The 45,160-nt window shown below is 37.5% G+C and carries 38 protein-coding genes, 2 tRNA genes and 2 pseudogenes; 11 read left to right on the forward strand and 31 right to left on the reverse strand.

Going from position 1 to position 45,160, the window contains the following annotated elements:
• Positions 1-78: 78 nt before the first annotated feature.
• The 11 genes from ABN080_RS06310 to ABN080_RS06360 all read right to left on the reverse strand — a co-directional run bounded on the left by ABN080_RS06310 (position 79) and on the right by ABN080_RS06360 (position 10,792).
• Complete coding sequence (locus ABN080_RS06310; RefSeq protein ID WP_006533335.1) at positions 79-660, reverse strand: UbiX family flavin prenyltransferase; 582 nt, start codon at positions 658-660, stop codon at positions 79-81.
• A gap of 119 nt (positions 661-779) precedes the next feature.
• Positions 780-2,297: an amidophosphoribosyltransferase gene (gene purF / locus ABN080_RS06315; RefSeq protein ID WP_072068629.1), complete on the reverse strand. Its 1,518-nt coding sequence runs from the start codon at positions 2,295-2,297 to the stop codon at positions 780-782.
• A gap of 30 nt (positions 2,298-2,327) precedes the next feature.
• Positions 2,328-2,819, reverse strand: a complete 492-nt coding sequence (gene cvpA, locus ABN080_RS06320) for a colicin V production protein (protein ID WP_023581692.1) — start codon at positions 2,817-2,819, stop codon at positions 2,328-2,330.
• 184 nt (positions 2,820-3,003) lie between these two features.
• Positions 3,004-3,639 carry a cell division protein DedD gene (dedD, locus tag ABN080_RS06325; RefSeq protein WP_349440627.1) on the reverse strand — a complete coding sequence of 212 codons (636 nt, stop codon included), beginning with the start codon at positions 3,637-3,639 and terminating at the stop codon, positions 3,004-3,006.
• Positions 3,629-4,927 (reverse strand): bifunctional tetrahydrofolate synthase/dihydrofolate synthase, encoded by a 1,299-nt coding sequence (gene folC, locus ABN080_RS06330; protein ID WP_349440628.1) that lies wholly within the window; start codon positions 4,925-4,927, stop codon positions 3,629-3,631. Before folC ends, dedD begins: the two co-directional genes overlap by 11 nt.
• A complete protein-coding gene (gene accD, locus ABN080_RS06335) occupies positions 4,920-5,882 on the reverse strand; it encodes an acetyl-CoA carboxylase, carboxyltransferase subunit beta (RefSeq protein WP_196553772.1) in 963 nt (320 codons plus the stop codon). Before accD ends, folC begins: the two co-directional genes overlap by 8 nt.
• A gap of 169 nt (positions 5,883-6,051) precedes the next feature.
• The gene (locus tag ABN080_RS06340; RefSeq protein ID WP_072068633.1) at positions 6,052-6,753 is read right to left on the reverse strand and encodes a DedA family protein; all 702 of its coding nucleotides are present in this window, start codon (positions 6,751-6,753) and stop codon (positions 6,052-6,054) included.
• Positions 6,754-6,777: 24 nt separating this feature from the next.
• The gene (truA, locus tag ABN080_RS06345) at positions 6,778-7,662 is read right to left on the reverse strand and encodes a tRNA pseudouridine(38-40) synthase TruA (protein ID WP_115350038.1); all 885 of its coding nucleotides are present in this window, start codon (positions 7,660-7,662) and stop codon (positions 6,778-6,780) included.
• Positions 7,662-8,672: an aspartate-semialdehyde dehydrogenase gene (locus ABN080_RS06350; RefSeq protein ID WP_349440629.1), complete on the reverse strand. Its 1,011-nt coding sequence runs from the start codon at positions 8,670-8,672 to the stop codon at positions 7,662-7,664. The genes truA and ABN080_RS06350 overlap by 1 nt, the downstream gene beginning before the upstream one ends.
• Positions 8,673-8,717: 45 nt before the next feature.
• Positions 8,718-9,860 carry a 4-phosphoerythronate dehydrogenase PdxB gene (gene pdxB / locus ABN080_RS06355; protein WP_349440630.1) on the reverse strand — a complete coding sequence of 381 codons (1,143 nt, stop codon included), beginning with the start codon at positions 9,858-9,860 and terminating at the stop codon, positions 8,718-8,720.
• 149 nt (positions 9,861-10,009) lie between these two features.
• A complete protein-coding gene (locus ABN080_RS06360; RefSeq protein ID WP_349440631.1) occupies positions 10,010-10,792 on the reverse strand; it encodes an AraC family transcriptional regulator in 783 nt (260 codons plus the stop codon).
• Positions 10,793-10,913: 121 nt separating this feature from the next.
• Here ABN080_RS06360 and ABN080_RS06365 point away from each other — a divergent pair, with 121 nt between their 5' ends.
• Positions 10,914-11,834, forward strand: coding sequence for a DMT family transporter (locus ABN080_RS06365; RefSeq protein WP_072068637.1), 921 nt, complete (start codon positions 10,914-10,916; stop codon positions 11,832-11,834).
• Positions 11,835-12,399: 565 nt separating this feature from the next.
• On the opposite strand, the gene fabB is transcribed toward ABN080_RS06365, so the two are convergent.
• Positions 12,400-13,611 carry a beta-ketoacyl-ACP synthase I gene (gene fabB, locus ABN080_RS06370; RefSeq protein ID WP_072068638.1) on the reverse strand — a complete coding sequence of 404 codons (1,212 nt, stop codon included), beginning with the start codon at positions 13,609-13,611 and terminating at the stop codon, positions 12,400-12,402.
• A gap of 205 nt (positions 13,612-13,816) precedes the next feature.
• On the opposite strand from fabB, the gene mnmC reads away from it, so the two are divergent.
• A complete protein-coding gene (gene mnmC, locus ABN080_RS06375) occupies positions 13,817-15,868 on the forward strand; it encodes a bifunctional tRNA (5-methylaminomethyl-2-thiouridine)(34)-methyltransferase MnmC2/FAD-dependent 5-carboxymethylaminomethyl-2-thiouridine(34) oxidoreductase MnmC1 (RefSeq protein WP_349440632.1) in 2,052 nt (683 codons plus the stop codon).
• 77 nt (positions 15,869-15,945) lie between these two features.
• Here mnmC and ABN080_RS06380 read toward each other — a convergent pair whose 3' ends face one another.
• The 7 genes from ABN080_RS06380 to prmB form a co-directional block, all read right to left on the reverse strand.
• Complete coding sequence (locus ABN080_RS06380; protein ID WP_349440633.1) at positions 15,946-16,497, reverse strand: GNAT family N-acetyltransferase; 552 nt, start codon at positions 16,495-16,497, stop codon at positions 15,946-15,948.
• A 110-nt stretch (positions 16,498-16,607) separates the two neighbouring features.
• The gene (locus ABN080_RS06385; protein ID WP_349440634.1) at positions 16,608-17,504 is read right to left on the reverse strand and encodes a hypothetical protein; all 897 of its coding nucleotides are present in this window, start codon (positions 17,502-17,504) and stop codon (positions 16,608-16,610) included.
• 327 nt (positions 17,505-17,831) lie between these two features.
• A complete protein-coding gene (locus ABN080_RS06390) occupies positions 17,832-18,104 on the reverse strand; it encodes a YfcL family protein (protein ID WP_349440635.1) in 273 nt (90 codons plus the stop codon).
• Between the two features lie 153 nt (positions 18,105-18,257).
• Entirely contained in the window at positions 18,258-18,812 is a 555-nt protein-coding gene (locus ABN080_RS06395; protein ID WP_072068643.1) for an elongation factor P hydroxylase, read from the reverse strand.
• Positions 18,813-18,830: 18 nt separating this feature from the next.
• Entirely contained in the window at positions 18,831-19,631 is an 801-nt protein-coding gene (locus ABN080_RS06400) for a sulfite exporter TauE/SafE family protein (protein WP_072068644.1), read from the reverse strand.
• 173 nt (positions 19,632-19,804) lie between these two features.
• Complete coding sequence (gene aroC / locus ABN080_RS06405; RefSeq protein WP_109407278.1) at positions 19,805-20,890, reverse strand: chorismate synthase; 1,086 nt, start codon at positions 20,888-20,890, stop codon at positions 19,805-19,807.
• A gap of 205 nt (positions 20,891-21,095) precedes the next feature.
• A complete protein-coding gene (gene prmB, locus ABN080_RS06410; protein WP_349440636.1) occupies positions 21,096-22,025 on the reverse strand; it encodes a 50S ribosomal protein L3 N(5)-glutamine methyltransferase in 930 nt (309 codons plus the stop codon).
• A 592-nt stretch (positions 22,026-22,617) separates the two neighbouring features.
• On the opposite strand from prmB, the gene smrB reads away from it, so the two are divergent.
• Positions 22,618-23,160: an endonuclease SmrB gene (smrB, locus tag ABN080_RS06415; protein ID WP_349440637.1), complete on the forward strand. Its 543-nt coding sequence runs from the start codon at positions 22,618-22,620 to the stop codon at positions 23,158-23,160.
• A gap of 79 nt (positions 23,161-23,239) precedes the next feature.
• On the opposite strand, the gene sixA is transcribed toward smrB, so the two are convergent.
• The 4 genes from sixA to ABN080_RS06435 form a co-directional block, all read right to left on the reverse strand.
• Positions 23,240-23,713, reverse strand: a complete 474-nt coding sequence (gene sixA / locus ABN080_RS06420; protein ID WP_349440638.1) for a phosphohistidine phosphatase SixA — start codon at positions 23,711-23,713, stop codon at positions 23,240-23,242.
• Between the two features lie 389 nt (positions 23,714-24,102).
• Positions 24,103-26,262: a fatty acid oxidation complex subunit alpha FadJ gene (gene fadJ / locus ABN080_RS06425; RefSeq protein WP_371032592.1), complete on the reverse strand. Its 2,160-nt coding sequence runs from the start codon at positions 26,260-26,262 to the stop codon at positions 24,103-24,105.
• Entirely contained in the window at positions 26,262-27,566 is a 1,305-nt protein-coding gene (gene fadI / locus ABN080_RS06430) for an acetyl-CoA C-acyltransferase FadI (RefSeq protein WP_349440639.1), read from the reverse strand. The genes fadJ and fadI overlap by 1 nt, the downstream gene beginning before the upstream one ends.
• Positions 27,567-27,802: 236 nt before the next feature.
• Positions 27,803-28,099, reverse strand: a complete 297-nt coding sequence (locus ABN080_RS06435; RefSeq protein WP_082151772.1) for a YfcZ/YiiS family protein — start codon at positions 28,097-28,099, stop codon at positions 27,803-27,805.
• 344 nt (positions 28,100-28,443) lie between these two features.
• Here ABN080_RS06435 and fadL point away from each other — a divergent pair, with 344 nt between their 5' ends.
• Positions 28,444-29,751 (forward strand): long-chain fatty acid transporter FadL, encoded by a 1,308-nt coding sequence (fadL, locus tag ABN080_RS06440; RefSeq protein WP_349440640.1) that lies wholly within the window; start codon positions 28,444-28,446, stop codon positions 29,749-29,751.
• Between the two features lie 78 nt (positions 29,752-29,829).
• Here the strand turns inward: fadL and mlaA are convergent, their stop codons facing one another.
• Together mlaA and ABN080_RS06450 are read right to left on the reverse strand one after the other, a co-directional pair.
• Positions 29,830-30,567, reverse strand: coding sequence for a phospholipid-binding lipoprotein MlaA (mlaA, locus tag ABN080_RS06445; protein WP_072068652.1), 738 nt, complete (start codon positions 30,565-30,567; stop codon positions 29,830-29,832).
• A gap of 209 nt (positions 30,568-30,776) precedes the next feature.
• Positions 30,777-31,112 carry a P-loop nucleotide/nucleoside kinase family protein gene (locus ABN080_RS06450; RefSeq protein ID WP_349440641.1) on the reverse strand — a complete coding sequence of 112 codons (336 nt, stop codon included), beginning with the start codon at positions 31,110-31,112 and terminating at the stop codon, positions 30,777-30,779.
• 30 nt (positions 31,113-31,142) lie between these two features.
• Here ABN080_RS06450 and ABN080_RS06455 point away from each other — a divergent pair.
• Positions 31,143-31,301: pseudogene (locus tag ABN080_RS06455) on the forward strand (DNA polymerase III subunit theta); the annotation flags it as partial.
• 31 nt (positions 31,302-31,332) lie between these two features.
• Here the strand turns inward: ABN080_RS06455 and ABN080_RS06460 are convergent.
• The 4 genes and pseudogenes from ABN080_RS06460 to ABN080_RS06475 form a co-directional block, all read right to left on the reverse strand.
• Positions 31,333-31,596: an immunity protein gene (locus ABN080_RS06460; protein ID WP_349440642.1), complete on the reverse strand. Its 264-nt coding sequence runs from the start codon at positions 31,594-31,596 to the stop codon at positions 31,333-31,335.
• Positions 31,596-31,836, reverse strand: a pseudogene (locus ABN080_RS06465) (S-type pyocin domain-containing protein); the annotation flags it as partial. The gene ABN080_RS06460 and the pseudogene ABN080_RS06465, both read right to left, overlap by 1 nt.
• Before the next feature lie 151 nt (positions 31,837-31,987).
• Positions 31,988-32,059: transfer RNA gene (locus ABN080_RS06470), tRNA-Arg, on the reverse strand.
• A 195-nt stretch (positions 32,060-32,254) separates the two neighbouring features.
• Positions 32,255-33,031: an AraC family transcriptional regulator gene (locus ABN080_RS06475; RefSeq protein WP_197269010.1), complete on the reverse strand. Its 777-nt coding sequence runs from the start codon at positions 33,029-33,031 to the stop codon at positions 32,255-32,257.
• A gap of 104 nt (positions 33,032-33,135) precedes the next feature.
• Between ABN080_RS06475 and ABN080_RS06480 the strand changes: the two genes are divergently transcribed.
• The 6 genes from ABN080_RS06480 to ABN080_RS06505 all read left to right on the forward strand — a co-directional run bounded on the left by ABN080_RS06480 (position 33,136) and on the right by ABN080_RS06505 (position 41,930).
• Positions 33,136-33,939: a sulfite exporter TauE/SafE family protein gene (locus ABN080_RS06480; protein ID WP_349440644.1), complete on the forward strand. Its 804-nt coding sequence runs from the start codon at positions 33,136-33,138 to the stop codon at positions 33,937-33,939.
• An 860-nt stretch (positions 33,940-34,799) separates the two neighbouring features.
• Positions 34,800-37,079 (forward strand): thiosulfate reductase PhsA, encoded by a 2,280-nt coding sequence (gene phsA, locus ABN080_RS06485; protein WP_349440645.1) that lies wholly within the window; start codon positions 34,800-34,802, stop codon positions 37,077-37,079.
• 14 nt (positions 37,080-37,093) lie between these two features.
• Positions 37,094-37,672, forward strand: a complete 579-nt coding sequence (locus tag ABN080_RS06490) for a 4Fe-4S dicluster domain-containing protein (protein WP_196553785.1) — start codon at positions 37,094-37,096, stop codon at positions 37,670-37,672.
• Positions 37,669-38,448, forward strand: a complete 780-nt coding sequence (phsC, locus tag ABN080_RS06495; RefSeq protein ID WP_349440646.1) for a thiosulfate reductase cytochrome B subunit — start codon at positions 37,669-37,671, stop codon at positions 38,446-38,448. Before ABN080_RS06490 ends, phsC begins: the two co-directional genes overlap by 4 nt.
• A gap of 278 nt (positions 38,449-38,726) precedes the next feature.
• The gene (locus ABN080_RS06500; RefSeq protein WP_349440647.1) at positions 38,727-40,868 is read left to right on the forward strand and encodes a TonB-dependent receptor; all 2,142 of its coding nucleotides are present in this window, start codon (positions 38,727-38,729) and stop codon (positions 40,866-40,868) included.
• A gap of 12 nt (positions 40,869-40,880) precedes the next feature.
• Positions 40,881-41,930, forward strand: a complete 1,050-nt coding sequence (locus tag ABN080_RS06505) for an ABC transporter substrate-binding protein (RefSeq protein ID WP_197269006.1) — start codon at positions 40,881-40,883, stop codon at positions 41,928-41,930.
• Positions 41,931-42,520: 590 nt separating this feature from the next.
• Here the strand turns inward: ABN080_RS06505 and ABN080_RS06510 are convergent.
• Positions 42,521-42,823: a helix-turn-helix domain-containing protein gene (locus ABN080_RS06510; protein ID WP_072068753.1), complete on the reverse strand. Its 303-nt coding sequence runs from the start codon at positions 42,821-42,823 to the stop codon at positions 42,521-42,523.
• Positions 42,824-44,996: 2,173 nt separating this feature from the next.
• Positions 44,997-45,072: transfer RNA gene (locus ABN080_RS06515), tRNA-Val, on the reverse strand.
• Between the last annotated feature and the right edge of the window lie 88 nt (positions 45,073-45,160).

Here is a 45,160-nt window from a genome sequence, read left to right on the forward strand (position 1 = left end):
TATGTGACTAGTGCGAATAAACGCAGTCAACAACGCTACAGCTTGAAGTATGACGAGTAATAAGTATGGCGAATATACTTAGCGAGCTGGCTTATCCCCTTCCCATCTTTGAAATAAATCATCAGGCAAATCAATCTCAAACTGATCGAGTACACGGTTAACCGTTTGATTGACAATATCATCAATGGTTTTAGGCTGAAAATAGAAAGCTGGAACTGGTGGCATAATCACTGCACCTAATTCGGACGCTTGTGTCATTAAGCGCAAATGGCCTAAATGCAAAGGCGTTTCACGTACACATAGCACCAATTTACGCCCTTCTTTCAGCACAACATCTGCAGCACGAGTGACTAAAGTATCGGTATAACTATGAACAATGCCAGATAAACTTTTAATTGAGCAAGGTAAAATTACCATCCCATTGACACGAAACGATCCTGAAGAAATTGACGCACCAATATCGCGATCATCATAAATCACATCTGCTAAAGCATGGATATCTTTTAACGAATAATCAGTTTCTAATGAAATAGTACGGCGAGCAGCTTGGCTAATCACTAAATGGGTTTCAACTGACGGTACAGATTTCAGAATTTCTAATAAACGTATACCGTAAATTGCACCACTGGCACCGGTTAGCCCAACTATCAGCTTTTTCATTATAATCCTCAGAATATATATCAACATAAATCATTATGATGATTAACCCTCAAAAAACAAGCGCCGATGCAGAACACACTAGCATCGACGCTTTATAAGGGCATTATATTACCGAAAAACTAACCTTCGTTATAGATTTCCAAGTTTTCTATTTCATTTTGATCACGAATTTTGTGCTCATCATCACGACGAAGATTTTCTAAATAATCTAGATAATCTTGGTCGATATCTTTCGTTATATAAACACCATCAAATACAGAACATTCAAACTGACTAATATCAGGATTTTCTTCTTGTACGGCGGCAATTAAATCAGAGAGATCTTGGAAGATAAGACCATCAGCACCAATTAATTTACGAATTTCATCCACTTCACGTCCATGGGCTATAAGCTCATTAGCATTTGGCATATCAATACCATACACATTAGGGAAGCGAACTTCTGGTGCTGCTGAAGCAAAATAGACTTTCTTCGCTCCCGCTTCTCTTGCTAACTCGACGATTTGCTCTGACGTTGTGCCACGAACAATAGAGTCATCAATCAATAAAACATTTTTATCACGAAACTCTGCACGATTTGCATTCAATTTACGTCTTACTGACTTACGACGTTCTTGTTGGCCGGGCATAATAAAAGTACGCCCCACATAGCGATTTTTTACAAAGCCTTGGCGATACGGCTTATTAAGAATATGAGCAATCTCTAATGCGATATCACAAGAAGTCTCAGGAATAGGAATGACGACATCAATCTGTAAATCTTCCCACTCTTTCGCAATTTTAGCGCCTAATTTTTGCCCCATACGCAAACGCGCGTTGTAAACAGAAATTTTATCAATAAAGGAATCTGGGCGAGCAAAATAAACATACTCAAATAGACAAGGCATTAATTGCGGATTTTCAGCACATTGGCGGGTAAAGAGTTGTCCTTGTTCTGTGATATAAACCGCTTCACCAGGTGCAACATCACGCAAGAACTCAAAACCTAAAGTATCTAATGCAACGCTTTCAGATGCGACCATATATTCATGGCGACCATCTTCTAATGTACGTTTACCGAGCACTAAAGGACGAATACCAAAGGGATCACGGAAAGCTAATAAACCATGACCGATAATCAACGCAACGCAAGCATAAGCACCACGTAACTTTTTATGCATTGCGGCGACTGCAGCAAAAATATTATCAGGCTCTAGAGGGAAATGGTCAAAACGGTCTAATTCATATGCCAATACATTAAGCAAGATTTCAGAATCAGAAGTGGTATTGATATGGCGACGCGCTGTTTCAAATAATTGGCGACGTAATAAATGCGCATTGGTTAAATTACCATTATGTGCCAACGTAATACCAAAAGGTGAATTCACATAAAAAGGCTGCGCTTCTGATGCACTAGAACTACCCGCTGTTGGATAACGAACATGCCCTATCCCGATAGTACCTTTTAAACGCAACATATGACGGGTTTCAAACACATCTTTAACCAGTCCGTTAGCTTTGCGAAGACGGAAACCATTGTTACCGTCTATTGTTGCAATGCCAGCTGCATCTTGACCTCGGTGTTGTAACACCGTTAACGCATCATAAATTGATTGGTTTACTGGATTCGCTCCAGCGATACCGACAATACCGCACATGAATAGATCCTCATCAGCCAGACGGAGAGGTTATATTCTCTCCGACACGAAACTTGACGCATTTTGCAGGTAGTCAAAGAACCACCTAATAATATGGTTGAATTGAGGAATAAGTTCAGAACGTTGCCAATCAGCGCTATCTGCCATAGGCGTAAATGCCCCTAAAACAAACAATAATGCTGACACGATCAGCACGCCTCTTAATGCCCCGAAACAGACCCCCAAAACTCGATCTGTACCTGATAACCCTGTGCGTTGAACAAGAGAGCTAATCACATAGTTCACAACAGCACCAACAATCAGTGTCGCAATAAACAAGGTGACTATTGCAATCCCGTTACGAACCAGCTCATCTTCAAACCGGGTAAAATAGACGGCAAGATAAGGATAAAACTGACTAGCAACAAAGAAACCACAACCCCAGGTGATGAGTGACAATGCTTCACGAACAAAGCCACGGATCAGGCTGACTAATGCGGAAAAACCAATAATGGCAATGATGGCGTAATCTATCCAGACCATAAATTCTTTATCCAATAATGATGCTCCGCATTAATACGGAAGCATTCTAACAGAAAACGAAAACGTTTGCGTAATGCTAATTTTCGCTAATTTCAAAATAATTTACGGCGATATGAAAAATCATAATCGCCGCAATAAGTTAACGCTTTGTTACATCACTCATCTGATGACTCGTTTAGAAAAATTAAGGCTTATATGCCCTTACCTCACCTTGTAAGCCTGTAAGCTCTTTTAAATGGGGCAAAATAGCCTGTAACTCTGACTTAGATGCACTTGGCCCGATGTAAATTCGAGTCATTTGACCAGCAACAGGACGCGCAGGTACGGTATATACCGGGTAACCTGAGAAATGCATTTTCGCAATAATTTCTTCTACCTTCGCCGCATTTTTCAATGCACCTAATTGAACAACCCAAGCTTCGCCTTTTGGTGGTTTAGTTTCTTGCACTGGTGGTGCGGGTGGTTGTACAGGTGGTGCAGGTGTTGGTTGTACAGGTGGTATTGGTTGTACTGGTGGCGTAACAGGAACAACGGTTGGCGGTTGTGGTGTTGTTGCCGTAGATTGTTCAACACCAGTGACTGCTTCAGAAAGCATTGCTTCAGAAGCACCTTCTGATGGTGTTGAAGGCGTTGTTGTTTGCTCTATTGGTGCGATAGATTCAATTTCTTGTTCATCGCCCGGCTTTGGTACTAAAGGAATAGCGGCAAATTGGTCTTCGTTATATTTCTTATCGCCGTCAAGCAACGCAGGTAAAAAAATAACCCCTACAGCCACTAATACCACGGCTCCGACTAAGCGATTTTGAAATTTACTCGCCACCCACACTCTCCTTTTCTAATAGTTCCATCACATGTGCGACTGTATGAAATGAGCCACAAACCACAACGATATCATTAGGATTAGCATCGGACATAGCTTGTTTCCATGCTGTTTCTACACTCTCAAATACCGATGGGTTTTCAAGATGTTGAGCAAGCACATCCGCTGAAGCGCCACGAAATTCATTAAGTGGAGCTACATACCAACTATCCGTCAATGGCATTAAGCACGCTAATGTTCCTGCAATATCTTTATCGCCCAGCATACCAACAACAATACGCACTTTGGTATCAGACTTACGCGGTAATTGTGATAATTTTTCAGCTAAATATCCTGCCGCATGGGGATTATGAGCCACATCAAAGATAACCAGAGGATGTTGTGAAATTACCTGAAAACGCCCCGGTAATTGTGCACGAGACATGCCTTCAATAATACTTTGATGTGTGATTGCTTGACTAACGTTATCATCAGATTTGAGCAAGCAACGAATAACACCCATCGCGGTCGCCGCATTAGCTAACGGAATATTAGGGATTGGCAACGTATCAAATTCACAATCAGCACAATGCCAATGCCAATGACTGCCATCGATAGCAAAAGACCAATCAGCACCTCGGCAAAAGAGCGTAGCGTGTTTTTCATCAGCCACTTGAGCAATGGATTGTGGCATATCAGGCTCACCGACTACCGCATAATGATTAGCGCGAAAAATACCCGCTTTTTCGTGACCAATATGCTCTCTATCTGCACCTAACCAATCTGTATGATCAAGTGCGATACTGGTGATCGCGGCAATATCAGCATCAACGATATTCGTGGCATCTAATCGCCCCCCTAATCCCACTTCAAGGATCACAACATCAAGCTGTGCTTGCTGAAATAATTTCAGTGCTGCAAGTGTGCCATATTCAAAAAAAGTGAGCGATATATCACCTCTAGCTTGTTCAATCTCAGCAAATACTTCACAAAAAGCACCTTCAGAAAGTTCTTTGCCTTGAATACGTACACGTTCTGTGTAGCGAACAAGATGAGGAGAGCTATAGACGCCGACTTTCAATCCTGATGCCATCAAGATTGACTCTAGCATATGACAGGTTGTGCCTTTTCCATTTGTACCAGAAACAGTAATGACTTTAGGTGCAGGACGTAACACATTTAATATTTTTCCTACCTCGCCTACACGTTCTAACCCCATATCAATGGCGCTTGAATGTAAGTGTTCAAGATAAGAAAGCCACACCGACAGAGGCGATGTGGCTTTAGGAGCAGTTATGATATTAGACATCTTCTTTTTTATTCGTTTCGATGTTAATTTCTGGCTCGTTATCAGCAGATTCGATTTCATCAGCAATCATTTCTTCGCCAATAATTTCATCTTCATCTTCGACTAAATCATATTGAGTCAGCTTAGCCAGTAATTCAGCCAGCTCATCACGCATTTCTGGACGACGAACAATCATATCAATCGCCCCTTTTTCTAACAGAAACTCACTACGTTGGAAACCTGCTGGTAGTTTCTCACGTACAGTTTGCTCAATAACGCGAGGGCCTGCAAAACCAATCAGTGCTTTAGGCTCCGCAACATTAATATCACCTAACATAGCTAAACTTGCAGAAACACCGCCCATTGTAGGATCAGTCATCACTGAGATATAAGGCAAACCACGTTCTTGCATTTTTGCTAATGCGGCACTGGTTTTTGCCATTTGCATTAATGACATCAGCGCTTCTTGCATACGCGCACCACCACTTGCAGAGAAGCAAACCAGAGGGCAATTATCTTCTAGTGCTTGTTCAACTGCTCGAACAAAACGCGCGCCGACAACAGATGCCATTGAACCGCCCATAAACGCAAATTCAAAAGAAGCAGCAACAACTGGCATCTTTTTCAGAGTGCCTTTCATGACGATTAATGCATCTTTTTCTTGGGTTTGCTTTTGAGCAGCGCTAATTCTGTCTTTATATTTTTTGGAGTCGCGGAATTTCAGAATATCTTTAGGTTCTAATTCACTACCTAATTCTGTGGTACTTCCTGTATCAAGGAAAGTCTCAAGGCGACGGCGCGCTGAAATGCGCATATGGTGATCACATTTAGGGCAAACCTCTAAATTACGCTCTAATTCTGCGCGATAGAGTACCTGTCCACAGCTATCACATTTAGTCCAAACCCCTTCTGGGATATTGGCTTTACGTGAACTTGTGATAGTGCTTTTATTTAGAATTTTTTCAATCCAGCTCATTAACGGACCTTTTCGTCTGAATCTGACCTTCGCCAGTAATATTATTGTGAGCGTATCAACCACAATGCACTGGCTGTGTGGTTAGCAAAGTTTATGATGATACCGCTTACTGAATTTCAGCGCATCTCTTTATTATGGCTATTCTACGGCAAAAACTAATGATAACTGCTCAAACCTCTTTGCTATCATTTTCTTTCTTCGCTTTTGCGCTCGCTCTGCGATGGCGTATGATCTCAATGACGCCCGGTAAAATAGAAATAACAATAATGGCAACAATTAGCAATTTTAAGTTCTTTTGAACTATATCTAAGTCACCAAAAAAGTATCCCGCATAAGTAAATAGCAGTACCCATGCAATTGCCCCAGTAACATTATAAAAGGCAAAATGACGATATGACATTTTTCCCATTCCTGCAACGAATGGCGCAAAAGTTCGGATAATCGGCACGAATCTTGCCAAAATAATCGCTTTACCACCATGTTTTTCATAAAAAGCATGGGTTTTATCCAGATATTCACGACGGAAAATACGTGAATTAGGCTTACTAAATAGCTTTTCGCCAAAAAGTCGCCCTATAGAATAATTCACTGCATCACCTAAAATCGCGGCACAAAGCAACAGTAAAACAATAATATGGACATTCACATCATTGGTATCTAAAGAAGCTAAAGCACCAGCAACAAACAACAATGAATCACCAGGTAAAAATGGTGTTACCACCAGCCCCGTTTCACAAAAAACGATCAGAAACAAAATGGCGTAGACCCATGTACCATATTGCGCGACAAGCTCTGCTAAATGCGCATCAATATGCAAAATAAAATCAATTAGAAATTTTATCAAATCAACAAATTGCGTTAATATTTCCATAAATCCTCAGAAAACTGGGTGTTTTTATGATTGAGATATCTCAATAGGGTTATCCGCTAAAAATAGTGGGCCCATTGCAGGTTTTGGTAATTCAAAATGCTCAGGATAATCCACTGCCACTAAATACAAGCCATTTGCTTTAGCTGTTGCTGCGGCTTTGGTTCTGTCTTTTAGAGCTAATAATTCAGCCATCCAAGTAATATCCTGATTGCCACACCCTATTTCTAAAAGGCTACCGACAATATTTCGCACCATATGGTGTACAAAAGCATTCGCTTTAATATCCACCACAACATAATCACCATATCGAGAAACGTTAACATGCATAACGTTACGCCATGGCGTTCGTGATTGACATTGAACTGCTCTAAAAGAGGTAAAATCATTTTCACCCAGTAAACATTGTGCGGCCTGATGCATACGCCCAGCATCTAAAGGGTAATGAAAATGTGTCACACCAGATGATAATATAGCGGGACGGTAGCGATGATTAAAAATCACATAACGATAACGTCTTGCCGTTGCACTAAAACGTGCATGGAAATCATCAGAAACCGTTTTTACCCAACGCACAGCGATATCCGCAGGTAAATGGGTATTAACACCCATAGTCCATGCGGGATCTTTACGGTGTGCGGTTGTTTCAAAGTGGACAACTTGCCCCGTAGCATGAACTCCAGCATCTGTTCTTCCGGCACAAAAAACTGATATAGGCTCATTAGCCACTTGTGAAAGTGCTTTTTCTAACCGTTCTTGTACACTGCGCACTTCATTTTGACGTTGCCAGCCATAATAACGGCTACCATCATACTCAATGCCTAACGCAATTTTGATTGTTGTGCTTTCAGAAATAACCGTTGACTCAGTCAAGGGTTGTTCTGTTACTTCAGCACTCACTGGCGCATTCATTAGTAAAACTGCTCCTGCATTAATTGCTCTGCTACTTCAACAGCCATTAATGCTCCACCAAAGCGCACATTATCTGCTACTGACCAAAATTGTAAGGCTTCTGGCATACCATAATCATTGCGGAAGCAACCTAAATTTAGGCTCACATTCCCCGAAGCATCGGTCACTTGTGTTGGAAAATCATTTTCATCACTGATACTCAAATCTTCATTTTCTTGCAATGTTTCACGCGCTTCATCGCTACCCATTGGGCGTGATGTTTCTAATTGCACTGATTGCGCATTACCATAGAAAACTGGAGCCTGTAATGTTGTGACTGAAATTGGAAGGCCTTCGTCTTGTAAGATTTTACGAATTTGGTCAACCATGCGACGTTCTTCTTCTACGGAGCCTTCGTCATCAACCATAAGAGGTAGAATATTAAAAGCCAGTTGCTTATTAAAGCGACCTAATTCAGGTGGAACTCCATTAAGTAAACGTGCACTTTGTCCAGCAAGTTCATCAACCGCTTGTTTTCCCAAACGGGAGACAGACATTAAATTGGTCACGCTAAGACGTGATAAACCAGCGACTTCTGTTAATGGATTAATCGCACGTAACAATTGGCTTACCATGCTGTCAGCAATAGAAACGATATTACGGGTGCGATATTCTGCAAGCATTGAGCTATTCACACCTGGGACAATCAGTGGTACATCCCAATCCATGGCAAATACACCACTACAATCAATGACGATACAGCCTGAGTCCGCAGCTTGCTGTGCATATTGCGCACTAATTTCTGTCGAGGCAGCAAAGAAAGCTAATTGAATATCTGCCCATTCAATATTGTGAATACCTTGAACTGCAACACTTTTACTGTTTACACGCACAGATTTTCCAATGCTGTCTTCACTGGCAATTGCCGTCAGTTCACCAATGGGAAATTCACGCTCTTGCAACAGCTCTAAAATAGCTTCACCAACAGCACCTGTTGCACCAACAACAGCAATATTCCAACCTTCTCCCATAAGATATCCTCCAATACCATAAAATTTTTAAAATAATGTTGTGCTTTATTTGTGTGCAGCACTTTTATATGTAGCACTAAAGCCAATTGCATTTAATGTGTTAGCCGTGGTTTGATTATCACAAATTACATGCAGTGAAGACCACTCACGACGCACAGGATAAAATTTGCGTAATTTATCAAACTCGCCTTTTATTCCTGCCACTTTTCGTAACGGGGCATCATCACGACGCACATCATAAACAAGATGAATAAGTTGTTTTAAAAGTGTTTGTGTTAACTCACCTTGTACTGAAATGGTAGAAATAGTAGGGGCAGGTAATAGTGTTGATAACTCAACTTTTTGAGGTCGCCCAATAAAATTACAATAAGCTTCAAAAACTTGAGTTGTACCGCGCGCCTTACCTTCTAAGGTATAACCTGCAATATGTGGTGTTGCGATATCAACTTTATTTAATAACGCAATAGAGAGATCTGGCTCCGGCTCCCAAACATCCAATACAACACGTAAGGATTTTCCTTTCTCAAGTACAGACAATAATGCTTGATTATCAACAACCTCACCACGGCTCGCATTAATTAAAATGTGTCCTTCAGGTAATTTTTCGAGGTTGCTCTCATTAATTAAATGATAACTTTTATATGGACCTGATTTATTGAGGGGTGTATGGAAAGTCAGAATGTCCGCTTTTTCTAATAGCGTTTCCAATGAATGAAATTCTTCATTATCACCGTTATCTGCTCTAGGTGGATCGCAAAGCAATACATTTACACCCAATGCGCGTAAACGTGTAGCTAACCGCCCACCTACATTACCCACACCCACAATACCAACAACTTTATCAGTTAATTGAAAACCATCTTGCTCTGCGAGTATCATCAGTGCAGAAAATACATATTCTACAACAGCAATAGCATTACAACCTGGTGCTGATGAAAAGCCAATTTGTTGTTGTTCTAACCATGCAATATCCACATGATCAAAACCGGCCGTTGCCGTTCCAACAAATCTCACTGGCTTGCCTGATAATAAGGATTCATTGACTTTAGTAATCGATCTCACCATTAAGGCATCAGAATCATTAAGTTCATCAATAGGTAAAGGACGACCAGAAACCGCTTTTACCTCACCTAATTGGCGGAAAAGCTGTTCCGCATAAGGCATGTTTTCATCAACCAGAATTTTCACTGTGTTATCTCACTGATTTGGTATTTATGTGTGTAAACAATCAATCGAAAAATAAATTTAAGCGGTCTATTTTGCCACTTATTAACAACAAAGCCTATTATTGACAGTAAAATCTGTCTAGATTTTAAGTAAATATATGAAAAGAAGACTTAACAATTGGGTAATCGGCGAAAACGTTCTGGCGTTGTGCCAGCAAATTGTTGAAACATTGCAATAAATGAAGACGAAGAGCTATATCCCACATCAAATGCAATTTCATTCACACTTTTTCCTTGTTCTAATAAAGAAATTGCATGTAAAAAACGTAAGCGCTTACGCCATTCACTAAAAGACATGCCAAGCTCTTGTTGGCAACGACGAGAGAGTGTTCTCTCTGAGGTATAACGTTTTTTAGCCCATTCTTCTAACGAAGTATTATCAGCTGGATTTTGCTCTAATGCAGAAAGTATTGGAGCAAGTAATTTATCTTTAGACGAAGGTAAGTAAGTATGATGGATCGGCGAAGCTTTAAGTTGATCTATTAACACTTGTGCTAAGCGAAAATCTTCTTCTGTTTGTGGTTTACAGACACCACGATGAAAAAAATCAGAAAATATAGTTGAAAAAATAGCACTTAATTGAATTAAACACGGTTTATCTAACAAACCTTCACACCAATTTGGTGCAATATCTAGCACCTTAAAAGAGAGTGTCTTTTTGTTATAACTGGCATGCCCTACATTTTTAGGTATCCACACACTAAATTCAGGAGGTGCTAAAAATCGCTGTCCTCCAGCTTCTAAATCCATGACACCTGAAATCACATAAAGCAACTGACCAAAGTCATGTTGATGATAAATAAACTCGGTTTCAGCTAATAGTTGCTCATCACGAAATCGTACTGTATCTGGATCAGACAATAACCATTGCATTTTTTGTTGTTCAATTGTCATCTTTATGTTGTTCTCTTGTCATGTTGTCTTTATTGGCCTATCTGTTGTCTGGTTTTCATTATATATATCTAATCAGACAGGCTTACAATAGCGACCTGGTTTAAAAATAGATGTGAGAACAATGAAAAACGCAATTTTTCCGCTTTTAGCGGTTTTGATCTGGTCCATTAATGCCGTCGTCAATAAAGCAGCTGCGTCTGTTATCGATCCTGCGGCTATCTCTTTTTATCGTTGGTTTCTCGCCTTTTTAATTATGACGCCTTTTTTGATCATGCCTGTTTGGCACCATCGTAAAACCGTCAAACAATATTGGTGGAAATTATTTATCCTTGGTGCATTAGGAATGGTGATGTACCAGAGTTTGGCTTATTATGCTGCACATTATGTTAGCGCCACCTTTATGGGTATCTTGAACTCACTGATCCCATTACTAACTGTAATTATCAGTATTTTTGTTTTACGCGTTGTGCCTACTATTGGAATAGTGCTTGGTACTGTGCTTTCAATTAGTGGTTTAGTCTGGCTAATTAGTCGTGGAGAACCTTCTCAGTTACTTTCTCAAGGATTGGGATATGGCGAGCTAATGATGTTTATTGCTTCGGCATCTTACGCGCTTTATGGCGTTTTAACAAAACGGTGGTCTATCGCACTACCTAATTGGCAATCACTTTATGTTCAAATTGGGTTTGGTGTTCTGTTATTATTACCAAACTTCTTTCTTGCCGAAAGCGTGGCATTAACGAAAGACAATATTGGATTAGTGATTTTCGCGGGTATTGGCGCTTCTATTCTTGCACCTTACCTGTGGATCTTAGGTGTGATGAAATTAGGTGCGAATACAACCTCTATTTTTATGAACCTAATGCCATTATTTACAGCAATGATTGCGATCGCACTTCTTGGTGAAGAAATGCATAGTTATCATTTAGTGGGTGGTGGTATTGTGTTATTAGGTGTGCTCTTAGTGCAACAACTTAGAACACCACTAAATTTCCGACGTCAGTCTGCGACGAAAAAAGCAGATTGTCATCAGGAGATGTGAGTCAATGTCAAAAAGACAACAATAAAAAAATGCCGGCTAAATTCTTAGCCGGTCACATTCATGATGTTAGATTTAATAAATAAAACTGACATTAAGAAATCAAAGTATAAAATATAAAGTAATACAAGTATCCGAGGCAAACATTACCAACTTTTATATTAAATAGCTTCTACTTATTTGTAATAAAATAATCCAGATCAATTTTTTACAGCTCTTTTTGTCCTATTAGTCCTTTCTATTAACCTAACTCCATATAAAACAAAACATTTAATAATTTTAGTTACAATTAAATTAAACGATTGAAATAAAACACGATTAATTTTATTTAATCATTAAAAACAACAGTTTACAAAAAAACCGTCTATTTTATTAGAATAATAAAATAAGTAACTATTAGGACGGGTATTTTTAAAGATTATTTATATAATCTTTTTTAAAGAGTTCTTATTCGAAAAACATCTTTATTAGAATAATAATTTATTTTACCTTGTGAATTTAAAATAAAAAGGCAGACTCCATTAAAATGATGCCTGCCTTTTTTAACAAGAAATATAAGTATAACTAACTAGTTTTTATATTTACTCATTACTAATGAAGCATTAGTACCACCAAAACCAAAGCTATTTGACATTACAGTGTTCAACTTTTGTTCTGTTGGCTGAGTAATGATATTCATACCCAGTGCTTTATCATCTAATTCTTCAATATTAATGCTTGGCGCAATAAAATCATGTTCTAACATCAACAAGCTATAAATTGCCTCATGTACACCAGCCGCACCTAATGAGTGGCCGGTCATCGCTTTAGTGGCTGAAATAGCTGGTGTATGTGTGCCAAATACTTCAGTGATAGCTTCCAGTTCTTTTAAATCACCTACTGGCGTTGAAGTGCCATGTGTATTGATATAATCAACTTTCTCAACATCTTGCATTGCCATTTGCATACAACGCACAGCACCTTCACCAGAAGGAGCAACCATATCTGCACCATCGGAAGTCGCGCCATAGCCTACAACTTCAGCATAAATATGTGCCCCACGCGCTAATGCGTGCTCTAACTCTTCAACAACCACAATACCGCCACCACCAGCGATAACAAAACCATCACGGTTTTTATCGTAAGTACGGGAAGCTTTACTTGGTGTTTCGTTATATTTCGTTGAAAGTGCACCCATTGCGTCAAATTCGCAGGTCATTTCCCAACTTAATTCTTCACCACCACCAGCAAATACAACGTCTTGTTTGCCTAATTGGATAAGTTCAACGGCATGGCCAATACAGTGTGCTGATGTTGAACAAGCAGAACTGATTGAATAGTTAACGCCTTTAATTTTAAAAGGTGTTGCTAAACACGCTGAAACACCTGATGCCATTGCACGAGTCACCATATAAGGACCTACGCCACGTAGACCTTTTGCTCTCATGCCATCAGAACCTTGAACCTGATTACGTGGAGAACCACCACCAGACCCTACGACTAAACCTGAACGAATATTAGAAACTTGGTCTTCACTCAGACCTGAATCTGCTATTGCTTCTTGCATAGATAAATAGGCATAAACCGATGCGTCGCTCATAAAACGGCGGATTTTACGGTCAATAAGACCTTCAGTATCAAGCTTAACGTTGCCCCAAATGTGGCTACGAAGCCCCATCTCTTTAAATTCTTCTGAGAAAGTTATCCCGGAACGGCCTTCCTTTAAAGAATCCAGCACTTCTTTCTGGTTATTACCAATGCTCGAAACAATACCCAGACCCGTGATCACTGCGCGCTTCATTCATACCTCTTTACAATAATAGTTGTAGCTGCGGGATTTCTGAGTAGCACTCTAGCGTACAGTTGTACGCTGAACAAGTCCGATCAGGATCTTTTTTACAAAAATGCAGATAAGCTGATAAAACACTTTCCTCTTAAAGGCTGGTGCAACCTAGCTAACAGCGCTAAGATATTAGACAATATCTTAGAGAAATACAGGCAGTTCCGTGAATAATAGCCCGATAAATACCGCATCTTTAAGTTGGAATGAACTTGGTACGCCTATCTCAGAACAATTTGGCGATATTTACTTTTCAAACCAAGATGGCCTAGAGGAAACACGACACGTATTCTTACAGGGAAATCATTTTCCATTACGTTTTGGTACACATGTACGCTCTGAATGTGTTATTGCAGAAACAGGGTTTGGCACTGGGCTGAATTTTTTAACACTGTGGCAAGCATTTGAGCAATTTAGGCAAGCATCACCCAACGCATGTTTAAAGCGCCTTCACTATGTTAGCTTTGAAAAGTTCCCTCTCAAAAAAAATGATTTACAATCCGCACATTACCATTGGCCTGAACTTGAAAAATATTCAAAAGCACTTTGTTCTCAGTGGCCATTACCCATTGCTGGTTGCCACCGTATTATTCTCGCAGATGGAGCAATTACACTAGATTTATGGTTTGGTGATATCAACACATTGTTACCACAAACTCGCCAAGCACTACACAATAAAGTAGATGCATGGTTTCTCGATGGCTTTGCCCCTTCTAAAAATCCACAAATGTGGAGTGAAACACTCTTTCAATCCATGGCTGATTCAATGAGAGAAAATGGTACATTTTCGACATTTACTGCAGCGGGTATTGTCAAGCGAGGCTTGCAAAGTGTTGGGTTTGAGATAAAAAAAATCAAAGGGTTTGGGCAAAAAAGAGAGATGCTAACAGGTGTATTCCCTCATCCTCCCTCTCCCGAACATCTACCTTATTATGCACGACCTCATGCAACACAAGCACAAGATATCGCTATTATAGGCGGTGGTATTGCTAGCACCTTTATCGCGCTTTCTTGCTTAAGAAGAGGTGCTAAAGTCACCTTATATTGTGAAGATAAACAGCCCGCAACAAATGCATCAGGTAATCGACAAGGTGTTTTATATCCTTTGTTAAATGGTAAGTCAGACGAAATAGAGCAATTTTTTACAACCGCATTCTTATTTGCTCGACGTACCTATGACAATCTAAGCCAAGCTGGCATTATGTTTTCTCACCAATGGTCTGGTGTTGCTCAACTTATTTATAATGATAAAGTGCGAAAAAAAGCAGAGCGAATAATTAATCATTCTGCTTTTTTTCACGAAATAGCTTGTTACCTTTCTCAAGATGAAATAAATGCCCAGTGCGGATTAGATATGAATTACGAAGGGCTTTTTTATCCGCAATCTGGCTGGCTCTCTCCCACTGAATTAACGACTCAAACACTAAAACATGCTCAACAACTGGGTTTAATACTGCATTTTAATCATCAAGTTACGCAGATAATGCGACACGGTTCATCTTGGTGCTTAGATATCGTTCATCATAGCGATGATCATGTGACACAAATTCAATCACAACATGATTGCGTGATTTTGGCAAATGGACATCGAATTACCGACTTTACTCAAAGTGCAAAATTACCTGTTAGTGCGGTCAGAGGCCAAGTTAGTCATATTCCAACAACAAAGACACTATCAAAATTAAAAACAGTGCTTTGTTATGATGGCTATTTTACGCCTGTTGATAATCAAGATAACTTACATTGTGTTGGTGCGAGCTTTCGCCGAGATAGGTTAGACTTTACGATTTCCAGTGAGGAGCAAGAAGACAATCAATATCATCTTACGCACTGCCTAGCTAAAACTCCTTGGTGCTTTGATGTCGATTTTAGCCAAAACAATGCGCGAGTGGGTATTCGTTGTACAATACGCGATCATCTACCGCTATTAGGTGAAGTACCTGACTTTGAAAACCTGCTATTAGCATACACTCATTTAGATAGGTTTAAGCGTAGAAGACAAACGCCCGTTTTAGCACCCGCTTATCATCAGCTTTATATCATCAGTGCATTAGGCTCTCGTGGATTATGTTCAGCACCATTATCAGCTGAAATTCTCGCAAGCCAAATTTTTGATGAACCATTCCCAGTTGAAGATAGCGTGTTGAATGCCTTACACCCTAATCGTTTTTGGGTAAGACCTTTACTACGCGGAAAAGCGATTGAAGTTAAAAAGTAGTATATCCAATTAGCGTATAAGCAACCACTTTAGGTTGCTTAGCTTATTTTTTAACGGTTTATTTTTAATGTTACAACCTAATAAATCTTACACCTCATTGCACAGCGAGTTTCCTTCACAAAGCCCCCTATTTCGACTTCATCGTCTAAGATTTTTTGCAAAGAATGTGGAACTTCGTTTTCTGGCAAAATAGAAAAACCTAAGCGTTGATAATACGGAGCATTCCAAGGAATATGACGAAACGTTGTCAACGTAACGGTACTGAATTGGCGCGCCTTTGCTTCGTCTTTGGCTTTTTGAATAAGTAATTTACCAATTCCGTTATTTTGCCAATCTTGACTGACAGAAAGTTCATGAATAAATAAACTATCAGGCAATGTTTGCATCATAATAAATCCCACAGGTTCATTGTCGTGATTTACCGCGACCCAATGTCCATGTTGGTTAATAAATTCTAGATGTGCTTCAATCCCTTGGACATCACTTTCGCTGATCCACTTTAAGTCTTCTAATGTGCTAAAAAGTTGCCCTGCAGATTGCTCAATCATCGGTAATTTAATGGCATCATCAATTTGTGTTTGGCGAAGTGTAATACTATTATTTTTTATTTTATTTTGTTTGATTGTCATATCTATTTCCAGTTCTGTACTTTGATACTTCGATAGTTAAACTTATTAAAAAGCCATCCTATTGGATGGCTTACATTAACACTAAATTGATGACTTCTTTTTCGGCTATTTTAATCTTTCGGTAAAATACCATAAGATTGAAACTGGCCACTCGCCTCAATAAAACGTGTGTAATATTTATTATCTTCTACCGAGTCCTTTACAGCCCTATTAGCATACGCATTAGAGACAGCCAATGTCGCCTTATAAAGTTTATCTTTTAATGTGTTGTGGATCTTCGGATCTTCACTTTCCTGAATTTGATTTAAAAGCAACACAAGCTCTTCTGCTTCAGCTTGAATATCAGGATCAGTAAATTCTGCTATCGGTAGCATGTAATCTAAATTGAGATTCACTGAATCGTTATACTCATCTTCTTGTGTAAATGGATTTAAATCTTTAGCGTACTCAGCAGAAATATATTTAATAAATTCTGGTTTATCAAAACACTTATTTTTTATGCCACCGTCATTATTTTTATTACGTGTACGAATTTCATTAGGAAATGGCTCTCCTAGAGGGTAAGTACATTGAAAGGTATTACCATCAATTAATGTAGCATTTGTGCTACGTACGGGGAGTTCAAACTCATAACCATTAATAATCAGTGGGTAGTCAACTGTTTTAAATTGGTCTGTTTTCCCTTTCACTGCATACACTTCAGAAAGAGTGTAGTACATGAAATTATCAGGGTTTAATATGCCACCATTATTGTTGTCATAAACCATAAAAAGGGCATTATTGCCCGCGCTGTCTTTCAAGTTATGTTCACCAGGCGACAATGTAATATAGCCATTTTTACCAGGTTCAACCTGATATTCTTTACCATCAACACTAAAGCTGATCATATTTTCGCTTGGATTACTGTAATAAAATTTATTTTTTTTATTATCTAAATCAATTTGATCACAAGCAGATAAAAATAAAAAGGCACTCGTAAGTAAGCTTATTTTAAAGAAATTTTTCATCGTATCGTTATCCTTATCATAAATATTCTATGCAAATCATTTGCATCCCGAGAAACATTCCTAAAAAACATTTAAAAGTAATTTTACAGAAATGGCAAGGTGTTACAAAAGATAGCACTATTATGCTTAATCAATGAGAGATACATCGACTTTGAAAAATCAAATAAATACAATTGATAAATAGTAAGAATTAATTTTTGACTAAATACTCACCTTTTTCAACAGCAAATATCTTAAATATGACTTAAGTGTCATTATTTTAATGAGATTTTAAGAAAGAAAAAACAACCGATTGTACCGGTTGTTCTCTTAGGTAGGCATATCAAATTAATTAATTGAATTAACTAACTCATGCCACGTAGATAATACTAATGCTTGATCAGGTGGCGATAGCTCACCTGCTTTTATTGCCTTTTGAATGCTCTCTTCCACACGCGCTCTTAGCGCTTCTAATTGTGTGTTGTTTTCTTGCTCAAGCTCAGCAATAGCCAGTGTTATATGGCCTTGTAAATATCCACCAGCAAATAACTCATCGTCAGTAGCATGTTCAACACGGCTATCAATTCTATCTAACAAGTACGTTTCATACTCAGAAAGCATTATTTATCCTCAATATATAATGTTGCTGCATTCAACATCTGCCCTACATTATCAATGCAGTGAAATATATAATACAGCAACCTTACTACATCAGACTCCACCCTATCGGGTAAAACCTTCACAATGGATAAGCGATGGTTATTCTCGCAATCCTTAATTAACTAAAGGGTTTTCCTGATAAGGAAACATCTCTTCCGTTAGCTCTGGGGTATTGTAAAACAAATGTAACGCATTAATAAATAGCTGAGCACGAGGTGGCGTATTTTTATCTCGTAAATAAGCAAGCACTTGTTCTCTGACCTTGTTTCTAAACTCATAGCGATCAGGCTCAAAGTTACCTTCTAGATTGTCACAACTGACATTAAAAGGATAACCCGCAGCTTGGCAAAATAACCAATCCAATGCTTGAGGTTTAATCTCTACCACCTCAAACTGCCCTTGCGTCGTTTCGTCGCGTCCATCTGGACAATACCAGTAACCATAATCAACTTGTTGACGGCGAGCCGCGCCAGCAATACACCAGTGTGAAATTTCATGTAATGCACTAGCATAAAAGCCATGAGCAAAAATGATTTGGTGATAAGGTGTCTCTTCATTTGCTGGCAAATAAATCGGCTCATCATCCCCTTTGACTAAACGGGTTTGAAAACTTTCGCTAAAACATTGATTAAAGATATCAATTAACTGTTGATAATGATGTGCTGACATTTAAAAAACCATTTATTCCTAATTAAAAAGTGCAGAGAACCAAAGTGCAATAGTATCGCCATGATTGTCATTAATGAGTTTGATACTCATCAAGAAGGAGATAATGACCAACATAGGCCTTATTAATTTTTGCCCTTTCGTTAAAACCAAGCCTGCACCTAAGCGAGCACCAATAAATTGCCCACAAAGCATAACTAAACCAAGAGTCCAAATAACTTGCCCACCAATAATAAAAAATAATAGGGACCCAAAATTAGAGGTGAAATTGAGTAACTTTGCATGAGCAGTCGCTTTTGAGAGATTATACCCAAGTAACATGACATAACCTAAAGCGAAAAAAGAACCTGTACCAGGCCCAAAAATACCATCATAAAAACCCACGCCTCCGCCTAATATTGCGCCAAATGTATAGTAACCAATACGTTGTTTACTATCTTGGGCACCAATTGACGGAGTAAGAAGAAAATAGAGACCAATAGCAATAGTGAGAATAGGAAGCGCTTGTTTAAGAACCTCAGGGTTAATGAATTGCACCAACATAGCGCCAGAAACAGCACCAATAAAGGTCATTAAAATCGCAAATCGTTGGGATTTTAAATCAATAACCCGGCGACGTATAAAATAGAGTGTTGCAGAAAATGAACCACCAACAGATTGCAGTTTATTGGTTGCAAGCGCTTGTACTGGTGAAATACCGACCGAAAGTAAAGCCGGAATAGTAATTAAACCTCCACCACCAGCAATTGAATCTATAAAACCCGCAATTAAAGCGACAAAGAAGAGAAGAAGGTAGATGCCATCTGAAAAGAGCCAATCCATTTATCTATCCGAATTATCAGAAATGAAAGGACGTGTTGCTGCCTCTTTCGTTTATTTATTTTGAAAAGAGTAACAGCAACACGGTCTGAGCATAATAAAATTAGGCGCTCACACCTTTAAAGCTAACATCAAACTTACTACAGCTTATCAACCACGTTATTGATGTAGAATGATTACCATTGCATTAAAGGTGGTACAACATCACCACACTGACCACGCTGGCGCAATGCATGATCGAGTAATACAATCGCCATCATCGCTTCTGCGATTGGAATAGCGCGTATTCCCACACAAGGATCATGACGCCCCTTGGTTATCATATCGACTTCCTCACCATCACGATTAATGGTTTTACCTGCAATCGTGATGCTAGAGGTCGGTTTTAATGCGATATGGGCAACAATTGGCTGACCACTGCTAATTCCACCTAAAATTCCACCAGCATGATTACTGGTAAAACCATTCTTGGTGATTTCATCTCGGTTCTCTGTACCTTTTAAGGTTACAACACCAAAACCATCACCAATTTCAATACCTTTAACGGCATTAATACTCATCAATGCATGTGCTAAATCAGCATCTAATCGATCAAAGACAGGTTCACCAAATCCAGCAGGTACGCCTTGTGCAACAACAGTGACTTTTGCACCAATCGAATTGCCTTCTTTTTTAAGTGCGCGCATATATTCATCAAGTGCATCTAAACGCGAAGGATCAGGACAAAAAAATGGATTACTTTCGACGATAGACCAATCAACAAGATCACACGTAATTGGCCCTAATTGAGAAAGGTAACCCCGAACTTCGATACCCAATTTCTCTTTTAGGTATTTTTTTGCAATTGCACCTGCGGCAACGCGCATTGCTGTCTCACGAGCAGAAGATCGTCCACCGCCACGATAATCACGTAAGCCATATTTTTGTTCATAGGTATAATCCGCATGACCGGGGCGAAAAACATCTTTGATTTCACTGTAATCTTGAGAGCGTTGGTCCGTATTTTCAATCAGTAACCCAATACTTGTTCCCGTTGTCACACCATTAAAAACCCCCGATAAAATACGAACTTGATCGGGCTCGCGACGCTGAGTGGTATAACGTGAAGTGCCTGGTCTGCGTCTATCAAGATCAACCTGTAAGTCTGCTTCTGTTAGAGGGAGTCCAGGAGGTACACCATCAACAATGCAACCTAATGCAACGCCATGAGACTCACCAAAAGTCGTCACTCTGAACAATTGTCCGATACTGTTTCCTGCCATCCCTTTATTCCTATCTTTTACTGTGTGATGTTATCAATATGTTATTTGCAATAAATAACAATCTACCGTCTCATTGCTGTTACATCAACGATTATCAGTAGGACGTGTTGATCTTTTTTGCTTGTTTTTACAACAAGAGAAGCATGTAAAGCAACCTGTTCAACGATGATGGTCATTGATTGATATTAACAATGACCATCAAAGATCAATTCGCCCTAGAAAAACGATCTGAATATTCGACGAGCTGTTCGCGAGTCAGCATAAAGACACCAAGCCCCCCATTATCAAACTCAAGCCATGTAAACGGAACGTCTGGGAATTGTTCGATAAGATGAACCATGCTGTTTCCCACTTCACACACAAGAACACCGTTTTCACTTAAATATTCAGGGGCTTTTAGTAAAATTTGGCGTGTAATATCAAGACCATCAATACCTGATGCCAATGCTAATTCTGGTTCAACTTGGTATTCATCTGGTAAATCGCCCATATCTTCAACATCAACATAAGGCGGATTTGTCACAATAATATCGTAAGGCGTTGGAACAATAGCGTTAAACAAATCAGATTGCATAGGGTAAACACGATGAGCTAGGCCGTGGTTTTCAATATTAAATTCTGCCACTTCCAGAGCATCTACAGAAATATCAACCGCATCCACTTCTGCATCTTCAAATTCATGCGCACATGCAATGGCGATACAACCACTTCCGGTACATAAATCAAGAATACGTGTTGGTTCTTGCTGGATTAAACCATCAAAGTGGTTATTGATTAATTCACCAATAGGAGAACGAGGAATAAGCACACGTTCATCAACATAAAATTCATGACCGCAGAACCAAGCACGATGAGTTAAATAAGGAACAGGGATCTTTTCCTCAATTCTACTTTCAATCAGTGTAATGATTTCCATTTTTTCAGAGGTTGTTAATTTTGTCGATAACAGCGCATCTGGAATATCTAAAGGAAGTGCAATAGTTGGTAATACAAGCTGTAATGCTTCATCCCATGCGTTATCTGTGCCATGACCATAATAAATGTCAGATGAATTAAACTGACTCATAGCCCAACGTAGCATATCTAGGATAGTGCTTAAATCAGCAACTGCTTCCTCTTTTAGTGTTATATCCAAAATGGTTGTCCTCTGAAGAAATAGAAAGTCTGTAGTTTGCCATGAAGATGGTGATAAATCAGCGGGAAACCGTAAAAAAACATAACAACGTTATCAGTACAGCTTATACCAATACACTTATTATGGTTTTATACTTCAGTCATAGAACAAAAAGCAAAATATACGAACCACTTAAAATTAAAATTTAGTGTTTTATACTTTTAATTTAAGTTTCATTAGCAAGAATGCAAAACCAAGCCATACTTAATACATGAAAGAATTAACTGTATACCAATATGCGCCTAAAGATGTTTTTTCATTCAATATGCAGTCACTTGATAACAAATACATAATCTTTGAAGACTTTTTTTTGATATCTTTTTATCGTAGTTTTACTACAACCGTAAGATATATAAAAGTTTATGTTCTACAGATGTTCTGAACAAAGCAACTTGTTAATCACCTCGTATTTGCTAGCTATGTGACTATTTCGGCAGGGTAAATACCCTGCCTTTTTTTATGCCAAATTTATAACCTATACTTTTTTATCTCTGACACTATTTCATGTACTATTACCTTATAAAAACAGTAACACTATGAAGAATCATAAAAAATGAATAAAAAATTTTCACTGCCATCTTCTGAAGTTGAGTTATTTCAGGAAATGATAAAAGGCACAAAGAAATTACCTCAAGATAAAATACTTCACTCGCCAAAACGTAAAAAAGTAACACATTACGCTGTTGAACGTTTGCAACAAGAGCAAGTTGATGCTTCGTATTATTTTTCTGATGAGTTTCAACCTAATTTAGCGACAGAAGGCCCAATGCGCTACTTAAGAGAAGGCGCAAATGCTTATGAATTGAAAAAACTACGTCGTGGCGATTATGTTCCTGAGTTTTTTCTCGATTTACATGGTTTAACACAATTAATTGCCAAACAAGAGATTGGTGCTTTGATTGCAGCCTGTAGACGAGAGCACGTTTACTGTGCCTGTATTATGCATGGACATGGCAAACATATTTTAAAACAACAAACACCACTTTGGTTAGCACAGCATCCAGATGTCATTGCGTTTCATCAAGCGTCAAAAGAATGGGGTGGTGATGCAGCGTTATTAGTATTAGTCGAAAATGATGATATTGCCCGCCGTTGACGTATCAGTTATCCCAATTATTAACCCTTAAATCACCCGAATGGTGAAATAAGGCGTTAATTATTTTTATTGGACTAATTTATTTTAATGTTGAGGGTGAGACTTGCCATACCAATTCCCCAACACCTTTTGACAAATCAAAATCAACACAAGCTATCGTCGATGTTGAAAACATAGGCGCACACACTGCAGGGCACAATTCAGCCACAACATAGCCGACTAAAGGCAAATGAGATATAACCAAAATATTTTGATATCCCGTATCCCCTAGCGCACGTAAATAATGAGCAATATGTGACGGATTACCACCAGGAATAAGCCCTTCATCGGTTTCTACTTTGCTTGGTAGCGCTAAATCTGTTTTTACAGCCTCTAATGTTTGTTGAGCTCGTAAATAAGGGCTAACTAAAACATAATCGATTGTATGTCCTTGCGTTGTCATCCATTCAGCCATTTTTATTGATTCACTTTTTCCACGCTCAGTCAGTGGTCGTAGTGCGTCGCTTGCAGCATCAAGCGCTGCTTCTCCGTGGCGCATAATAAAAATTTGCATAGTAAATTATTAAACCTATTTTATTTTTTGTAATTACTGACATTAACGTTTTTAAGATAGTTAATCTAATCAAGATAAAATTAATATATTCTTATATCAAATCGCCAATGTCCTAATTGCAATTGCATAATTCATCTAGTTAAAATCATGCCATTATTTTACAAATTTAATGTCATTTTCAGGATTTTATTTTAAAAAACTTCATTTTTAAATTTATTTTCAAATAACTATATTGCCATATCAGGCTATCATTAACACTTTCGACCTTTTTTTCCATTAAAAATTCATCAATTATTAATCTGACGCAAAAAGTACAAGAAAAAAGGCGCCTAAGCGCCTCAATCAAAACAAGTATCACAAAAGGAAAATGCAATGGTATAGAGGTTTAATTAATCATAAAAACGTTCATTTCGTTTAGCCATTTCAACTAGCCGTTCACAAGGACGATATTTTTCGCCATATTTATCAGCAAGTTGATTAAGTTTTTCTGCTATTTTTGTCGTTCCCATGCTATCCATATAACGGAAAGGCCCACCAAAGAAAGGAGGGAAACCAATACCAAAAACAGCACCAATGTCACCATCACGCGGTTGTTTTATAATATTTTCATCTAAGCAACGAACTGCTTCATTTAGCATCAATAATAAACAACGTTCTGTGATTTCAGATGAAGATAATTGGCTTTTGGGTTTAATTTGTAAAAGACGATAAATAGTGGGATCGGGCTGTTTTTTATTTTTTCCAAATGAAAAAGGCAGAACATGTTTTGTATAAAGGTAAAAACCTCTGCCATTTTTACGCCCTTTTCTATCATCAGCAATAATGGCATCAACAGCAGGTGGAGAAGCAAATCGTTCACCAAATGCATTCACTAATATTGGTGTTATTTTTGTACCAATATCAATACCAACTTCATCTAATAACTGAATAGGCCCTACAGGAAAACCAAACTGAACGAGTGCTTTATCAATATTTTCAATTGGCTCACCTTGTACTAAACATGTCAATGCTTCGCTAATATAAGGAGCAAGAATACGATTAACATAGAACCCGGGTTTATCACCTACAACTATCGCGACCTTACCTTGTTTTTTAGCAAAAGCCACCGTTGTTGCAATAGTTTTTTCGTTAGTATTTTCATGCGGAATAACTTCAACTAATGGCATTTTTTCTACAGGGCTAAAATAGTGAAGGCCGATCACTTTTTCTGGATATTTCGCTGTTTCTGCAATTTCATGAATAGGTAATGAAGAGGTGTTAGATGCAAAAATAATTTTACCTTTACCCACATCTTCAATATCTGCCACCATTTTCTGTTTTAAAGCAAGATCTTCAAAAACTGCTTCAACAATAATGTTGGATTGATGAAAACCGCTGTAATCCAATGAACCTGAAAGTAAGCTCATTTGGCGTTGGCATTCACGTACAGATAATCTTTTTTTACTGACCTTGGTCGAAAGCGCTTTCCAACTATAATTTAAGGCTTGAGCAATTCCCTTATCACTAATATCTTTGATCCTTACAGGTAAATTGCCCTTTGTGGCAGTAACAAAAGCTATACCGCCCCCCATTAATCCCCCACCTAAAACACCGATGTGATGCAAACTATCTGGTTTTTCAGATGATCCTGTCTCATTTTTAAGTGCTGTAGAAGCAAAAAAGAGGTGCCTTAACGACGATGAAACAGGTGTCATAGCTAACTCACCAAAAGCATTCGCCTCTTCTTTAAACCCTGTTTGAAGATCTTTTTCAAGTCCACGTTCTATTACATGTAAAATACGTTCAACTGCAGGATATTGCCCTTTTGTCTTAGCTAATGCGCGTTTTTTCGCTTGCCCAAAAAGTATATTCCTCCCTAATGTGGTATTTGCCCAGAAACGATCCATGATTGAATGCTTTTTCTGCTCTTTTTTACCTGACAAAATCCATTTTGCTGCAACATCTAATAAAATATCTTGCGAAACAACATCATTAACAAGACCTAATTTCAACGCTCGTTTAGCATTGATTTGTCTACCCGTTAAAATTAAATCTAACGCCGACGTTACACCAATAAGACGAGGCAAACGCTGAGTTCCTCCTGAGCCAGGTAATAACCCAAGTTGCACTTCAGGAAGTCCTAAACGTGTTTTGTTATTGTCAGAACAAATTCGTCCGTGGCAGGCCAATGCTAATTCAAGCCCTCCCCCAAGGCATGCACCATTGATAGCAGCCACAACAGGTAATGGGTAATTTTCAAGTTGCGTAAAAAGATCCTGCCCTGCTTTTGCTAATGCACTCGCTTCTTCTTTGGTTTTACAACCCGCAATCATCGAGATATCAGCGCCAGCAATAAAACTATCTGCCTTGCCTGATGTAATAATTAATCCTTTTACACCAGAATGTTGTTGCGCTTGTTTCAAAACATCTTGGAACTGCTGCACAAATTCAGCTTTTAAGGTATTCACTTTTTCGCCGATAACATCAATGGTTATTACGCCAACTTTATCGTTACGAACTGAAAATTGGAAAACGGAAGATTTTTCTAGTGTTGTTTGTTGTTGTTCCATTATTCCACCTCCAAAATCATCGCTGCACCTAATCCACCTGCCGCACATGCGGTCGTTAACCCAAATCCACCACCTCGGCGTTTAAGCTCATGGAGCGTCTGTGTCACCATTCTTGCACCCGTCGCTGCAAACGGATGTCCATAAGCAATAGATCCCCCTAGCACATTAAATTTATCCATATCCACTTTTCCAATTGCCTTGGATAACCCTAATTGCTCTTTAGCAAATCGTTCACTTTCAAATAGCATCAAATTACTCAATGTTTGTGCGGAAAAAGCTTCATGCATATCAATTAATGTTATATCACTCAAAGAAAGACCTGCCCGAGAAAGTGCAAGTGGTGTGGCATATGAAGGGCCTAATAACATATCTTTCCAGACATCTGTTGCAGTAAATGCATAACTACGTAGATAACCAAGCGGTTGATAACCTAAGCTTTTTGCAACTGACTCTTTCATCATTAATACTGCAGCTGCGCCGTCCGTTAATGGCGTACTGTTTGCAGCCGTCACACTACCATGATGACGATCAAAAGCAGGTTTTAACTTAGCGTAAGAATCAAGAACAGAGTTTTTACGAATATTATTATCTTGATGGAAACCTTCTTTGTAAGGCGGGAAAAAAGCGGTCATCACTTCATTATCTAGTTTTCCCATTTCCCATGCTTTAGTTGCTAATTGATGAGAACGATGTGCTAATTCATCTTGAGCAACTCTGGAAATATGATAAGTCTTTGCCATTTGCTCAGCGGTATCTCCCATACGTAACCCAGTTGAATACTCAGCCACAGCAGGAGCAACAGGGAGAAGATCACGAAACCGTAATTGACTTAAATAACTTAAACGCTGGCCTAATGATTTTGCTTTATTAAGACTTAGCAACACATCTGCTAATTTTTTACTGACACCAATTGGTAAAACAGATGATGAATCTGCACCACCAGCAATACCGACAGAAACATGCCCTGCCATCATGCTTTCAGCAACATTTGCAATCGCTTGAAAGCTCGTTGCACATGCTCTTGTTACGCTGTAGGCGTCTGTTTTTACACTTAAGCCAGCACCGAGCACAATTTCTCTGGCAATATTCGGTGCTTCTGGCATTTGAACCACTTGTCCGAAAACAAGTTGATCGATAATTTCGGGAGGAATTTCATTGCGAGTCACTAATTCTTGAACCACTGAACGCCCTAATTCAACCGCAGGTATTCCTCGATACGCAGTCGCTTGTTTAGCAAAAGGTAAGCGTAGCCCGCTGACAATGGCGATGCGATCTTTCATAGCACTGTTCGTTGATGACTTCATAACGGCTCCTGACAAAATGAGTTCCTAACACCAAAGAGGTCTGACCTGACAATAGTGTTAACAAAAATTTCACCTACCAGAAACATCATTTTATGAGAAGTGGGAGTTAGCGCGCATTATTTCGATAGAATGTCTGAAACCCAACAATAACGATAGAAAGGATAAAAAACACAATGGTGGGCAATAAAAAAGGCTGTTGAATTTCAACAGCCTTAAATTTATTTATTTTCAGCGGATTAACGTAATCCTAACTGGAAGATCAGGTTTTCTGCTTCACAAGAAAATGTAAAATCAGCGGTAAGTTGAACACCACCATCAACATCAGCAAATTGTTGATTAATTTTGCAAGGCTCTGAAGCAATAGATTGTGCTTTTGCACTGAGTTGATCCAACATTGCTTGCGCTTCTACTTTATCAGCGAAGACATGCTGATATGACGCAGTGCAATTTTTATTGTCAATAATAGTACCCACATCTACACAACAGCAAGCAGCGGTTTCTTCTGCACTACAGCGATTGATTGCGTCTGCCATTTTAGTCTCCCAACGAAAGAAATGTTAATTATCTATCATAATCGCAAAAAAATAAAATAAACTGCTTTAGCTCAAATTATCTTACAATTTTACAAAAAAAATTGATTACTCTGTTTATTTAACAATCAAAAATATCTTTATTGGGATATTTTGTGAAAATAATGTTAACCAAATCCCAATTATCAAATCAAAATGGCAATATTTGTAAAACATACTTGCAACATTTGGGGTAATCAACTTTATACTTAATCAACTGGTCTGATTTGTCATAACGACAACCGCACCTAAAATCCAGCGCTTCTAATCAGAAGTAACAACTTAAAAAAATTATGAGGGTTTAGGTCATGAACCGTAAAAACCTGTTTACTCGCACAGCACTAGCTGCCTTGGTAGGTGTTATCTCCTCTCAAGCAGGCGCTGCCGGTTTTCAGTTAAATGAATATTCTACTTCAGCACTAGGGCGTGCATTTTCAGGAGAAGGCGTTATTGCCGATGACGCAAGCGTAGGTAGCAGAAACCCTGCTGCTCTCACTATGTTTGATCGCCCTGAATTCTCTGTAGGTGCTATCCATATTAATCCAAGCGTTGATATTAAAGGTAAATCTCCGCTTACAGGTGCTAGCACTAATGCTGGTGATATCGCACCAAGTGCATTAGTCCCGAATATCCACTTTGTTGCCCCTATTAATGATAAATGGGCAATTGGTGCATCAGGTACAACAAACTTTGGCTTAGCGACTGATTTTAAAAAGGATTATGCTGCAGGCCTTATTGGTGGTAAAACCGATTTAAAAACCATGAACTTAAACTTAAGTGCAGGTTATCGAGTAAATAACCAATTTAGTGTTGGCCTAGGATTAAATGCCCTTTATGCTGATGCTGAAATTACCCGTCATGCTGGTGAACTACCTGGAATGCTTGGCCTTCCTGTATCACCTTCAGCAAGGGTTGCTCAATTGAAAGGTGATGCTTGGGGCTTTGGTTGGAACGCGGGTTTATTATATGAATTCGACGAAGGTAACCGAGTTAGTTTCACTTATCGTTCTAAAGTTAAAGTGAAATTTAAAGACGGTGAATACCAAAATGATCTACCACCAATGCCCGCACTTGATGCTATGGGTATTATTGGTACCAACGGCGAAACCATTAAAGGCAAACTAGACCTTAACTTACCTGAAATTTGGGAATTTGCCGCTTATCACCGCGTTGCACCAAAATGGGCCGTTCACTATAACTTTGCTTACACAAGCTGGAGTTCGTTCGAAGAGTTAAAAGCCACTCGTAAAAGTGATGGTCAGCAGCTATTCAGGAAAGAAGAAGGCTTCCGTGATGCATGGCGTGTGGCTTTAGGTACAACCTATTATCATGATGATAACTGGACATTCCGTACAGGTATTGCCTTTGATGATAGCCCAGTCCCTGCTGATAAACGCTCAATCTCTATTCCAGACCAAGATCGCTTCTGGTTAAGTGCGGGTACAACCTATGCATTTAATAAAGATATGTCTGTTGATGTTGGCTTAGCGTATATGCACGGTAAAAAAGTCACGATCAAAGAGAAACTGGCTGAAACACCGATTTCCCCTACCTATGAATTCGAGTCATCAGGTAAAGCATGGTTATACGGTATGAACTTTAACTATCGTTTCTAATTTTTCACTGTGCTTTTTATACAAAAAATGGTCTTTTTCAAGACCATTTTTTATTTATTCATCAAGCTAACCGCAAAATTAATCAATTGAATCCAAATCATCTTCAATTGCTTTCGCATTAGGGTTCTCTTTTACCGTGCCAGCTTGGAAGTCATTACTCTGGAAGTAAGCTTCACGCATCATTAAGTAAGGATCAGACGAGTTTTGCAAAATAGCATCGGAATCGAGCAATTGTGCACGTGTTTCAATGCCTTCTAATGCCCATTTACCCGCTGACATCCAAAACGTCAAATAACTCAACATTGGATACGTTAAGTCAGCCCAATCACCACCCTCTTCACGGACAGTAAAGCTACCATAGCCCGGTACAACCACATAAGGGCCATAATCCATACCATAATGACCTAACGTACTACCAAATCGCATTGGAACTTCTTTTTCCATTGTTTCTTTGGACATACCAGCAACATCAATTAAGCCACCCATACCAAAGACTGTATTGATCCAAAAACGACCAAAATGTTTTGCTCCCTTTTCAAAATCGCCACGCAATACACTATTTAACATACTAGCAGGCTCTTCTAAGTTACCGAGAAAATTAGATAAGCCATTTCTTGCTGGTGGCGGAACATAGTCACGCCAAACAACAGCAACGGGACGTAGGATATAAGGGTCTAAAACATAGTAGTTAAAATCAAACATCTGGCGGTTAAACCCTTCCAATGGGTCAGAGCGCCCCTCCCCATTATTAGGGGTACTTGCACATCCTGAAAGTAAGGCGACTGAAAGAGCAACACCGCACAGGCGATACTTCATAATGTTCTCCGCTAATTATATTATGATGAGCAGCATCATAGTTCGCATATTCATAAATTCTATACATAATACTGTCAATGCGTAACAAGTGGTACTTTTATTAGGCGTTGATCTTATAAGATAATTCAGTTTTTAGGATTATCCCATTGAGCTAATTTACAATATTAGCCCAATATTATAAGGTTAATATAATAATATTTGATGCTTATTTACTGATATTCTTTTATCACTAATTGCTCTTTAGCATCAGGGTACGAAAAATGCTCTGTGATAAAATCAAACTCTTCATTTGTTGTTTTAAACGGGTTTTCGTCAAATTGATTACGTAAAGATAATCGTTTTTTACACTCAGTATTTTCTACTTTCAAAACATGAAATAAATAAGGCATATTCGCATTATCAGCTAATGATTTTAGCCATTGCCGTTGTTTAGGCGTATTAGCAGGAAAATCCATAATAACGGTATTTCCTGCGCTAAGAAGAGCTGCAATATGTTTGCTCAATAGCTCCTTCATTAACTCACTTTTTTCAATATAGTCAGTCACTGTTTTTATTTGATTTGGGTAAAGCCGCGATATAAAGAACGCCTAAACATGCCAGTTGTTGCGTCCGAAGTTGAACGGCAACAATCAGAACATTTGAGAGCATACTTTAATGAGCGATTGGCGTTTTATCGTGAGAGAAGTAAGAAGTTGCCTGATGGTAATTCAGTGCAGTATTTGAAAAAAGAATAAGCAATAAAAACCTACCGAAGTGGGTTTAAATCTATTTAATCCCGTATTTTTTTTGAGTAACAAATTTAGGCTCTTTCCAATTAGGGCCTTTAATTGTTAACCCCATCTTATCTTTAGCTAATTTACCTTCCTGTAAAAGCTTACCCATTGTTTTTATAAGTATAGCTTTTTCAACAACTTCAAATTTATATCTCACATAACAACGATCAATGCTTGGGTACGTCGTTTTTGGGGCAAAATATAGAAGCACATCTTCTACGCTTTCGTTTTTATAAATACTTTCAACATCAATCATTATCTTATCTCCTGAGATTTATCATATGCTTCGATAGCCTCTGGTGTATGGCTGCGTCCGTTCATTGATATTATAATCTTCTAGCGTCGCTGTATGAGTATTATTCCAAACCTCATCAATATTATTCGGAACCTCACCAGCTTTAATACCTAAATTACGATACCGTTCCAATTCTCTAATTTCATGTGTATAAAATCGCTTGTCAATATCAGTGGCTTTTATTTCACCACGCAATATTTTTCCAGTCGATCAATCATTTACTTGTTATCAGCTGACTCGATGGCGGTTGTCAACGAACTAATGCGAACCACAACGGAAAAGAAATTGCTTTGTGTATTGGTTTTTGTGGGATTTTACGAACGGAGGCGAACGAGTGCGAATAGATTCAGAGCGTTCCCTACAGGAATCGAACCTGTAACTAGCCCTTAGGAGGGGCTTGTTATATCCATTTAACTAAGGGAACATACGTAGGAAAATCAAGTATGACTTATGGACGGGCTATATTTTACCCCCCTCACTCTCTATTAATCAAGTTTTAACGCACTGATATTGGAAGGAATTTTTTTGTTTCTTTTTTGAACAATGTAATTTGACTTAAAAAGCATCTGATAAATATCATCATCACTGATTATGTTTATTCTTATATATGTCTGTTTTATTAAAACTCTTTCAATTGCTTTAAAAACAATTTCGGTGAATATCCCATCTCTTTATTAAACATCGCACTAAAGGCACTCGGATTCTCATACCCTAATTCTAAAGCAACCTCAGTGACTGAATGACCTTTCTTTAACGCCGTTAGTGCATACATTAAACACGCTTTTTGACGCCAATCTCGAAAAGAAAGCCCTGTTTCCTTATGAAATAAACGCGTAAAAGTGCGTAGGCTCTTATTTAACTTCTCAGCCCACATTTCTGGCGTAGTACGAATATTTGGTTGTGACATAAATTCAGTACATAACGCATCTAATAAAGCATGTTGGGGCAAAGGTGTAAAATAAGGTAATGGTTTAGCCTGAGCTAACTCATGACAAAGTAACGTTAATAAAGCGCTATCTCTCCCACCTAAATCATAAAGCAATGGAAGTTGATTTGCTGAAAGTAATAGCTGATGAAGCAAAGGTGAAACCTGCAAAACCTCACAATATTCCGAATAACGAGGTACTTTATTCGGCTCAATGTAGAGACTATAAGTGCTACTACCCAACATTAATACTTGATGTATTTTTTCAGCAGGGATCCACACACCACTGTAAGGTAATACAATCCATTGGCCATCTTCTGTTTTGACTTTCATTACGCCATTGGGTGCATATAAAAATTGCGCTCGCCGATGATGATGTGCTTCAAGTAATGTGTCATAAGGATAATCAGAGCCTAATGCCAAAATCTCACGAGGAAGATGATCCACACTGTTAATATCGATATTACGCATAATATTAAAATTGTCCTAAATTCATATAAACTTGTCATTATCACGTGGGTAAGCCATCATTTTATTCTATATTGTTAATCTCCTGACTCAACAGGAGATTTGAAATGACACTCTGGCTGGTTTCTTTTGGTTTAATTTCAGGCATCACAACATGGTTATTTGGCTTTGGCGGTGGCTTTGTCACGGTTCCCTTACTCTATACACTTATTCTGACACTTTGGGGAATAGACAGTTTACCTGCCGAACATGCTATGCAAATCGCAGTTGCTACTTCTGCATTAATTATGTTGTTTTCTTCAACAGTCACAACCATTAAACATCATAAAGCCAAAAGGCTTGATTGGAATATCATGTCTATTCTGTTTATGGGTATCGCTTTTGGCGGGATCTTAGGCGCTCTTCTCGCATTAACAGTTGAAGGTACGTGGATCAAATGGATCTTTATTGGTTACCTTTTTATCACTATTTTAGACTGCTATTTTCGCCCCGGTTTTATGGCTCCTATTCACAACTCAAAAAAAGTAACTAAAGCAAGAGAAACGGTTAATGGCACAGTGATTGGTATTATCGCTGCTTTTCTAGGCGTTGGTGGAAGCGTCATGACAGTACCTTTATTGCGCCGTAGAGGAACACCCATGGCACAATCAGCAGCAATGGCAAATGCATTAACCTTACCTTTAGCTCTCACGGCAACATTTACTTATGTCGCCCTTTCTTTTACGTCACCTTTAAATAATGAATCTGGTTTTATTGGTTATATTTGGCTAAAGGCAGCCTTTATTCTGATTTGTAGCACATGGATAGGTTTAAAGATTTCTGAGCGTTTTTTATCCCGTATTCCCGACAAATGGCATGCAAGGGTTTACCCCCTATTACTGAGCCTTGTCTTAATTGTTATGTTGTTTTAAATCCTTTCTTTTATATAAGAAAGATAGACAGAAAAATAACTTTGACAACATGCAAACAAAGTGGCTTTCAATATTCATGAGCCACTTTGTTTTTAACACTTACTTTAAACCTTTTCCTACGCATATTTACTTGGCATTAATATTATTAATATGCACAAAACAAAAAATAGCTCTTTTTGACAATCAATACACAGCCCTATAACTATTAACTTTGTTAATTAATATTTAAACATAATGAATAATAATTTATAGATTGTCTCATATTTAGTATCAGTTTGATTACGTTTTAATGAGCATTTTTCGCATAAAATGTCATCTATTTATTTTTCTCTTTTATTCGTATTTATTATGAAAATAATAAGTTAGCTATTTTTAAAAATTATATTTTAAGAAGAAATTGGATTTAAATAATGCTAAGAAATATTATTTAATTTTATTTTTAAATAACAAATTAATTACAATATCACCAATATTCGATATATAAATAATTATATATCGATGATCTTTTTTGTCAATTCCTTTATTATAATTAATCATATATTTAAAATACACTTTAATAAAACAAACTAATGACGTAAGTAAGTGAATTTAAAAGAAGTAAGCATTATTGTCATATCCTCTAAGATCCTCTCATTCCCCTCAAAATCTTTATAATATAAGTTAATAAAAGAAAATAATTATCATTTGATTTTGTCTATTTTAGTTAATTTATTTTGTGACATTTATTAACGTCTTATTCTCTATTATTTATTATTTACAACTAAGTCATCACTTATAGATTAATAAATTGGAGACGCCTTCAAATATTTATTTAACCTCCTGTATATAATATTTAGCTATAAGAAGAAACTGGAGGTTATATGAGTATTAGTCGTCGTTCTTTCATTAAGGGGATGGGGATAGGATGTGTGGGTTGTACCGTAAGTAGTTTACCACCGGGTGCACTTGCATTTAATCCTGTAGATTCTCTTAAGGGTCAGTCAACATTAACACCTAGTCTATGTGAGATGTGCTCTTATCGTTGTCCTATAGAAGCTCAGGTTGTTAACAATAAAACTGTATTTATCCAAGGAAACAGAAACGCAGAGCATCAAAGTAGCCGAGTTTGTGCCAGAGGTGGAAGTGGCGTTAGCCTTGTTAACGATCCAAATCGTATTGTCAAACCAATGAAACACAAAGGCCCTAGAGGTGCAGGTGAATGGGAAGTCATAAGCTGGGAACAAGCTTATAAAGAAATAGCTGAAAAGATGAATGCCATAAAACAAAGCTATGGCGCAGAGAGTATTTCATTTTCTTCAAAATCAGGCTCACTCTCCTCTCATTTATTCCATCTTGCGGCAGCCTTTGGCTCACCAAATACGTTTACACATGCATCAACCTGCCCAGCAGGTAAAGCCATTGCTGCATCCGTTATGATGGGTGGCGATCTGGCAATGGATTTAGCAAATTCAAAATATATTCTTTCTTTTGGTCATAACCTGTATGAAGGCATTGAAGTTGCTGAAACGCATGAACTGATGACAGCACAAGAACGTGGTGCAAAATTAGTCAGTTTTGATCCTCGTTTATCTGTTGTTTCAAGTAAAGCAGACGAGTGGTTCGCAATCCGCCCTGGCGGTGATTTGCCAGTTCTAATGGCAATGTGCCATATATTAATTAAAGAAGATCTCTACGATAAAGAATTTGTTGAGAAATTTACGGTAGGTTTCCCACAATTAAAAGAGGTTCTACAAGATACAACCCCTGAATGGGCTCAAGCGCACTCAGATGTTCCCGCTCAAGACATTGCTCGTATCGCCAGAGAAATTGCAGCAAAAGCCCCTCATGCACTGATTATGCCTGGTCACCGCGCAACCTTTAATAAAGAAGAGATCAATATGCGCAGAATGATCTTCACCTTCAATGCCTTACTAGGCAATATTGAACGTGAAGGTGGTATGTATCAGAAAAAAGCAGCAGCAAAATACAATAAATTAGCAGGTATTAATGTTGCTCCTGAATTGGCAAAACCAAGTGTCAAAGGTATGCCTGAAATTACCGCAAAACGCATTGATGCAACAGCACCTCAATTTAAATATATCAATAAAGGTGGCGGTATTGTTCAATCAATTATCGACTCAACATTAGAAGGCGTACCGTATCAGACAAAAGCATGGATTATGTCTCGTCATAACCCATTCCAAACAGTCAGTTGCCGTCCTGAGCTAGAAAAAGCAGCACAGAAGTTGGACTTAATTGTCAGTTGTGATGTGTATTTAAGCGAAAGTGCCGCTTATGCCGATTATTTATTACCTGAATGTACCTACTTGGAACGTGATGAAGAAGTTGCTGATGTATCAGGTTTAAATCCTGCATATGCGTTAAGACAACAAGTGGTTGAACCTATTGGTGATACTAAGCCAAGTTGGTTAATTTGGATGGAATTAGGTAAAAAACTGGGATTAGAAGCTTATTTCCCTTGGGAAAACATGGGAGTAAGACAACTTTATCAAGTTAATGGTAGCGAAGCACTATACAAAGAGATGCATAAAAAAGGCTATGTATCTTATGGTATTCCATTATTGTTACGCGAACCTTCTTATGTAAAAGCTTTTGTTGAGCAATATCCAGAAGCCATCAAACATGTTGATAGCAATGACACAATGGAAAAAGCGCTATCATTTAAATCACCAAGTGGCTTAATTGAAATCTACTCTGAAGAATTAGAAAGCCGTTTAGAAAACTACGGTATTCCACGCTTCCACAACTTCCCATTAAAAGAAAAAGACGAGCTTTATTTTATTCAAGGTAAAGTCGCCGTTCATACTAATGGTGCAACACAATATGTGCCGTTATTAGCTGAATTAATGTGGGAAAACCCAGTTTGGCTTCATCCAGAAACAGCAAAAAATCATGGTATTAAACATGGTGATGAAATCATTCTGGAAAACAATATAGGTAAAGAAAAAGCACACGCTTTAATCACTGAAGGCATTCGCCCTGACACTGTATTTGTTTATATGGGTTCGGGTGCTAAAGCAGGTGCAAAAACAGCAGCGACTACAACAGGTGTTCACTGTGGCAACTTATTACCTCATGAAATTAGTCCTGTATCAGGTACTGATGTGCATACATCAGGTGTCAGAATTAGTCGGGCTTAAGGAAAAAAATAACGATGAACAATAATGATAAACAATTTGTCATGCTACATGATGAAAAACGTTGCATTGGGTGTCAGGCCTGTACTGTAGCGTGTAAAGTCATCAATGACATTCCTGAAGGTTTCAGCCGACTTCAAGTTCAAATTCAAGGCCCACACAACGATGAGGCGGGTGCTCCACATTATCAATTTTTCCGTGTGTCATGTCAGCACTGTGAAGATGCACCTTGTGTTTCTGTTTGCCCAACTGGAGCCTCTTTTATTGATGAAAATGGCATCGTACAGGTGAAAAAAGAGTTGTGTATTGGCTGTGATTATTGTGTTGGAGCATGTCCTTACCATGTTCGTTATATCAACCCAATGACACACATCGCAGATAAATGTAATTTCTGCTCTGATACTCGATTAGCTGAGGGTGAATTACCTGCGTGTGTAACGGTATGCCCAACAGATGCACTTGCTTTTGGTCGTATTGATTCACCTGAAATTCAGGCTTGGATCAAACAAAAATCCGTTTATCAATACCAATTAGATAATGTCGGAAAACCAAGTTTATTCCGTCGTAAAGAAATCCATCAGGGGGATAAAGCATGACTAGTATCTGGGGAGCAGAACTCCATTATACGCCAGATTATTGGCCTGTATGGTTAATGGTGGCAGGTTTATTAATCGTTGCCATGATAGCAATTTTGGTTATTCATGGCTTACTACGCTATGCCCTTGCACCAAAACAGTCTGGTCATTACGAAGAAGAACGTGTTTATTTATATTCTAAAGCGATCCGTTTTTGGCACTGGGGTAATGCTTTACTGTTTATCCTATTATTACTAAGTGGCTTTTTAGGGCATTTCTCTATCGGAAATGTCACTTCAATGGTGCTATTACATAAAATCTGTGGTTTCGTACTTATCGCGTTCTGGATTGGTTTTATTCTTATCAATCTAACAACCAGTAATGGCGTACATTACAAAGTAAGATTTAGTGGATTAATTGGACGTTGTATCAAACAAGCTCGTTTTTACCTCTATGGCATAATGAAAGGTGAGCCTCATCCTTTTGCTGCAACTGAAACTGATAAGTTTAACCCTCTTCAACAACTGGCTTACTTAGGTGTGATGTTTGGTTTAGTACCACTATTACTTGTTACTGGATTATTATGTTTATATCCAGAAGTACTTGGCTATGGCTATTGGATGTTAAAAGCACACTTAGTCTTGGGTATTGTGGCATTAATGTTTATTTGTGCTCACTTCTATTTATGTACATTAGGTGACACTTTTACACAGACATTCCGCAGCATGGTTGATGGTCATCATCGCCACCAAAAACATGATACTCATGGTTCAGTAACTAAAAAAGCAGAGCATTAATTCCCTCTGGTTACGCCTTACAAAAGGATCATTATCTAAAATGCCCGTGTAAACGGGTATTTTTTTGATCTTAATTCAGAAGTAATTTCATAATCTTATTATTAGCAAATATATCATTTTATTTACATGTTATTCGGTGTATAGTCGGCGCCCTTCATCGTTATATAAAAAATTATACAATGAATCATATTGCTTCACATTTGCGATGAGCATCGTTGTATAAATTTTTTAATATCGATGAATTTAAATAATTAAAAAATACATTTTGGGAGCCAATCGTGAAGAAATTTATCATTTCGACAATAGCTTGTGCTATAGCACAAACATTAGCCATATCAGCAAGCATAGCCACTGACAACGCTGAAAAAATCATCGTTACTGCACAACCAGTGAATAATAGTGAGGCTGGCGCGGGATTTGTAACTCGTGAAGTTGATATGGGACCCTTAGGTGAGAAAAAATGGTTAGATACACCTTACACAACAAACACCTTAACTCAATCTATGATTGAAAATCAACAAGTTACCAGTGTTTCGGATATCTTAAAATATAATGCCTCCTCCCAAATGCAAGCACGTGGTGGTATGGATGTTGGTCGCCCTCAAAACCGTGGAATGCAGGGCAACGTTGTTGCTAACTCTCGTTTAGATGGTGTGAATATTATTTCTACCACCGCCTTTCCTATCGAAATGCTTGAACGTGTAGATATTATAAATGGCCTAACAGGTTCACTCTATGGGCCAGCAAGTCCAAGTGGACAATTTAATTTCACACAAAAACGTCCAACCTTAAAACGCTTAACTTCACTGAATGCTACTTATGTCAATGATAACCAATTTAAAGGCCATCTTGATTTAGGTGGTTTTATTGATGATAACAACACTTTTGGTTATCGCATTAATCTAATGCATGATGAAGGTAAAGGTTATGTAGCCGGTAGTAAAACACGTCGCCAGCTTATTAGTACTGCTTTTGATTGGAATATCTCTTCTGATACCGTGCTAGAAGTGAATTTTAGTGATTATTGGTTTAAAAAAATGGGTTATCCTGGTGCATTTTCTTATGGATCAAAAGTCACCACATTACCTGATGCACCGGATCCAACTAAAACAGGCTATGGTCAAGCTTTTGCGGGTGTTGATCTACATACCAGAACAGTAAGTAGCCGACTAAAACATGATTTTAATGAAGATTGGCAAATAAATGCTGCAATCGGCTATCAAACTGCCGATCGCGGATTCCGTTCTGTTTCTAACCAGCTAAGTAATGATGGTAAGCACTTTACACCAACATTATCTGTTCCTTCTACTTATGGTCGTTTTACGGTTTTAAGTCATTCTATCAATGTTAATGGTCATGTGATGACAGGCACACTTTCTCATGATTTAGTCCTCGCTACTAGTGGTTATCGTTGGGATATTTACGGAGCAAATGGTAACGATCTGAAATTTACATTGCCAACACAAGATATTAATAATCCACATCGTTATGATGATCCTTCTAATGAAGGCTTCTATACTGGTAGCGCTCGCACTAAAAATAGTCGCTCACAAGTTCAATCCGTTACTTTAGGTGATACCGTTACCTTTAATCCTCAATGGTCAGTGATGGGATCGCTAAGCCAAAACTGGATCAAAGAAACTTCCTATCGTGCAGGTGGTGAAAATCATACTGAAAATGGTTTAAGTCCTGCCGTCGCATTAATGTTTAAACCGATCCCGGAAGTGATGACTTATGTTTCTTATGCAGATTCATTAGAAGAAGGTGATTCAGCACCCGATACTGCAAATAACAAAGGTGAAGTACTAAAACCTTACCGTAGTGAACAATGGGAAATAGGTGTTAAATCACAAATTGGTGATCTCAATTTAAATGCAGCTATTTTCCAATTAGAACGTCCTTTTGCTTATGTAGGAAATGACAATATATTTAAAGAGCAAGGCAAACAACGTAACCGGGGATTAGAGCTGATTGCTAATGGACAAGTAACCAATGAATTGTTCGTATTCAGTAGTATGACATGGTTAGATCCCACATTAACCAATACTGGAAAAGCTGAAACCCAAAATAAAGATGTTGTGGGTGTACCAAAATATCAAGCAAATTTATTAGCTGAATACCATTACCCAACTGTGCCAAATATTACCTATAGCGCAAATATTCACTACACCGGTAAACGCGCAGCAAATACAACGAATACCATGTGGGCAAAAGCCTATACCACGCTCGATTTAGGTGCTCGTTATCAAACACAGTATTGGAATAAAAAAACAACTTTCCGTGTGAATTTGGATAACGTTACCAATGAACATTATTGGGCGTCTATCTTCTCTGGTAACCAAAATGGTGCAATTGGTGGTGCTAATGCTTTCTTAGGTACACCTCGCCAAATTTCCGCATCTATCAGCATTGAACTCTAAGAGGATAGTTAAATGTATAAAGGTTTTTTTAAAACCCTGTGCATTGTATTACTGGGAGGTTCGGCCCTCAGTACCTCTTCCAATGTACAGGCTCAAAGAAGTGTTCAATATTATCAAGACCAATCGATTACTGTTCCAGATTCACCAGAACGAGTCGCCACTAGTTGGAATGCACAAAATGCAATCCTTGCGATGCTTGGTGCTGGAGATAAAATTGTTTCTACAACCGATTTAGTCAAAACCATTCCTTTTTTTACCGAGATTGTTCCAGCTATAAAAATGGCTTCAATTTCTAGTAAAGGTAATAATGACACACTGAATATCGAAACATTAATTATTAGCCAGCCTCAAATCTTTTTTGCAACAGGAAAGCTATCTGATGCACAAATGATAACGCTAGAAAATGCAGGGATCAGTGTTGCATTATTAAAGTCAGGCTCAATGGATGCCTTGTTAGAAAGAACCTTGATTACGGGGGAAATTTTAGGCCCAAGTAGCCATCAATTAGCAAAAGATTATTTAGCTTACTTTCAGCGTAATACAGCGCTTGTAGAGAGTGTAGTAAGTGAGATAAGCATCAAGGAGCCAATAAAGGTTTATCATGCTTTTGGGTCGCCATTAAGAACGTCAGGCGCACCTTCGCTAAATCATGATTGGATAACACTTGCTGGGGGAGTCAATATTGCAGAGCATTGGTTTGACAATGTACCTACTCGGGCAGGTGAAGTTTCTTTAGAACAAGTCATTCATGCCAACCCTGATGTTATTGTTACTATGTATGCAAGAGATACGGAAATCATCAAGAATTCACCTGAATGGCAATCAATTACTGCAGTACGTGAAGGCCGTGTCTACACAAATCCCAAAGGTCTATTTTGGTGGTGTAGAGAAACGACTGAAGAAGCTTTACAATTTTTATGGCTTGCGACGATTTTATACCCAGAGCAAACACAACACATTGATATCATCAAAGAGACAAAACAGTTTTACCAAACATTTTTTAATATCTCCCTAAGTGATCAACAGCTCGAATATATTTTGACGCCACCACTCAAAGACTAAACTGACAGCCTTTTCATCATGAAGGTGAAGAGGCTGTAGGCTCTCTCTTATAGGAAGATTATCTGTTACCATTCCTACATTGCCATTAAATGCTTAAATTTAAAAAATTGATCTATTCCCAATTTCTAACCCGATTCTCTTTTTCAATTTTTATCGTACTAATGTTTATTCTTTTTAAATTCCTTGATATAAAACACATAAGTTATACATTAATAGCTTTGAAAATGTTATCAAAGAGTAAAATGATAGTAGGTAATATAAAAGCTGATTAGCAAGAGATTTATATTTATAGGTATTTACCCTCCTGTTAATTTACACATAACAATAGGTATTTGAGTATATTTTTACAGATATGTAAGTCTCAGGTATTCTGCAATAACATTTTTCTTTTTCTTGACGAGAATTAAAACTTTTCATTTCCCTAAAAACGTAAAATGCCCTAATAAGGGCATTGATATTATATAGAGGATTTATTCTCCTAACTAAGAAAATTCTTATTATTTACTAATCTTAAAGATATATAGATATAAGAATTATCCTACTAAATTTAGTTATTCTAAAATGAGTTATCCTCTAATTTAAAGATATTTTTAGAAAATAGAAAGAGCCTTACTATCGAAATGAGCTGGAATATGTTGTTCATTATGCTCAATTTCTTGAGTCATTCCACCTGTTACTTCTTCAAAGAAGCTACCAATATTAACACCTAGCACTTCAAGTACTCTAACTAAGCAATCAATATCAATACGGTTTACACCACGCTCATAACGAAATAACTGTTGTTCACTAATATCAATCTCTTTTGCTAACTGAAATACAGTATAACCCTGAGATTTTCTTAATGACTTAATTTTTTGTCCAACTGCATAAGCGACTGGATACTTGCTACTCATAATATGTTCTCGCTTTTCACTTTGATTGATATCTAATTTATAATGGTGTGTTATCGCGCAATAATATATAAATTTATATATTATCGAGGACACCTTTTTGTTTTAATAAAATATTATTTTTTAGTAGATAAGAAATATTACAATTCATAACATGACTTATCATATGTAAATAATATACTACGCATTTAAACACTTTCAACCAGTCGAAAAAAGACAATGGAGACTTGGCACTTTACTCATACTAGTAAACAATACCTAGGATAACGATATATATTCTTTATTTTCATATAGTTAAAATATTTTATTTATAAAATAGCGCTTTTTTTTTCTTAAACTTTACTCATTAATTAGAATTATCACCTGCAAGCATACTAATTTAAAGTGTGATAACCTAAATTGTGCAAAAATAAGTCAAGTTATATTAGTCTAATTTATTTAAAATAATAAATTAACCTCATAAAGAAGGTAATTTTCTTATTTTTTTGAAAGAGCTTAAGTAATGTCAATGAAATCTGATGGATTTACAGCATAACAAAAATCATCATTTAAAATCAGTTAGTTGCATTCATTACATTAACATTAAGATATAGATCACCTTTTAAACATTTGTTAATAAATATATATAAGCATAAACCCTTAGCGTTTCAGCTAAATATATTTAAGGTGTAATAAATCTTTATTGTACTCGAATAAATAGGCAATATATTTAATTAATCATTTTTTTTGAATTTCTATTAATGAATAACTAATTTTTATTATTAATAAAATTAAAAATCTCATTTACACAATAAAAAAACGTAATCACTTACATAAATATTTTTTTGCTTTATCAGTAAGTTATTCTACATCTAAGATCACCACAACAAAACTTGAACACTTTATCGCCATATTATTCTATTCTTTCTTTTTCACTCAAATACACGCATTTTGATAGCGTAAAAATAGAATTTTTATTGCAACTTAAATTAAATTTAAAAATGAATGATCTGTTAAATATCCATTTTAGTATGATCTAATTTTGTTAAAAAGCACAAGAAATATTCTTTTTACGTCCTAAGTATTAATACTCACTCTATATAAGAGTTATTCTTAGTCCGAAATAAACATTAATATTTTTATATAATTTATATTCCTGTCAAATGCACAATTTTCTCCATTTTAAGTAAAAAATGAAATTAACCACTTAAGGACAAATCAATTAATGATGAAATAAGTTCTTTTTGCTTTATATCATTTGCTACGTAGTTCATTATTGTGAGTAAATTGACAAATATCAATTTTTTACAAAAATAATATAAAAATCATTTAGTTAGAATTGGATTTTTAACTTTATAATTATTTGAAAGAAGAATAAAAAAATTTAAATATTATTATATTTAATCATTTAATTTCATCATGTTAGTAATAAATGGATGATGATTAAGAAAGATTAACTATAAAATTGTATTTTTTATCTTTATTCCTTCAATTTCCTTATTAAAAATAAAAAAATGTACTTTTTTTATAGTCATAAAAAATGCCTTAACTCACTAATTTTAAAGAGATTTGATCGTATTAAGCACACTAAAATTACTCAATATACTGTTTTTAAAGTGATTTAATTTTATAAATAAACCGAAAAAGCCTATAGATCATCAAAAAAAGAGTAGATCTTTCTTTTAAACCAATCTCGTTTTTTGAATATTTCAGGCGAATACATGGAAAGTATTCAAAAATTGCTCATCTTTATTTTAAATATAGAGTACCAATTAAGGCATGAAAGCCCTTATTTCCTCTTTGAGGACACCTCTATTTTCTGGATAAAATATAACAGAATGTAAAAAAACGTAATGAAAAACCGTCTGTTAACTTTTCGCATCATATAGAAGTCTTAATGTCTGAATAGACTAAAAACAACCTTATAGAAATAGAGTGCATAAGAGGAAAGAACCAAAATAAACGAGATGCACTATACGGGATATGAAAATAAATGAAGCCATTAGGATGACTTAGAAAGCGCGCACACTTAAATTAAGTGTGATAGGAAAAACGATGCAATAACTCATAAAAAGCTAATTTAAAAAATCAATCGGTGAAGTTGTAGAGCAATAAATAAATAAAACGTTAACTCACTGATCTGTAATTATGATTATTTAAAGAAAATATAGGAAGTAATGAGATAGGATAAAAGAAGTGGTGGGCGGTATTGGGCTCGAACCAACGACCTCCTCCTTGTAAGGGAGATGCTCTACCAACTGAGCTAACCGCCCGCTTGATTATTAAATGGTGGGTCGTGGGCGATTCGAACGCCCGACCAATTGATTAAAAGTCAACTGCTCTACCGACTGAGCTAACGAC

This window comes from Proteus sp. fly-1089 (assembly GCF_040138965.1).
In the GTDB taxonomy this organism is placed as follows: domain Bacteria; phylum Pseudomonadota; class Gammaproteobacteria; order Enterobacterales; family Enterobacteriaceae; genus Proteus; species Proteus vulgaris_B.

What these genes read in the sequence shown, in the direction of transcription:
- ABN080_RS06510 (WP_072068753.1), bottom strand. Translation starts at nt 42,823, where the DNA reads ATGAGTAGCAAGTATCCAGTCGCTTATGCAGTTGGACAAAAAATTAAG.
- ABN080_RS06505 (WP_197269006.1), top strand. Translation starts at nt 40,881, where the DNA reads ATGTATAAAGGTTTTTTTAAAACCCTGTGCATTGTATTACTGGGAGGT.
- accD (WP_196553772.1), bottom strand. Translation starts at nt 5,882, where the DNA reads ATGAGCTGGATTGAAAAAATTCTAAATAAAAGCACTATCACAAGTTCA.
- phsC (WP_349440646.1), top strand. Translation starts at nt 37,669, where the DNA reads ATGACTAGTATCTGGGGAGCAGAACTCCATTATACGCCAGATTATTGG.
- ABN080_RS06385 (WP_349440634.1), bottom strand. Translation starts at nt 17,504, where the DNA reads ATGAAAAATTTCTTTAAAATAAGCTTACTTACGAGTGCCTTTTTATTT.
- ABN080_RS06340 (WP_072068633.1), bottom strand. Translation starts at nt 6,753, where the DNA reads ATGGAAATATTAACGCAATTTGTTGATTTGATAAAATTTCTAATTGAT.
- ABN080_RS06460 (WP_349440642.1), bottom strand. Translation starts at nt 31,596, where the DNA reads ATGATTGATGTTGAAAGTATTTATAAAAACGAAAGCGTAGAAGATGTG.
- ABN080_RS06395 (WP_072068643.1), bottom strand. Translation starts at nt 18,812, where the DNA reads ATGTCAGCACATCATTATCAACAGTTAATTGATATCTTTAATCAATGT.
- fadI (WP_349440639.1), bottom strand. Translation starts at nt 27,566, where the DNA reads ATGAAGTCATCAACGAACAGTGCTATGAAAGATCGCATCGCCATTGTC.
- ABN080_RS06360 (WP_349440631.1), bottom strand. Translation starts at nt 10,792, where the DNA reads ATGACAATTGAACAACAAAAAATGCAATGGTTATTGTCTGATCCAGAT.
- smrB (WP_349440637.1), top strand. Translation starts at nt 22,618, where the DNA reads ATGAATAAAAAATTTTCACTGCCATCTTCTGAAGTTGAGTTATTTCAG.
- mlaA (WP_072068652.1), bottom strand. Translation starts at nt 30,567, where the DNA reads ATGAAGTATCGCCTGTGCGGTGTTGCTCTTTCAGTCGCCTTACTTTCA.
- ABN080_RS06475 (WP_197269010.1), bottom strand. Translation starts at nt 33,031, where the DNA reads ATGCGTAATATCGATATTAACAGTGTGGATCATCTTCCTCGTGAGATT.
- ABN080_RS06480 (WP_349440644.1), top strand. Translation starts at nt 33,136, where the DNA reads ATGACACTCTGGCTGGTTTCTTTTGGTTTAATTTCAGGCATCACAACA.
- ABN080_RS06390 (WP_349440635.1), bottom strand. Translation starts at nt 18,104, where the DNA reads ATGCTTTCTGAGTATGAAACGTACTTGTTAGATAGAATTGATAGCCGT.
- folC (WP_349440628.1), bottom strand. Translation starts at nt 4,927, where the DNA reads ATGTCTAATATCATAACTGCTCCTAAAGCCACATCGCCTCTGTCGGTG.
- truA (WP_115350038.1), bottom strand. Translation starts at nt 7,662, where the DNA reads ATGAATGCGCCAGTGAGTGCTGAAGTAACAGAACAACCCTTGACTGAG.
- ABN080_RS06380 (WP_349440633.1), bottom strand. Translation starts at nt 16,497, where the DNA reads ATGACAATCAAACAAAATAAAATAAAAAATAATAGTATTACACTTCGC.
- sixA (WP_349440638.1), bottom strand. Translation starts at nt 23,713, where the DNA reads ATGCAAATTTTTATTATGCGCCACGGAGAAGCAGCGCTTGATGCTGCA.
- cvpA (WP_023581692.1), bottom strand. Translation starts at nt 2,819, where the DNA reads ATGGTCTGGATAGATTACGCCATCATTGCCATTATTGGTTTTTCCGCA.
- ABN080_RS06490 (WP_196553785.1), top strand. Translation starts at nt 37,094, where the DNA reads ATGAACAATAATGATAAACAATTTGTCATGCTACATGATGAAAAACGT.
- phsA (WP_349440645.1), top strand. Translation starts at nt 34,800, where the DNA reads ATGAGTATTAGTCGTCGTTCTTTCATTAAGGGGATGGGGATAGGATGT.
- fadJ (WP_371032592.1), bottom strand. Translation starts at nt 26,262, where the DNA reads ATGGAACAACAACAAACAACACTAGAAAAATCTTCCGTTTTCCAATTT.
- ABN080_RS06310 (WP_006533335.1), bottom strand. Translation starts at nt 660, where the DNA reads ATGAAAAAGCTGATAGTTGGGCTAACCGGTGCCAGTGGTGCAATTTAC.
- ABN080_RS06350 (WP_349440629.1), bottom strand. Translation starts at nt 8,672, where the DNA reads ATGGGAGAAGGTTGGAATATTGCTGTTGTTGGTGCAACAGGTGCTGTT.
- fadL (WP_349440640.1), top strand. Translation starts at nt 28,444, where the DNA reads ATGAACCGTAAAAACCTGTTTACTCGCACAGCACTAGCTGCCTTGGTA.
- purF (WP_072068629.1), bottom strand. Translation starts at nt 2,297, where the DNA reads ATGTGCGGTATTGTCGGTATCGCTGGAGCGAATCCAGTAAACCAATCA.
- ABN080_RS06435 (WP_082151772.1), bottom strand. Translation starts at nt 28,099, where the DNA reads ATGGCAGACGCAATCAATCGCTGTAGTGCAGAAGAAACCGCTGCTTGC.
- ABN080_RS06400 (WP_072068644.1), bottom strand. Translation starts at nt 19,631, where the DNA reads ATGGATTGGCTCTTTTCAGATGGCATCTACCTTCTTCTCTTCTTTGTC.
- fabB (WP_072068638.1), bottom strand. Translation starts at nt 13,611, where the DNA reads ATGAAGCGCGCAGTGATCACGGGTCTGGGTATTGTTTCGAGCATTGGT.
- ABN080_RS06365 (WP_072068637.1), top strand. Translation starts at nt 10,914, where the DNA reads ATGAAAAACGCAATTTTTCCGCTTTTAGCGGTTTTGATCTGGTCCATT.
- aroC (WP_109407278.1), bottom strand. Translation starts at nt 20,890, where the DNA reads ATGGCAGGAAACAGTATCGGACAATTGTTCAGAGTGACGACTTTTGGT.